The sequence below is a fragment of the Pseudomonas sp. efr-133-TYG-5 genome, from assembly GCF_030209175.1.
Taxonomy (GTDB): Bacteria; Pseudomonadota; Gammaproteobacteria; order Pseudomonadales; family Pseudomonadaceae; genus Aquipseudomonas.
In genome coordinates this window covers 342,695-399,271 of record NZ_JARVSM010000001.1, presented here as the reverse complement: position 1 = coordinate 399,271, position 56,577 = coordinate 342,695, and the positions used below count along the sequence as shown (strand labels likewise).

Genomic DNA, 56,577 nt, shown 5'->3' with positions numbered 1-56,577 from the left:
CTCGATCAGCTCGACGTCGATGCCCATGCCTTTGCCGACCCGGATGAAATTCTCCAGGGCCCTGGCATTGGAAGGTGGCAGCGCTTCCTGCGGATCGTGGAGGATGGCCAGGTCGTAACGCGCCACTTGTGGCGATCGTGGAACGCGCCAGACTTTACGGCTGAAACTGTCCAGGGCATTGGCGAACTGATCTTCCTGATCGTCGCGCAACTTGTGCAGGGCACCGGATTTTATGCCCTCGATATGCCAACCGTTAGTTCGGCGAAACTCAACTAGCAGAATCGGACAGGGAAACACTTCAAATAACTGTCGCGCCAGATCCTGCAACGGCTCGATATGCGTCCTGCCGAAATAAAGTGTCAGGGTAAAACCTTCGGTATCGCTGTACAGATGATGGCTGAGGGCTTTTTCCAGGGTCTTATCGAGGTCATCCAGCGCCAGGCCGTAAAGCGATTTCTTCGTCAGATCGCTGATGGTGCGCACCGACGGAATCACCTTGTGCCCACGGGCTTCAGCCAGCAAGGAGCAATAGTAACCGTGGCCCAGGTACTTGTAGCTGCGGCACAGATTGATGACCTGTACGCGCTTGCCCGACTCGCTCTCGCGCGTCTGTTCGAGGTATTCCTGGGCGGTGACGATGTCTTCACTGGGAAAGTAAGAGGCCCAGTCCTCCTTGCGTTCGACAATAATCAACACTTGACTTGACGCCCTGCTGACTGGATTCAAATAAGTTGCCGCCGGCAAACTTTGCTTGGATACTTCGCGCCAATGACCCTGTACCGCTGACATAGAAATTGATCCGTTGGAGAACAAGACCTTTTCTATTAAGCACGAACTTTTTCGAAAGTCTCGTTTCGTTACGCAACTTTTACGGCGGTCATATGAGTACTGTTTTTCGCTTGGCGCAAGTGGACGACTTACCGGCGTTACTGGCGCTGGAACTGCACTGTTTCACCACGGACCGGCTCACCCGGCGCAGTTTCCAGTGGATGATTACCCGGGCGCACGCGCGGTTGCTGGTCGCCGAGCGCGCGGGTCAATTGCTTGGCTATGCGCTGGTACTGTTTCATCGCGGCACCTCTCTGGCGCGGCTGTATTCCATCGCCATTGCGAGCGAGGCGCGTGGTGAAGGCCTGGGCAAACAACTGCTGCAACGGATCGAGGCCGCGGCCCTGGAGCACGACTGCGCGTACCTGCGCCTGGAAGTGCGAACCGACAACCCCGCCGCCATTGCCCTGTACGAGCGCAATGGCTACCGACGTTTTGCCCTGATTCAGGACTACTACGAAGACCATGCCGATGCGTTGCGTCTGGAGAAGCGCATCTTGCAGCACCGTGACTCGCGCAACAGCCACGTGCCTTACTACCGGCAAACCACCGACTTCACCTGCGGCCCGGCCTGTCTGCTGATGGCCATGGGCGCTCTGCAGCCGCAGCGGGCGCTGCAACGGCGCGAAGAGCTGCAACTGTGGCGCGAAGCAACGACGGTGTTCATGACCTCCGGCCACGGCGGCTGCAGTCCGCAAGGGCTGGCGCTGGCGGCGTGGCGCCGAGGCTTTCGCGTGCACCTGCAGCTGAGCATGGCCGGGCCGCTGTTTCTCGATGGTGTGCGCGATGCGCATAAAAAAGACGTCATGCGCCTGGTCCATGAAGAATTCACCGCACAGTTACACGACACCGATGTTGCCGAGGTCGTTGGACCGACGCTGGACTTGCCACGGGTGATCGCCGCCGGCGGACAGCCGCTGGTGCTGATCAGCAGCTATCGCCTGACCCGCTCCAAGTCACCGCATTGGGTGCTGGTCACCGATTGCGACGAGGACTTTGTCTATCTGCACGATCCGGACGTCGACCACAGTCAGCATCGACAGCCAATGGACTGCCAGCACGTACCGGTCAGTCATGGGGAATTCGATAAAATGTGCCGCTTCGGCCGCGGCAAGCTGCGGGCGGCGGTGGTGCTGTATGTGCGTAACGCCTGAATGCGCGGGCAGCGAGGAATTGGCGCCCTCGCTGCCGGTGCCCTGTTACTTCAGGCCTAGCTTGTACAAGGCGCCATTCGACTCATCGGTGAGCACATACAGATAGCCGTCCGGCCCCTGACGCACGTCGCGGATGCGTTGGTTGAGTTCGCCGAGCAAGCGCTCCTCGTGGACGACCTTGTCACCGTCGAACTGCAGGCGGATCAGCTCCTGGCTCACCAATGCGCCAATGAATGCGTTGTGCTGCCACGGTTTGAAGCGATCGGCATCGTAAAATGCCATGCCGCTGACACCGGGTGACTTCTCCCACACATGGTGCGGATCGACCGCGCCTTCGACACTTTTGCCCTTGGCTTCCGGAATCGGCTGCATGGAGTAGTTGATCCCGTGAGTCGCCAACGGCCAGCCGTAGTTCTTGCCGCGCTCGATGATGTTCACTTCGTCGCCACCACGCGGGCCGTGCTCGTTCTCCCAGACCGTACCCGTCCACGGGTTGAGCGCTGCGCCCTGCGGGTTGCGGTGGCCGTACGACCAGATCTCCGGACGCACGCCGGACTGGCCGACGAAGGGGTTGTCATCCGGCACCTTGCCGTCGGGGAAGATTCGCACGACCTTGCCTTGCAACTGGTCGAGATCCTGCGCGGTCGGCCGATCGTTGTTTTCGCCCAAGGTGATGAACAGGTAACCGTCGCGGTCGAACACCAGCCGCGAACCGAAGTGGTTGCCAACCGACAGTTTCGGCTCCTGACGGAAGATCACCGTGAAATCACTGATCGTCTTCAGATCATCCGACAGCCGCCCACGCCCCACCGCCGTACCGGCCTTGTCGCCGGCGCCACCGCCCTCGGCGTAGGACAGGTACACCAGTCGGTCCTGCCTGAAGTCCGGCGACAGCGCCACATCGAGCAAGCCGCCCTGCCCCTTGGCCCAGACTTTCGGCACACCGCTGATCGGCGCAGACAGGCTGCCATCGGCGCTGACCAGGCGCAGATGACCGGAGCGCTCGGTCACCAGCATGCCCTGGCGATCCGGCAGGAACGCCAGGGCCCATGGATGCTCCAGGCCTTGGGTCAGGGTGGTGACTTCCAGCGTGCCCTGTTCGCTCTGCAATTCCTTGGGCGCGGCTGCCAGGGCGGGAACGGTAAAGCTGATCAGGGCGCCGGCACACAGGCTGGCCAGCAGGGTTTTACGCAACATGCACGATTCCTTCTGTTCGTTCGAGGGGGCGACGGCGATGACTGCGGTCGCTCAACGGTTGCTGTCGGTACTGCGCGAAGGTGGGTTGGGAATGAAGGTCGGTGGCGTGCTGGGTGCCGCGCGCGGCGCCTGGCCGTTACCGATGCCGCGGTTTTCCACGGTGGGCTGTCGAGGCACCGGCACTGTGTTCGGCCCGCGGATGACCGGCGCCGCCGGCTGAGTGCCCTGCATGCTGTTGGGATTGGCCCGGCGGATCGGGCTGTTGTAGGGATTGTTGCTGTTGCCGGTCGGACTTTGCGCCAGAAACAGTGCCGGAGACGGTGCGACGCTTTCGGCGCACATCGCGCCGCCGCTGAGGATCAGGGCGGCGATGCCAAGCAGGAAACGGTTCATGGGCGGCCTCTGTCGATGCACGTGGAATAGAGCCTTCGAGTCCACGCTACGCCGAGGGTTCGGATTTGTTAACCGGTTGCGCGCCGGGAAGATGTAACACGACTTGACCACCCGCCGCCGCGCCGGCAAATGGCGGAAACTTTTGCACCGGGCCACCAGTCACCTGATCATCACTCGGAGAACGGCACATGGCTCGGGCAATCTGGAAAGGCGCAATCAGTTTCGGGCTGGTGCACATCCCTGTCGCGCTGGTTTCGGCAACCTCGTCGCAAGGCGTGGACTTCGACTGGCTCGACAGCCGCAGCATGGACCCGGTGGGCTACAAACGGGTCAACAAGGTCACCGGCAAGGAAGTCACCAAAGAGCACATTGTCAAAGGTGTAGCCTACGAAAAGGGTCGCTACGTGGTGCTCAGCGAGGAAGAAATCCGCTCTGCGCACCCGGTTTCCACCCAGACCATCGACATCTTTTCCTTTGTCGACAGCGAGCAGATCCCGCTGCAGAACATCGACACACCGTATTACCTTGCACCGGACAAACGCGGCGGCAAGGTCTACGCGCTGTTGCGCGAAACCCTGAGCAAGACCAACAAGGTCGCCCTCGCCCGGGTCGTGCTGCACACGCGCCAGTACCTGGCAGCGCTGATGCCGCTGGAGTCCGCGCTGGTGTTGGTGAAGCTGCGCTGGCCGCAGGAGGTGCGCGGCCTCGACGAATTGGAGCTGGGCAGCGAAGTGACCAAGCCGCAACTGGCCAAAGGTGAGCTGGACATGGCCAAGCGCCTGGTGGAAGACATGAGCGCCGACTGGAAGCCTGAGGATTACAAGGACGAATTCGAGGACAAGATCATGGCCCTGGTGGAGAAAAAGGCCCACGAAGGCAAGATCGAGGATGTCGAGACGGTGGGTGGCGAGGAAGAACGCAAGACCGCCGATGTTATCGATTTGACCGAACTGCTCAAGCGCAGCCTCGGCGGCAAGGCACCCGCCAAGTCGAAGGCCAAGACCACCAGCAAGGCCGCGCCAGCGAAAAAGACCAAGAAGGCCTCCGGGGAATGAGTGGCACCGAAGAGCCTGGCGAACAGCGCCTTCACGGGCAACTCCGTGAAGGCGTCAGGGAAATCAATCAGATCAGATCAGAATGAAGACGGCCAGCAGGCCACCGAAAATCGCCCACTTTTCCATGTAGTAACGCGCACGATTGCGCTTTTTCAGCTCTTTGCCGCGCAAACGCACCTTGTAGATACGGGTGAACAGGCGATTGATGCCACCGGTCTTGTCGCCCGCATCGTTGGGTGCGCCGGCGGCAGACATCACGGTACGGCTGAACCAGGCATTGAACGCTGCCGCCCAGCGATATTTCATAGGCCGTTCGATGTCACAGAACAAGATGATGCGGTTCTGATCGGTGGTGTTTTCCGCGTAGTGGATGTAGGTCTCGTCGAACATCACAGCTTCGCCATCGCGCCAGTGGTAGTTCTCGCCGTCGACATTGATGTAGCAACCCGCGGCGTTCGGCGTGTCCAGGCCCAGGTGGTAGCGATAGGAACCGGCATACGGATCGCGGTGACGCACCAGTTTCGAGCCGGGCGGCAACTCGGCAAACATCGCCGCCTTGATCGAGCCGATGCTCTGCACCAGTTCAGTGGTGCGCGGGCACAGCTTCATCGCCGAAGGGTGGCTGTCGCCGTACCACTTCAGGTAGAAACGCTTCCAGCCGGTTTTGAAAAACGAGTTGAAACCGACATCGTCGTACTGGTTCGAGCGCTTGATTTCGCCGGCGCGCAGCAGGTTCTGCCCTTCTGCGCGAATCTCTTCCCAATGCTGCTGCAACGGGCTCAGGTCGGGAAAATCCGCCGGATCGAGGTACGGCTTGTTCGGCATTTTCGAGAACAGATAAAGGAAGCAGTTGATCGGCGCCAGGAACGTCGAGTGGTCGCTCAATTGCCGACCCAACTTGTGCCGCACGCGCCCGCGCAGGTGAACGTATGCGATGGAAATGACATAAACAGCAGCAATGATGAGTTTCACGGAAATCGTCACACGTCAGAAGTGAACAAACTGCACGACGGGCTGGCTGAGCCAAGGTCTGTGGCAGTGGTCTGAATACAAAACAGCGTCTCGGTGGCGCATCCTTGAGCCCGCGCCGGGCAAGGGCGCTGGGTGAATGGAGGGCATTTTAGCCATAGTTTGTAACCAATAGTGAACCTAAACTGTGAAAAACTGTCCCGTGATTGCGCCAAACAGCAGGCGGGATGTCATCGCGGTATCGTGATTTGAGGCCGATCGGTAGACTTACCGCTGAACCGCGAATGTACGCTCGGCCAGGTATGAACGCCGGTTGGCATTGATACCCGCGGCTGTCAGTCAAAGACCTCTCCCCGCCCAGCCAAAGGCTCGATCGATGCCCAGAAAAACGTCGTCAGGCACCGCTGCCACCACCGCCGCCGACATCGAACGCTCCATCCAGGCCCTGAACAAAATGGCCGAGCGCCTTTGGGGCGATGGTCGCGAAGCCGAGGCAAAGGCCTTGCTCGATGCCCTCGATGCGCTGAACCGTGCGCTGGACCGCATCAGAATCGGCGAAAGCCGCCGGGTCGTGACGCTGCATTGAATGCTGCCTCACTTTCGCGATGGCATCACCGCCATTTCACATCCCTTTCACAGCCACGGGCCTACGGTGGACTCAACTCCTTCGTGCTCCTTTCGGCCTGCGCTCCCCACGCGGGCCTTTCTTTGTCCGGCGAATCTACGGTGTGCGCTCGAGGGTTCGTGAGCGACCGCCATACAACTGCCGCAATACTTATGCGACAATGCGCGCCATGTCTGGCATGAATCCCGCCTTTATTGCCCAACAGCCTGGACGCTGCGTCCAGAAGCTGCTCTGGCCCCATGCCTGCCGGCTCGACCGCAGCGGTGATCGGCAGAGATGAAAAAGCTCCAAAATGCCCCCCAAATGGCCCAAGCGCCAAAAATGTGCGGCTCGCAACCCATTGATAGGTAAAGCAATTGATCTCCACAGCTAACATCACGATGCAGTTCGGCGCCAAGCCGCTGTTCGAAAACGTTTCGGTCAAATTCAACGGTGGCAACCGTTACGGCCTGATCGGCGCCAACGGTTGCGGCAAGTCGACCTTCATGAAAATCCTCGGCGGCGATCTCGAGCCGTCCGGCGGCCAGGTGATGCTCGAGCCGAACGTGCGTCTGGGTAAGCTGCGCCAGGATCAGTTCGCCTATGAAGAATTCACCGTGATCGACACCGTGATCATGGGTCACGAAGAGCTGTGGAAGGTCAAGGCCGAACGCGATCGCATCTACTCGCTGCCGGAAATGAGCGAAGAAGACGGCATGGCCGTGGCCGAACTGGAAACCGAGTTCGCCGAAATGGACGGCTACACCGCCGAATCCCGTGCCGGCGAGCTGCTGCTGGGCCTGGGCATTCCACTGGAACAGCATTTCGGCCCGATGACCGAAGTGGCGCCAGGCTGGAAACTGCGGGTACTGCTGGCGCAGGCACTGTTCTCCGATCCGGAAGTGCTGCTGCTCGACGAACCGACCAACCACCTGGACATCAACACCATCCGCTGGCTGGAAACGATTCTCACGGCGCGTAACAGCACCATGATCATCATTTCCCACGACCGGCACTTCCTCAACAGCGTCTGCACCCACATGGCCGACCTGGACTACGGCGAGCTGCGCCTGTTCCCGGGCAACTATGACGAGTACATGACCGCGGCGACCCAGTCCCGCGAGCAACTGCTGTCGGACAACGCCAAGAAGAAAGCGCAGATTGCCGAACTGCAAACGTTCGTCAGCCGCTTCTCCGCCAACGCCTCGAAAGCCAAGCAGGCCACTTCCCGTGCCAAGCAGATCGACAAGATCCAGCTGGCCGAGGTCAAGCCATCGAGCCGCGTCAGCCCGTTCATCCGTTTCGAGCAGACGAAAAAGCTGCACCGCCAGGCCGTGACCATCGAGCAGATGTCCAAGGGCTTCGACGGCAAGACGCTGTTCAAGAACTTCAGCTTCACCGTCGAAGCCGGCGAGCGCGTGGCGATCATCGGCCCGAACGGTATCGGCAAGACCACCCTGCTGCGCACGCTGATGGGCGAGCTGACGCCGGACGCCGGTTCGGTGAAATGGACCGAAAGCGCCGAGCTGGGCTACTACGCCCAGGACCACGCGCATGACTTCGAGGACGATGTCAGCCTGTTCGACTGGATGGGTCAGTGGACTCAGGGCGAGCAAGTGATTCGTGGCACGCTGGGGCGGATGCTGTTCTCCAACGACGAGATCCTTAAGTCGGTGAAGGTGATCTCCGGTGGTGAGCAGGGTCGCATGCTGTTCGGCAAGCTGATCCTGCAAAAACCGAACGTTCTGGTGATGGACGAACCGACCAACCACCTGGACATGGAATCGATCGAGGCGCTTAACCTGGCACTGGAAAACTACCCGGGCACGTTGATCTTCGTCAGCCATGACCGGGAATTCGTATCGTCCCTGGCCACGCGCATCATCGAGCTGAGCCCGAATGGCGTGACCGACTTCAGCGGCACCTACGATGACTACCTGCGCAGCCAAGGCGTAGTGTTCTAAGTCGAATCGAGCGGTAAACAGAAAGCCCTGTCCTTGTGACAGGGCTTTTTTTTGCTGATCGTGCTGATCGTTCCCACGCTTTGCGTGGGAATGCCTCAAGGGACGCTCCGCGTTCCAGCTCTGGAAGGGAAGCGCAGCGTCCCGGGCTGCACTCCCACGCAGAGCGTGGGAACGATCCCGTGGGTGCGTGGAAACGATAGTTAGCCTGCTTTCTTTTATCGCGGACAGAAGCCATGATGCGGACTCTCCCACCGCCGCCCGCGAACGAGTTCCCATGTCTGCGCAGCAACTGCCACCGCCAAGCTCCATGGCGATCACCCTGCAGATCGTCTCCATCGTTTTCTATACCTTTATTGCCTTCCTCTGCATCGGCCTGCCGATCGCCGTGTTGCCCGGTTATGTCCACGAGCAACTGGGCTTCAGCGCGGTGATCGCCGGGCTGGTGATCGGCTCGCAATACCTGGCCACCCTGCTCAGCCGCCCGATGGCCGGGCGCATGTCGGACAACATCGGCACCAAACGGGCGATTGTCTACGGCTTGGCGGGGATCGTCTTGAGCGGCCTGCTGACGCTGCTGTCGACACTGTTGCAAGGCTGGCCGCTGCTCAGCCTGATGATTCTCATCGGCGGGCGTCTGCTGCTGGGCATCGCCCAAGGCCTGATCGGCGTCGGCACCATCAGTTGGTGCATGGGCCAGGTCGGCGCCGAGCATACTGCGCGCTCGATTTCCTGGAATGGCATTGCTTCCTACGGCGCCATCGCCATTGGCGCGCCGCTGGGGGTGGTGATGGTCGCCGACTATGGCTTCGAGAGCCTCGGCATCGCTCTGTCGCTGCTCGCTGCCGGGGCACTGCTGCTGATCCGCAACAAACCCTCGGTGCCCGTGGTGCGCGGTGAACGCCTGCCGTTCTGGGCGGTGTTCGGCCGGATCGCGCCCTTTGGTGCAAGCCTGAGCCTGGCCTCGATCGGCTACGGCACCCTGACCACCTTCATTACCCTGTATTACCTCAATCGCGGCTGGACCGGCGCCGCGTATTGCCTGACGGTCTTCGGCGTGTGCTTCATTCTGTCGCGACTGCTGTTCATCTCGGCCATCGGCCGTTTCGGCGGCTTCACCTCGGCCATTGCCTGCATGAGCATCGAAACCGTCGGCCTGGTGCTGTTGTGGCTGGCGCCGTCGACCGGTTATGCGTTGATCGGCGCGGGGCTGGCCGGTTTCGGCTTGTCATTGGTGTACCCGGCGCTGGGTGTGGAGGCGATCAAACAGGTGCCGAACTCCAGCCGTGGCGCCGGGTTGAGCGCCTACGCGGTGTTCTTCGATCTGGCGCTGGCGATTGCCGGGCCGCTGATGGGCGCGGTGGCGTTGAATCTCGGCTACTCGTGGATTTTCTTCTGCGCAGCGCTGCTGTCGGTGAGCGGGTTAGGCCTGACCTTGCTGCTCAAGCGTCGGGCCCTGGGCTGAAAACGCCTTGCGCTGACCTGGACGCTGCAGAAGTCGCAACGTCGCAGGCCTATTGATCCGCCGTCTGCATCCCGGCCCGATCGGGCTTGCCCAGCGCATGGGAGAAGAAGCGCCCGGCCTCGGAGATCAGGTTGCGGTGGATGTCTTCGCGATCCACGCCGTCAGCGTCTGTGCACAGCGCCGGCATGGCACGGATCTGCTCTTCATTGCACGGCGCCATGAATACGAAGTGCCCTGCCCCCGCCAGCAACTTGAAGTCCGGTGCGGTCGGCAGCTTGCGCGCCAGGGCGGCGGCGTTCTTGTCGAAGGCCACCAGTTTGTCGCCATCGCCGCTGTACAGCAGCACCGGCACATGCACGTCCGCCAGGGTATGGCGACCGAACTTGAGGCTCAGCGGCGCCATCAGCAGCAAGGCGTGCACCCGCGGGTCAGCCACCGGCTGCAGGTCATCGCGGTCGACGATCAACTCGCCCTGAGTGTTGCAGGCGTCGCGGTCGTCCGGGCGCTCCTGGCAGTATCGGCGCAGGCGATCCAGATCCGGCTGCGCGCCGGAGAGAATCAACGCGGTTTCGCCACCGGCCGAATAGCCGATCACCCCGACCTGATCGGCGTTCACGAACGGCGCCAGCATGCGATCGCCAAGGGTGGCGGTAATGGCTTCGGAAATCTGGATCGGCCGTCCGTACAGGTTACTCAGGGTGCCGAGGCGACTGTGATCCTTGGAGTTGTCGCCGGGATGGATTACCGCCACCACGACAAATCCCTTGCGTGCCAGCGACGTGGCCAGGTCATGCAGCGCCAGCGGCGTGCCGGTATTGCCGTGGGACAGCATCAGCATCGGAAACCGGCCGATGGCGACTTTGGCGTCGGCACCGGCTTCGACCGAATAGCCCTCGAGCAGGCTGACATGTTCGCGGTCGCTGGAAGGATAGAAGGCAATCGCGCGCATCGGTTGCAGGTCGAGCGGATCGAGGAACGTCATTTCGTGATAACCGACGCTCCAGCGCGGGTGCAAGCCGGGGGCCGCGTGCACTGAATTCAGGCTGCCGAGCAGGCAAATCAGTAACGTTGCACAAAGACGCATCATGGGCTGCCCCACCCTGTTGTTACTCAATCCAAAGATCCTTCGTGTGGCGCCGCCCGATATCCCGGGGATCCGCTCATCCGGCGTGGCGCTGCACTCAGACGTTGATCGCAAGACTGCATAACCCGGGCCAGATTATGTAACAGTCAGAAACAAAAAACTCCGTACCTGGCCCTTGCAGAACCAGAATACAGAGTTTTTTGCCGATTGCCTGAACCGCGGCTGATCTTTTACACAAGCCTTACGCCGCGGCGAACAGCTGCTCGCTGATGCGTGCCTGCGCAGCGCTCATGGCGTTGTTGCGCACTTCTTCGCCGTAGGCCAGACCTTCGGCGCGCACCACTTCGATGTCGGTGATGCCGAGGAAGCCCAGTACCAGCTTCAGATATTCTTCGTGGGCGATGCCGCTGGCCTGGCCGGCATGAATGCCGCCGGAGGTCGACACGATCACCACTTTCTTGCCACCGCACAGGCCTTCAGGGCCGGCCTCGGTGTAGCGGAACGTCTGGCCGGCCACGGCAACGCGGTCGATCCAGGCCTTGAGCTGGGTTGGCACGGTGAAGTTGTACATGGGCGCTGCGATCACCACGGCGTCGGCCGCGATGAATTCGGCCAGGGTGCTGGCGCTCAGTTCGGCTTCGTGCTGTTGCGCGGCGTCGCGCAGTTCAGCGGTGGTACCCGCAGCGACCAGGGTGGTCGAGGAGAAGTGGCTGATGGCATCGGCCGCCAGGTCACGGTAGGTCACCACGGCGCTCGGCTCGGCCGCCTGCCAGGCTTTGACGACCTGACTGCTCAACTGACGGGAAGCGGAGTTGTCGCCCAGAATGCTCGAATCGATGTGCAGCAGTTTCATGTGGAATCTCCTGGAAGGAATCGCCGGTGGCGACGGAATGGAGACAATCCTACCGACGAAACCAATAGCTGATTAGACGCCGACAATGCGATAGTTCGTCCCACTGATAGAACAGCTGGATTCCCCTATGCAAGACCTCAACGATCTCTACTATTTCGCCAAGGTGGTCGAGGCCGGTGGCTTCGCCGCTGCTGGCCGTTTGCTCGGCATTCCCAAGTCACGCCTGTCACGGCGCATCGCTGAGCTGGAAGAACGCCTCGGCGCGCGTTTGCTGCAACGCACCACGCGGCAGCTGAACCTCACCGCGGTCGGCGAGCGCTACCTGCGCCACTGCCAGGCGATGTTGCTGGAAGCGGAAATGGCCGACGAAGCGGTGGCCAGTATGTCCAGCGAACCGCGTGGCCGTTTGCGGGTGTCGTGCCCAACGGGTCTGGCCCGGGAGATGCTGCCGTGGGTCATCAGCGAATTCCTCGGCAAATTCCCGCAGGTGCAACTGGAAGTGGTACTGCTCAATCGCCGGGTGGACCTGGTTGCCGAAGGGTTCGACGTGGCTCTGCGCGTGCGGGAGTTGGGTGACGAGGATCCGCTGCTGGTCACGCGCCGCTTGCGTCAGGCGCAGATGGTCGTGGTGGCGAGCCCGGGCTTTGTCGAAGGCAAATCCATCGAAACCCCTCAGGACCTGAAGAACCTGCCGGTGTTGGGCGCGCTGGAGGCCGACCGCTTGGTGCACGTGCGTTTGCTCGACCAGCACGGCAAAAGCTGCGACTTGGCGCTGGAAGCCCGCCTGGGCATCGACGATTTCGTGGTGCGCAAGACCTGCGTGCTGGCTGGCCAGGGTTTCACCCTGTTGCCGATGATGTATTGCGAAGCCGAACTGCGCAGTGGCGCCCTGGTGCAATTGCTGCCGCAATGGTCGCTGCCCGGTGGCTGGCTGCAAGCGGTTTATCCGCACCGGCGCGGGGTAATGCCGGCGGTGCGCGCCTGGATCGATCATCTGGTCGAATCGTTCAATGCCTGTGGGGAGCGGTTGTTATGAAATCAACGAAGATGAGCGAGGCGGATGTCGCGGCGTTCTGCCTGGCCCTGCCCGGTGCCCGGGAAGACTACAAGTGGGGCGGCGTGCGGGTGTTTTCGATTGCCGGCAACAAGATGTTCGCCTTGCAGGGCCTGCGCGGTGACTCGCTGGCGTTCAAGGTCGACAAGGATCTGTTTCTCGGCCATTGCGACCGCCCGGGCATTCATCCGGCACCTTACCTGGCGCGTGCGCAGTGGATCATCATGCACCCGCCCTACCCGTTAGGCGCGGAGGAACTGCAAGGGCTGCTGCAGCGCTCGCATCAGTTGGTGGTAAGCAGGTTGCCGAAGAAAACCCAGGTCGGTCTGCTGCTCTAGCGCCCTCCCGCCGGCGCTGCCGAAGCGGCGCCGGCGGGGGTGGATGGCGGCGTCTAGAACAGGGCCAGCAGGTTCGAGCCGAGGAACAACTGATCGATCCAGAACACCTGGTGCAGCACGACGATCATCCAGAACAGAATCTGGAACGACACCTTGCGTGTCTTGTGCCGGAACACCTGCTGGGCGATCAGCGCACCCGGCCAGCCGCCGGCCAGCTCCACCGCGTGAAGGATGTTCTCCGGTGTCCGCCAGCTGTCGCTGCGGGCCTTGCGCTTGTCGCTCCAGTACAGAAAGAACGCCAGCACGCTGACGATGCCGTAAGCCGCCAGCGGTATCAGCGAGATGCCGTGCAGCCACATCGCCAGCGAGCCGGACAGCGGCAACGCACAGACGATGGCCAACACCAGCAGTTTGACTTTCAGATTCTGCACATTGCCGCCCGATGGACGACCTTCGGGACGACGGGCACGGGAATCACTCATGGCTTGGCGGCCGCCCAGTCCACCCAACCGAACTGCCAGGTCGCCAGAATCACCAGACCGAAGACGATCCGGTACCAGGCGAACGCCGCGTAGCTATGGCTGGCGATGAACTTGAGCAGGCCGCGCACGGCGATCATGGCAAAGATGAACGCCGTGACGAAGCCGATGGCGAACACCGGGAAATCCGCCGGGACGAACATGTGCCGGTACTTGTAGCCCGAATACACCGCTGCACCGACCATGGTTGGCATGGCCAGGAAGAACGAGAACTCCGTGGCGGTCTTGCGCGACAGGCCGAACAGCAGGCCGCCGATGATGGTCGAGCCAGAGCGCGAGGTGCCGGGGATCATCGCCAGGCATTGGGCGAAACCGACTTTCAGTGCGTCTTTCCAGGTGATCTCATCCACGGTTTCGGCGTGCACGGCGTGTTGCCGGCGCTCGGCCCACAACATGATGAAGCCGCCCACCACCAGTGCCGTGGCAACGGTGATCGGGTTGAACAGGTATTGGTGAATCAGATCGGCAAAGATCACGCCCAGCACGACGGCAGGCAGGAAAGCGATCAACAGATTGACGGTAAAGCGTCGGGCGCTGGGCTGCGTCGGCAGACCCACGACCACATCAAGAATCTTGCGGCGAAACTCCCAGACCACCGCGAGGATGGCGCCAAGCTGAATAATGATGTTGAACGCCATGGCCCGCTCGCCACCGAAGTCGAGCAAGTCCGCAACGATGATCTGGTGTCCGGTACTGGATATGGGCAAAAACTCCGTCAGCCCTTCTACAACGCCAAGAATCAGTGCCTGAAAGGCAGTCCAAAGATCCATCAATCCCCCAAGAAGCGATGCCACATGGCATGCCCCGATAGTATTTATCTAAAGCGTTCACTGCGATCAGCGTAGCTGTCCTCGCGCGCACAGGATCCACACGAAACAGTCAAAATTCCGTGAAAAAACAACTTGGACTCAGGTTTTCACGCGCGGGGCCGAAATCTTATCAGACGAGCCGTAATAGCGCTGCCGCGTTATACGACTTGGGTCGCGTAGGCCCGACACGCAAAACGTGGTTGGATGCTGGCGTCGTTTTATTACAAGAAAAAGAATCCGGAGTGACCGCGTTATGAACAGCTTGCGCAGTGTGTCGATCAGCCGACGCTTGTGGCTCATCTTGATTGTGGCGGTGGTCATGTTGCTGACCCTCGGCGTGTTGATGCTCAAGCAGATCCACGATGACCTCTATCACGCCAAGGCCCAGAAAACCCAGCACGTGGTGCAGACCGCCAGCGGCGTGCTCAGCTATTACCAGGGCCTGGAAGCCGCTGGCACCCTGAGCCGCGACGCCGCGCAGAAACAGGCCCTGACCGCTATTCGCGGCCTGCGCTACGACCAGAACGATTACTTCTGGATCAACGACCTCACCCCGGTGATGGTCATGCACCCGGCCAATCCCAAGCTCGAAGGCCAGAACCTGGCGGCGATCCGCGATCCCGACGGCTTTGCCGTGTTCAATGAGATGGTCGCCATTGCCAGGTCCAAGGGCGCAGGCATGGTCGATTACCGTTGGCCGAAGCCCGGCGCCAGCGAGCCCGTGGCCAAGACCTCCTACGTGAAACTGTTCGAGCCGTGGGGCTGGGTCATCGGTTCCGGCGTGTATGTCGATGACGTCCAGGCTGAATTCCAGGGTCAGGTGCTCAAGGCGTCGGTCGTCGGCCTGGCGATTGCGCTGATCATGGCCCTGCTGGTGATTCTGATTGCCCGCAGTATCGTCCGCCCGTTGCAGGAAACCGTGAACGCCATGGCCAATATCGCCAGCGGCGAAAGCGACCTGACGCGCAGCCTCGATACCCACGGCCAGGACGAAGTCACCGAGCTGGCCCACCACTTCAATGCCTTCACCGCCAAGCTGCGCCGCGTCATCGGTGAGCTGCAGGTGTCCGCCAGTGCCCTGGGTCAGTCATCCAGCGAGCTGGGCAACGATGCCACCCAGGCCCAGCAGCGCAGCCAGCAGCAATCGCAGCAGATGGAGCTGGTGGCCACGGCCATCAACGAAGTCACTTACGGCGTGCAGGATGTGGCGAAGAATGCCGAGCACGCGGCCAACGAAATGCGTGATGCCGAGGCGCAGGCGCAGCAGGGCCAGGTCAACATCGATGGCAGCCTGCAACAGATCGACAAGCTGTCCGGCACCATCGATCAGGCGGTCGAGGTCATACGCACCCTGGCCGCGGAAAGCACCCAGATCGGCAGCGTGCTGGAGGTGATCCGTTCGATCGCCGAACAGACCAACCTGCTCGCCCTCAACGCCGCGATTGAAGCGGCACGGGCCGGCGAGCAGGGTCGCGGTTTTGCCGTGGTGGCCGACGAAGTTCGCCTGTTGGCCCAGCGCACGCAGAAGTCCACGGCAGAAATCCAGTCGATGATCGAGCGCCTGCAGAATCATTCGGAAGCCGCGGTGAAAGTGATCGGCGACAGCAGCAAGGCTTCGCAACTGACCATCGAACAGGCCGGGCTCGCCGGGGCCAGTCTGAATGCCATCGGCCAGGCCCTGCGCAACCTCAACGGCCTCAACGCCTCGATTGCCAGCGCCACCCTGCAACAGGCGCATGTGGTCGAGGACATCAACCAGAACGTCACCCAGGCGGCGGGGTTGTCGCACAGCACCGCGCTGGCGGCCGAGCAATCGAGCGCAGCCAGTGTGCGACTCGGTCAATTGAGCGAACAACTCAACGGCCTGCTGCGCCAGTTCCGCGTGTAGCGACATCCCCCTGTGGGAGCGAGCCTGCTCGCGAAGGCGTCCTGTCAGTCGATATTGAATGGGCTGACAAAACGCTGTCGCGAGCAGGCTCCCGCCTGCAGGTTTTCTCGGTACAATCCGCCCCCTTCTCCCACTCCCATAGGAACCTCCATGTCCGGGCTCGAACTGTTTGCCGCCGCTCTCGGTGTGATCGCCGTGTGGCTGACGGTCAAACAGAATCCCTGGTGCTGGCCGATCGGGCTGGTCATGGTGCTGCTGTACAGCTGGATCTTTTTCGAAGTGAAGCTGTATTCGGACATGTTGCTGCAAGTGATCTATGCCGCGCTGCAGGTCTATGGCTGGTGGCAATGGACACGGCACGGCGCGCTGCAGGATGGCCGCCAGGTCAGCCGGCTCGATGCCCGGTCGGTTGTGCTCGGTTTGGGCGTTGGCGCTATCGGCAGCCTGCTGCTCGGCGCCGCCATGGCGCACTGGACGGACGCCGCGCAACCCTGGCTCGACGCCGCACTGACCGGTTTCAGCCTGGTCGCGCAACTGTGGATGGCGCAAAAGCGTCTGCAATGCTGGGCGCTGTGGTTCGTGCTGGATGTCATCTTCGTCGGCTTGTTCCTTTATAAGGGCCTGTACCTCACCGCTGCGCTGTACGCGCTGTTCACCCTGATCGCGCTGCAAGGCTGGCGCGAATGGCGCGCCGACCCGGCGTTGCAGCCGTGAAGGTCGTTGTCCTCACCGGCCCGGAGTCCACGGGCAAGAGCTGGCTGGCGGCCGGCCTGCAACAACAGTTCGGCGGCCTGTGCGTGGACGAGTATGTGCGCTGGTTCATCGAGCAGAACCCGCGCGACACCTGCCTGGCGGACATTCCCGAGATCGCCCGCGGCCAGTTGCAATGGGAAGACCGCGCACGCGCGCAGCGGCCAGCCTTGTTGATTCTCGACACCCACCTGCTGAGCAACATGCTCTGGAGCCAGACCCTGTTCGGCGCCTGCCCGGCATGGCTGGAGGATGAACTGCTGGCGCGGCACTACGACCTGCACCTGCTGCTCTCGCCGGAGCACGTCGACTGGACGGACGACGGCCAGCGCTGTCAGCCGGACCTGAGTGAGCGCCTGAGTTTCTTCAACGCCACCCGCGACTGGCTGGAGCGACATCGGCAACCGCTGCAGATCATTCAGGGTGACTGGGCGCAGCGGCGTCTGCAGGCGTTTCAGGCGGTCGCCGCGTTGCTGCAGACCTGAGTCGCCAGCGCGCCCGCAACCCGCGCCTTTTCCCCTGTTTTGGGGGTTGAGTGTCCACTTCTGAAACACTCGCCTGCCTGCAAAGTGCCCGTTTGAACGTGCTTAACCACTTTGTCACAGGCGTTGTTAAGCCAATGAAACACCTGCGCGCAAACCCTTGTTCCAGAGCTGTGCGCCGGGTTTGCCTCGCTGCACCGGACAAGGTCTGTTTCAGCGTTGAAACAGATTCTGTATCAGCGCTGCATACCTCAAGACTAACTCCTTGAAATTCCTAGGTATTTGAAAAGCGGCACAGCTTTCGCTCTCTCCTTCACAACGCTGACTAGGGCCAGCCCACTGAAGAAGGAATTGCCGCCGTGGGGAATATCAATAAAGGCTTGACCTGCCTTCTGCTGATCGGATCAGCAGCCAGCACCATCCTCAGTTTCAACGTTCAGGCCGAAGGCAATGGCGTGATCGTACTCAATCGGGACGTTCAGCCGATTCCGATTGGCCGCAGTGGCGGCAAAGACCCCTACCCGACGACTGTCAATGCCAACCCTTCCGGACGGATCGATCAGGCAATGACCAGCACCGAACTCAATGACGGTGAGTTTGCCAGTGTCGCCAGTGGTTCCTCCATCAGCGGCAACATTGTCACGCCCACCGCGAACATGCCCGGCATGAACGTCCTGACCAATCCCAACGGCCTGCCCGGCATGAGCGCCGGTCATGGCGGCGGCGGTGGCGGCACGATCTCCAACACCATCAACCGTTCTCTCAGCACGGGTCTGGCGCCGCTGACCCGCATGGCTGGAGGCCAATGACATGAATCGTTCCCTGTTCCTGCTCGCCCTCCTCGGCTGCACCAGCGTGATGGCCGATCCGAGTGCCGTGGACAACGCCAACATTCAGAACTCCGGCGTGCAATACAAAGGCAACTTCAACGTCAACCAGGCCGCCGGCGACCAGATGCAACAAACCAATACCAAGTCGATCGCCATTGGCACTGAGGCCAGCGCCACCACCAGCGTGATCCAGCGAATCGATACCCCGGCCGACCGCTCGGCCAATGCCAGCGCCACCATCGGCGGCAACGCTTTCAGCAATGGCAACGGTGTCCTGGGCGTGAACCAGGGGGCCGGGGCCAACAATCAAATGGCCAACGTGACCCGGATCAGCATCAGTGCTGGCCCGCAGTCCGTTGACGACAGCGCCCTCGCTCAGCAGAACGTGGCGCTGTTACCGAGCTCAGGAGCAACTGGTACCTCACCCGGCAGTCGCCAGGTCACGACAAGTGATCAGGCCTTCACCGGCAGCCGCGGGGTAATCCAGGTGAACCAGAGTGCCGGGGTGGGGAACCGTATGGCTAACACCCTGAGCATCCGGGTCGCAGACTGACCCAAACAAAAAAGCAGTGCAATTAGAAAGTACCAACACTTAACCAACTAATAAGCACGATGGAGAAACACCATGAAACCTACAATGGCTCTCAAACCACTGGTTTTCGCACTTGCAGCAGTGATGGCAATCGCAGCACAGGCAGGCGGCCGTGACGACGATCACGGTCATGGTAACGGGCACGGCAACGGTCATGGCAACCATGAACCAAAAGGCCCTACCCTGGAAGAACTGCTGCAAATCGGCGCAGGTGCCGGTGCCGCAGTGCTCGACGTACAAAGCAGCGGCGGCAATGCTGTGCTCAACCAGGGCACTCAAAACAATGCCAACATCAGCAGTTCGGCCAACGGCACCAACGGCAACGTCGGCATGAACAACACCGCTGGCGACGGCAACCAACAAGACAACGCTGCTGCTCTGGCCACGGCTGACGAAAGCTTCATCTTCGGCTCCGCGGTGTCGGCTTCCAGCGCCACTCAAGTCAACGGCAACAACACCGTTGCCAACTACTCCAGCACTGCCAACGCCAGCCTGAACAACGTCGGCAACGGCGGCTCGGGCAACATCGGCGTGAACAACAGTGCCGGCAACTTCAACCAACAGAAAAACAACCTGGCCATTGCTGTGTCCGGTGGTCGTGTAGCGCAGGCTGCTGCCGCTGCCAACCAGAGCTCCAGCGGTCTGACTGTCGCCAACAACGGCACGCAAACCTACAAGAAAGATACTCTTACTGGCACTGTCACCGCCGGCGGCGCATTCGTGGCTGCCGGTACCGCGACCACCAAAGATGACGATCATGGTCACGGCGGCTATGGCAACAACGACAGAGGCCATGGTGGCAATGGCGGCGGCAAAGATCAGAAATCTGACTTCGTTGCCGTGGGTGTCTTCGGTCTGGCTGGCGTGACCACTCAACAAGTGATGACTCCAGACGGCTGGAAAAACCCAGTCACCAACAACGCCAACATCTCCAACGTAGGCAACAACTTCTCCGGCAACGCGGGTTACAACAACGCAGCCGGCGTTGGCAACCAACAAAGCAACTCGCTGTCCATCGCTGCAGGTTGCAAAGCCTGCATGTAATCGCGATCGAAACGAAAGCCCCGGAAACGGGGCTTTTCCTCAGTCCGCAAAGGCGTATCGATCATGCGTAAGACTGCCCTTATCGCTCTGCTTTGCTTCTCTGGCCTGACCCAGGCCGCGCAGATGCCGGTGGCTGCCCTTCCCGGCGGCACACTCGTCTACAAGAACGTGCAAAGCATCCGTGAGCGCAAGTTTTCCGACATCGTCGAACAGAAAACCGATTTCAGCTGCGGCGCTGCCGCACTGGCCACGGTACTGCGCCAGGCTTATTGGCTCGACGTCGATGAAGAGCACATCATCAAAGGCATGCTGGTCAACGCTGACCAGAACCTGGTGCGTACCCAGGGTTTTTCCATGCTCGACATGAAGCGCTACATAGAAAGCATCGGCATGCGCGCCAGGGGCTACAAGATTCCATCGGAGAAGCTCGACGCAGTGACAATCCCGGTGGTGGTACTGATGGAAATTCGCGGCTACAAGCATTTCGTGGTGTTGCAGCGTGCGGACAAGGACTGGGTTTACATCGGAGACCCTGTTCTGGGACACAAACGTTACACCCATGATGACTTTGTCAAAGGTTGGAACGGCATCGTCTTCGCCATCGTCGGCCCCGGTTATGACAAAACCAATGCATTGCGCAGTCCACCGGCCCCGCTGACCGCCAAGAACAAGCTGGATGGCTTCAACCCTGTCAAAGATGCTGAATTGATGGACTTCGGGTTCATACAGAGCGACTTCTTTTAATCGCCGATTATAAAGAATGGGGCTGGATGTCCCGGGAGCAGCAGATGAAAACCTCATACTGGCTGGCCGCCGCCTGCCTGGCGGCGAGTGCGTCAGGCTATGCCAATGCAGGATTCAAACCCATCGAAATCCAGGATCAGGAGCTTGCCGAGCTTCGCGGTCGTTACGTCATGCCGGGGCGGATCATCAGCTTCGGCATTGTCATGAGCAGCACCTGGCGCAACGCCAGTGGCGATCTGATCGGTGCATCGGCCTCGATGCAACTGCAGCACGCCACGATCAAACCTGAATTCTATGTCTCGACCATCAAGGAAACCGGCAATGGCAGTACCCCCGACGCGGGTACCGGCAATGTCATCGGTGGCGCAGGCCTGAACACTTCGCAAGGCGTGACGCAGAGCGTGCGCGCGGCCGGCGACGGCAACACCGCCTACAACAACGTGGCGATCAACGTCAAAGAAGCCAACCAGGCGCCGGCGCTCGCGCCTGCCCAGGGGCAGGCGCTGGTCGCAGGCCAGACCATCACCGGTAGCAACGCCGCCGGCAATGTGGCCGTTTCCGCCACCGGTGGCGGCGTGCAAATGGCCATTCAGGCCAGCGGCAATCAAGGCACGGCACTGCAACAGGTCGCCCAGAGCGGGCTGCTGCAGAACACCCGTCTGCTGGGCAATGCCAACGTGGTCAACAACCTGACCCAACTCAACGTGGTCCTGAATAATAACGGCCAGACCGTCGGCGCACTGGATTGCAATCTGACTCAACTCAGGGCACTACGCAGCATTGGATATTGAACTACGCTGAGTCTCGATCATTGGGCTTAAAGGGACGGCTTATTCATGTATCGATCAGTTTCACTGCGTGCCGCTGTTTGTTTGAGTACTCTTCTACCCGCGGCGATGCTGCAAGCAGCACCCGACGCGGATGTAGAAGCCCTGAAACAGGAACTTCTGGAGCTTAAGCAACGATACGAAGTACAACAAAAAGCCCTGGCAGTGCTCGAACAACGGGTTCGCCAGGTCGAGGATCAACCCGCCGCCCCACCACCGAAGCGCCTGGCCAAGTCGCCATCGGACATGAAAGGCAATCCAAAAGTGGCCACCGGCACCGGGGCCGCAGCAGCATCGGGGGGCGCCGCCGGGGGCAGTGGCGCTTCCTACGGGCAGTCGCTGGCTGACGATTCGCAACCGGCGCAGAGCGTTTCCAACCTGTACGACGAGGCCAGCGGCTTCTTTGGCGGCGGCAAGTTCAGCCTTGAAACCGGCTTGACCTATTCGCGCTACGACACCCGCCAACTGATTCTCAACGGTTTCCTGGCACTGGACTCGATCTTTCTGGGTAACATCAACCTTGACCGGATCAAGGCCGACACCTGGACGCTCGACCTCACTGGCCGCTACAACTTCGACAACCGCTGGCAGTTCGACGTGAACGTCCCGGTGGTGTACCGCGATTCGACGTATCAGTCCGGCGGCGGCAACGGTGGCGCCTCCAACGTCACCACCGAGCAGGACGTGTCACGCGATCCGACCCTGGGCGACGTCAACTTCGGCATCGCCTACAAGTTCCTCGACGAATCGGTGAACACACCGGATGCGGTGGTGACCCTGCGGGTCAAGGCGCCAACCGGCAAGGACCCGTTTGGCATCAAGTTGCGCCAGACCGACGCCAACTCGAACCTGTTCGTGCCTGACACCCTGCCGACCGGCAACGGCGTCTGGTCGATCACGCCGGGGATCTCGCTGGTCAAGACGTACGACCCGGCGGTGCTGTTCGGCAGCCTGTCCTACACCCACAACCTGGAGGAGTCTTTCGACGACATCAGTTCCACGGTCAACCAGAAAACCCCGGGCAAGGTACGCATTGGCGACAGCTTCCAGATTGGCGCCGGTATCGCCTTCGCCTTGAACGAGAAGATGAGTATGTCGTTCTCGGTGTCCGACCTGGTGCAACGCAAGAGCAAGCTGAAACAGGATGGCGGGGACTGGGAATCGGTGGTGTCCAGCGACGCCAACGCCGGTTACTTCAACGTCGGCATGACCATTGCGGCCACCGACAACCTGACCATCGTGCCTAACCTGTCCATCGGCATGACCGACGATGCCCCGGACTTTTCCTTCAGCCTGAAATTCCCGTACTACTTCTGATGCAACAAGCCCCGCGTCGGCGGGGCTTTCCTACACCGGATCGCCGTTGTCAGCCGTGTCGACAGACACCTATGACAACGGCGATTTTTTCTAGCGAATCTGGTGTTTGTGCAGCAGGCGGTAGAACGTCGGCCGTGAAACTCCCAGTACCTTGGCCGCCACGCTGAGGTTGTCACTGTGGCGGTTCAACACGTCGCACAGCGCCTGGCGTTCGGCGCGGGTCTTATAGTCTTCCAGGGTGCCCATGGGCGTGGCAATCGACTGCTGACTCATCAGCCCCAGGTCGCGAGCCTCGATCTGCCGCCCTTCGGCCAGTACCAGGCCGCGCCGCACGCGGTTGGCCAGCTCCCGGACATTGCCGGGCCAGTCGTGCTTGCCCATGGCAATCAGCGCATCCTCGCTGAAACTGCGTGGACGGCGACCGGTTTCATGGCTGTAGAAGTGAGAAAAATGGTTGGCCAGCATCGAGAGGTCGCCGTGACGCTCACGCAACGGCGCGGTGACCACTTGCAGGACGTTGAGCCGGTAGTACAAGTCCTCGCGAAAGCGCTTCTTCTCGATCGCCGCTTCCAGATCGACGTGGGTCGCCGCCAGTACCCGCACGTCCACCGGAATCGGCTGACTGCCACCGACCCGCTCAATGTGCTTTTCCTGGAGGAATCGCAGCAGATTGGCCTGCAATTCCAACGGCAGATCGCCGATTTCGTCGAGGAACAGCGTGCCGCCATTGGCCGCCTCGATTCTTCCGACCTTGCGCTGGTGGGCGCCGGTGAATGCACCCTTTTCATGGCCGAACAGCTCGGACTGGATCAGATGCTCGGGAATCGCCCCGCAATTGATCGCGACGAAGGGTTTGGCGTGGCGCTGCGACTGACGGTGCAAGGTGCGTGCGACCAGTTCTTTGCCGGTGCCACTTTCGCCGCGAATCAATACCGGCGATTCGGTGGGAGCCAGTTTGCTCAACAGTTTGCGCAGTTCGCGAATCGGCTTGCTGTCGCCCAGCAACTCGTGTTCCGGCTGATCCACGTGAATCGTGCCCTGCCCGCGCAGGCGTGCCATGCCGAATGCCCGGCCGAGGGTCACCTGCACGCGCGAAACGTCGAACGGCAAGGTGTGGAAATCGAAGAACCATTCGCAGACAAAATCGCCGACGTTCTGCAAACGCAGGACTTCCTGGTTCAACACGGCGATCCATTCGGTACCGCTGCGGCTGATCAGCTCCTTTACCGCTTCGGGCCGTTCCAGGTGAAAAGGTTGCAAGCGCAGCAGCCCGACATCACAACTGCGGTCGCCGGCATGCTCCAGCGTACAGCTGTCGACATCCCAGCCTACAGCGCGCAAACCCGGCAATAATCGGTGACAGTCATCACAAGGATCAACCACCAGTAGCCGTCTTAGAGCAGGCGCTTCAATCATGACTGTTCCTTGGCGCCAAATTATAGGAATTGGTTTTAAAAACAGTCATTTGGCAGACCCGACTGTAACGTTAGCAAGAATTTGACGGCGCCTTGTATCGATTGCTTATAGGCATGCAGGACAACTAGTTATAAGAACTGGCTTGGTTAGTTAGCTATCGACTTGATTCTTTCAGCAGGCTTTCAAAAGCTGTCGGAAAACTGCCTGTCTGAAAGAAAGTTGAAATTTCTTTGCTGTGGTTGTGACCCACCACCGGGTTGCGTGCATCAGTACAAGTAACTCGCCGAACGGTAAGCCCAACCGACGGCACATCACTTGATTGGGCACTACAGAGAGAAGATCCCATGACCGCCCCGCTCCGTATCAACGAAGCTCTTTTGATTGCCAACCGCGCATTTAAACCTTTTCAATGCGTGGCCTGGGCCCCACAGGACGGCAACGGCGAACTCAGCCTGACCGTCATCGACCGTACCAACTCGCACATTGGCCGGACGCAGATTCCAAGCAGCGCTTATTCCGATCCAGCGCAGCTCGAGTACCTGCTGCAACAGGCTCGCGCCGAATTGAGCGAAGAAGGTTACGCGCTGCAATCCTGGTCGATGCCGCACTGAGCAGAGGGCAATGCGGATGACTTTGAAGTCATCCGCCCTCTTTTGCGCTTAACTGCTTAATCCTATTTATCCGCAGAAGTTTTGTATAACTTTTCCCAGCGGTTTATTGCCTGAATACTTGGCAGGCTTGCGACTGGTTCAAAAAGACACTGTTCTGGCACAGTGCGACCCTCCACCTGTTAGTTCTGTCAGTTGAACTTGCACACGTTCAGGGATTGAATGTTCCGCTCATGCAGTCGGCCACCCGGCATCCGGAACATGCCCGACTCGCCAGGAGAAGCGTGCATGTCCTCCCAGAACGCTATTGCGCTGCCGACTCGAGCGAAAACCGCCGGACAACTCGACACCGACTTCGCCAACAATGGCGTCGCTCAGGTGTATTTCGCCGACAGCATTTCCAGCCTTACCCAGGGCCTCGCACTCGATGCGCAGGGGCGTCTGCTGGTCGCCGCCAAAGTCGGCACGGCACAAGGCAGCCGCTTTGGCCTGGCGCGATTACTGGAAGATGGCTCGGCCGACTTCAGCTTCGGTCATCAGGGCAGCGTCATCGGCGAATTCGCCGGCGGGTTCGAAGCCATGGCCGGCAAAGTGCAAGCGCTGCCCGATGGACGCATTCTGCTCGCGGGCCTGCACTACGAAAACGCTCATCGCACCCTGCCCGCCCTGGCCCTGTTCGACGCCAATGGCCATCCGGATGGCTCGTTCGGCGATAACGGCCGGCAAGTCGTGCGCCTGCCCGGCGACCTCTCCATGGGCGCTCGCGATGCCTGGCTGCCACCCGGCGTGCCTGGGGCCGAGGCCTGCGATTTCGCCGTCCAGGACGACGGTCACATCCTGCTGATCGCCAACCATCACTTCGAACTCGCCGACCACGCCGGCATGCTCATCCGCCTCAAGCCCGATGGCGCTCTCGACGACACGTTCAACGGACGGGGTTTCGTGATGATCCGCCACCTGCTGCTCAACACCTGGCTCAGCAGCCTGCTGTTACAGGCCGATGGGTGGATCGTGGTCGCCGGATCGATCGACTTTCCCCAGGAAGGCCTGCTCGCCCGCTATCTGCCGGACGGCCAGCTCGACGAGCGTTTCGCCAGCGACGGCTTTCTCGCGTTCAAGGCGCACGGGCAGAGTGCACAGATCAGCCAGGTGATCGAATCGGCCGACCATCTGCATTGCTTCGGCAGCAGCCGCGATCCGATTCGGTGCATGGCGTTGACCCTTCACCATAACGGCCGCCCGGACCTGCACTGCCACGGTGGCCAGGCGCATCTGCTCGACATCGGTCACAGCGGCTGCCAGTGGAGCGCAGCGCAGCGCATGGTGGATGGCCGCACGGTGGCCGTGGGCGCCACCATCGGCGGCTTCGAAGCGGACTTTATCGTGGCCCGCTACCTCGACGACGGCAGCCTCGACCCGAGTTTCGGCGGCGGTCGCGGCTGGTTGCGCACGCGCCTGGGCCGCAGCCTGGATACCGCGACGGCGCTGGCGGTGCAGCCCAGCGGTGAACTGCTGGTCGGCGGCTATTCGCTGGACGGCAACTACCGCGCGGTGGTGGCGCGTTATCTGAATCAATAACAGAAACTTCCCACACTTGATCTTCCTTGATGCTTACGGCACCTTGCGCGCTTCTTAAGACAAGGAGCAACCGATGTCCGGTTCGATGGCCCAGGCGTTCGCGCACAACTTTCTCGGGCACTCGCCCCGCTGGTACAAGGCGTGCATCGTCGGGTTTCTGATCCTCAATGCCCTGGTATGTTTCACGGTTGGCCCGGTCGCCGCCGGCTGGTTGTTGGTGATCGAGTTCATTTTTACCCTGGCCATGGCGCTCAAGTGCTATCCGCTGATGCCCGGCGGCCTGCTGCTGATCGAAGCGCTGCTGCTGAAAATGACCACAGCGCAAGCCTTGTACGAGGAGTTGCAGCACAACTTCCCAGTGATTCTGCTGCTGATGTTCATGGTCGCCGGCATCTATTTCATGAAGGATCTGCTGCTGTTCCTGTTTTCGCGCCTGCTGCTGGGCGTGCGCTCGAAAGCCCTGCTGGCCTTGATGTTCTGTTTTCTTTCGGCGTTTCTCTCGGCGTTTCTCGATGCCCTGACCGTCACGGCGGTGATCATCAGTGCCGCGGTGGGTTTCTACTCGGTGTATCACCGGGTCGCATCCGGCAACGATCCGCGCCAGGACAGCGCGTTCAGCGACGACCAGCATTTGCCGTCGCTGCATCACGAAGATCTTGAGCAGTTCCGCGCCTTCCTGCGCAGCCTGTTGATGCACGGTGCGGTGGGCACGGCGCTGGGCGGTGTCTGCACGTTGGTGGGCGAGCCACAGAACCTGCTGATCGGCCATGAGATGGGCTGGCATTTCGCCGAGTTCTTCCAGAAGGTCGCGCCGGTGTCGCTGCCGGTACTGGTGGCCGGCCTGGTCACCTGTGTCCTGCTGGAGCGACTGCGCTGGTTCGGCTACGGCACGTTGCTGCCGGACAATGTCCGCGCGGTGCTGGCCAACTACGCCGCCGAGGACAATGCCGAGCGCACGGCGCGCCAGCGTGCCGCACTGCTGGTGCAAGGCTGCGCCGCGCTGATCCTGATTGCCGGGCTGGCATTTCACATTGCCGAAGTCGGGCTGATCGGCTTGCTGGTGATTGTGCTGATCACCGCGTTTACCGGGATCACCGACGAGCATCGCCTGGGCAGCGCTTTCAAGGACGCCATGCCGTTCACCGCATTGCTGGTGGTGTTCTTCGCGGTGGTTGCGGTGATCCATGACCAGCAGCTGTTCGCACCGCTGATCCAGTGGGTGCTGGCGCTGCCGGCGGAGCAGCAGCCAGGCATGCTGTTTATCGCCAACGGCCTGTTGTCGGCGATCAGCGACAACGTCTTCGTCGCGACCATCTACATTACCGAAGTGAAGCAAGCGTTCCTCGCCGGCCACATGAGCCGCGAGCACTTCGAAACACTGGCCATCGCGATCAACACCGGGACCAACCTGCCCAGCGTAGCAACGCCCAATGGTCAGGCGGCGTTCCTGTTTCTGCTGACGTCGGCGATTGCACCGCTGGTGCGCCTGTCGTACGGGCGCATGGTGTGGATGGCACTGCCGTACACCGTGGTGATGGGGTTGCTGGGCTGGTATGCGGTGAGTTACTGGCTGTAACGAATACGCAATGGGCGCAGGAGCCGCCGAACGCAGCGATCTTTTGCTTCTGGATATTCAGAACCAGGTCAAAGGATTCGCAACCTTCGGCAGCGCCTGCGTGGGGCTCAGCGCGGCAGGATGTAGCGCTCGATCGCCTGCGCCACGCCGTCCTCGGTGTTCGCTGCGGTCACCACGTCGGCCTGACGCTTGACCGCGTCTTCCGCCTGCCCCATGGCAATCGACAGACCCGCGCAATGGAACATCGCCGGGTCGTTGCCGCCATCGCCAATTGCTGCCGTCTGCTCCAGCGGAATGCCGAGATGGGCGGCAATGGTGGTCAGCGCGGTGCCCTTGTTGGCTTCCAGGGCCGTCACGTCCAGATACACCGGCTGCGAACGCGAGACCTGCGCCATGCCGTTGACCTTCGGCAACAGGCGCGCCTCCAGTTCGACCAGCAGCTCGGTGTTGTGGCTGGTGGCAACGATCTTGTCGATGCGCTGCAGATACGGTTCAAAACTGTCGACCACCACCGGCGGGTAGCCGAGGCCGTGCTGTTCGCGTGGCACCATCGGCCCGTGCGGGTCCTTGAGCAGCCAGTCCCCGCCACTGAATACCCAGATTTCCACGTCGGGCTGATCGGCGAACAGCGCCAGTGCCGTGAGCGCTGCCGTCACTGGCAGGTAATGCGCCACCAGCAGGCTGCCGTCCGGATTGACGATGGTGCCGCCATTGAACGCCGCCGTCGGTAGATCGACACCCAGGGCTTCGATCTGCTGCAGCATGGCCTTCGGCGGACGCCCCGTGGCGAGGCTGAACAACACGCCGGCTTCACGCAGGGAGCGCACGGCGTCGATGGTGCGCTGACTCAGGCTGTGATCGGGCAGCAACAAGGTGCCGTCCATGTCGCTGAGCAGAAAACGGATGGGCTGTTGCGGCATGTCACTCATCCCAGACCGTGCCAGACGCGACCATCGCGCGTCAGCAGTTCATTGGCCGCCTGCGGCCCGTCCTCACCGGCGGCATAGCTCTGCACGCTCGCGTCCTGCTGCCAGGCGTCGAGGAACGGTTGCACCGCACGCCAGCCGTTCTCGATGTTGTCGGCACGCTGGAACAACGTCTGATCGCCGGTCAGGCAGTCGTAGATCAGCGTTTCGTAGCCGGTCGACGGCTGCATCTCGAAGAAATCCTTGTAGGCGAACCCCAGCTCGATGTTGGCCATGTTCAGGGCCGGGCCCGGGCGCTTGGCCAGCAGGTCGAACCACATGCCTTCGTTGGGCTGGATCTGGATGCGCAGGTAGGTCGGTTGCAACTCGTCGACCTCGGTGTCGCGGAACTGCGCATACGGCGCCGGTTTGAAGCAGATGACGATCTCGGTGTCGCGCACGCTCATGCGCTTGCCGGTGCGCAGGTAGAACGGCACGCCGACCCAGCGCCAGTTGTCGATCATCACCTTCAGCGCCACGTAGGTTTCCGTGCTGCTGTCGGGCGCGACGTTGGCTTCCTGGCGATAGCCGTTCAACGCTTTGCCGTCGACTTCGCCGGCACAGTATTGGCCTCGAACCGAATTGGCCCGTGCCTCTTCGGTCGTCCACGGCCGAATCGCACCCACGACCTTGGCTTTCTCGCCACGCACCGCGTCGGCGCCGAACGCGGCCGGCGGCTCCATGGCGACCATCGCCAGCAACTGGAACAGGTGATTGGGCACCATGTCGCGCAATGCGCCGGTGTGTTCGTAGAAACTGCCACGGGTCTCGACGCCGACGGTTTCGGCGGCGGTGATCTGCACGTGGTCGATGTAGTGATTGTTCCAGAACGCTTCGAACAGGCTGTTGGAGAACCGGCTGACCAGAATGTTCTGCACGGTTTCCTTGCCCAGGTAGTGATCGATCCGGTAGATCTGCTTTTCCGACATCACCTTGAGCAGGCAGGCGTTCAACGCCTCGGCGGTTTGCAGGTCGGAGCCGAACGGTTTTTCGATCACCACCCTTCTGAAGGCTTCCGGGGATTCTTCAAGCAGACCGGCGGCGCCCAGGCGGCGCACCACTTCGCTGAAGAACCGCGGCGCGGTGGCCAGATAGAAGACCGCGTTGCCGGTGCCGCTGGCGGCGATTTTCGCCGCCAGCGCTGAATAGGTGCTGTCGTCCAGGAAATCGCCCTGGACGTAGCTGATGCCTTTGGCGAGCTTGGCCCACAAGGCCGGATCAAGCATCTGATCGCCCTTGCCGACTTTCGCCGCCACTTCGGTACGGATGAAATCTTCGAGCTTCTGCGCGAAAGCCTCATCGGTAATGGCGTTGTGGTCAACGCCGACGATCCGCAGGCCATCGTCCAGCAGGCCGTCGCGACTCAGGTTGTACAGCGCCGGCATGAGCAGACGCTTGACCAGGTCGCCGTGAGCACCGAACAGGAACAGCGTGGTCGGTGGTGCGGGTTCTGCCTTGGATTTCCTGCGGATCGTGTGGGTCATTTTTTCGGAGTCTCCACGTGGCCGCCGAAGCCGAAGCGCTGGGCCGATAGAATCTTGTCGCCGAAAGTGCCCTGGCCGCGTGAGCGGTAGCGCGAGAACAGCGAGTTGGACAATACCGGTACCGGCACCGCCTGCTCCATGGCCGCTTCGATGGTCCACTGGCCTTCGCCGCTGTCGGCCACGGAGCCGGAGAACGCGTCGAGTTTCGGATCGCTGGCCAGGGCGTCGGCGGTCAGGTCGAGCAACCACGACGAGACCACGCTGCCACGCCGCCAGACTTCGGCGATATCGGCCACGTTGAGGTCGAACCGCTCGTCTTCCGGCAGACGCTCGCTGGATTTGGTCTTGAGGATATCGAAGCCTTCAGCGAAGGCCGCCATCATGCCGTACTCGATGCCGTTGTGGATCATCTTCACGAAGTGCCCGGCACCGGCTGGACCGGCGTGGATGTAGCCGTGCTCGGCACGGTGGTCATCGGACTTGCGGTCCTTGGTACGCGGGATATCACCCATGCCCGGGGCCAGCGCTGCGAACAGCGGGTCGAGACGCTGAACGGTCTCGGCGTCGCCGCCGATCATCATGCAGTAGCCACGCTCCAGGCCCCAGACGCCGCCGGACGTGCCGACGTCGATGTAGTGCAGGCCCTTTTGCGCCAGCGTCTTGGCGCGACGAATGTCGTCCTTATAGTTGGTGTTGCCGCCGTCGATGATGGTATCGCCGGCCTCGAGCAATTCGCTCAGGGCGTTGATGGTGTCTTCGGTCGGTGCGCCGGCCGGCAACATGACCCACACCGCACGCGGCTTGGCCAGGCCGGCGACCAGGGCTGGCAGGTCGGCGACGCCGGTGGAGCCCTCGGCGGCCAGGGTGTCGACAAAGGCGCTATTGCGGTCGTAAACAACGGTGGTGTGCCCGTTGAGCATCAGGCGCCGCGCAATATTGCCGCCCATGCGGCCCAGTCCAATAATCCCGAGTTGCATGTGCTGATGCTCCTTACTACAAATAAAAGTGTGTCAATGGTTATAGCCCAACGCGACTAATGGAGGTTAGTCCAGAGCGCCGGGATGAAGTTTCCGGGCATTGTGCCCGATCCAGACTGATAACGTCGGGAAACGTGCCGAAGACACAACGACCATGAAAAATAAAAAAGTTCCATTCATGGGCAAAAGAAATCAAAATTGGCGCCGATAGTAAGTCAGTACCCGATTCCGGGGCTGATCTACAGTTGAGACCCGCCATTTGCGAGGTGAGCAATGGGCACAGTACACACAGCAATGCCGCCACAAACCCTGTACGTCACGATCCGTCGCGATGAACTGCGTCAGTTGAAGGACGAACGCGACCAACTGAAGCAGGAACTGGCGCAATTGCGCGCGTTGACCCAGGGCGCTCAGCCCAAGCCGCGGCCGGTTGTCCTGCGCAACCCGCAAGCCTGATCCGCCCCCGCCTGTCTCGGGAACGGTAAACACCGTTCCCGACATGATGCCCCTCTCGTTTCAGCTGACAACTCACAAAGTTTTCACATCCGCTTGGTGATACTCCGGCGCATTCTGGCCGTGCGTACGCGTGCGGCTCCCGTTCGTCGGTTTCATGGATGTGCTCCGGCGGTGGTTGTGACGACTGAGCTGGAGTGCTGAATGGCATTGTTCAAACGCAGCAAAACGACTGCGACAGGTTTCGACTGGGCCGGGTTCATCTGGCTGTTCGTGTTCTTCTGGTATTTCTCGGGCATCACCCAACTGCTCATCCAGCTGACCGGCACCTCGGGTTTCACCGGGTTCCGCCAGGCGTTCGTGATGAGTGCCGTGTGGCTGGCGCCGATGCTGCTGTTCCCCAAGCGCACCAAACTGCTCGCCGCCGTGATCGGCGTGGTGCTGTGGGCCTGCTCGATGGCCAGCCTGGGCTACTTCTTCATCTACCAGCAGGAGTTTTCCCAGAGCGTCATCTTCATCATGTTCGAGTCGAACATCTCCGAAGCCGGCGAGTACATGACTCAGTACTTTGCCTGGTGGATGATTCCGGCGTTTCTCGCGCACACCGCTTTCGCCTACTTCCTGTGGACACGCCTGCGCCCGGTGTACATGCCCCGTGGCCGCGCGTTCGTGGCTGCGATGGCGATCCTGCTGGCCGTGGTCGGCTATCCGCTGATCAAGCAGACCCAGCGCACCGGCAGCTTCGCCGGCGGTTTCGAGAAGTTCGAAACCCGCATCGAGCCAGCCGTGCCATGGCAGATGGCCGTGGCCTATCACCGCTACCTCGAAACCCTGGGCGACATGCAGGACATGCTGCACAGCGCCAGCAAGATCCCGCCCCTGCATAACCTCAAGGACGCCGGCGCCAATCAGCCAGCGACCCTGGTGCTGGTCATCGGCGAGTCGACCAACCGCCAGCGCATGAGCCTCTACGGCTACCCGCGCAAGACCACGCCGGAGCTGGACAAGCTCAAGGATCAGCTGGCGATTTTCGACAACGTCATCACCCCGCGCCCGTACACCATCGAAGCGCTGCAGCAGGTGCTGACCTTCGCCGACGAAGAAAACCCGGACCTGTACCTGTCCACGCCGTCGCTGGTCAGCATGATGAAACAGGCGGGCTACAAGACCTTCTGGATCACCAACCAGCAGACCATGACCAAGCGCAACACCATGCTCACCACGTTCTCCGAACAGGCTGACGAGCAGGTGTACCTGAACAACAACCGCAACCAGAACGCCGCCCAGTACGATGGCGACGTGATCGAGCCGTTCAACAAGGCCCTGGCCGATGCGGCGCCGCGCAAGCTGATTGTCGTGCACCTGCTGGGCACCCACATGAGCTACCAGTACCGCTATCCGCCGACCTTCGACAAGTTCCAGGATCGCAACGGCGTGCCGGCCGGCGTGCGTGACGACCAGGTGCCAACCTACAACAGCTACGACAATGCCGTGCTGTACAACGACTTCGTCGTCTCGAGCCTGATCAAGGACTACGCCAAAGCCGATCCGAACGGCTTCCTGCTGTACCTGTCCGACCACGGTGAAGACGTGTTCGACTCGGCAGGGCACACCACCCTGGGTCGCAACGAAAACAAACCGACGGCGCCGATGTACACCATTCCGTTCATGGCCTGGGCCTCGCCGAAGTGGCGCGAGACCCACGACTGGAACTTCGCGGCGGATCTGAGCCGCCCCTACAGCAGCTCGCACCTGATCCACACCTGGGCCGACATGGCCGGGCTGAGTTTCGACGAACTGGATCGTAGCAAGAGCCTGGTCAGCGACAGCTTCAAGCCGCGTCCGCTGATGATCGGCAACCCCTACGAACGCGAACAGCGGGCCTTGATCGACTTCAGCTTGATGAAGCCGAAGAAGCCGACAGAAGCCGCGCCGAAGGTGGTTCAGCAGTAACGGAAAGGGGCCAGGACAGGCCCCTTTTTCATGCCTGCCACATTCCGCAAACAATAATATTTCTCGTTTGCGACTAAATCGCTTCCCGCCTCCTCGTCTTTGAAGCAACGGATTTTTCCCTCGAAGACAAGGAGTCGGCTGCGATGTTCGCGCCCATCACCCGTTCCATGACCCTCACCCTCGGCCTGTGCAGCGTTGCCTTGAGCCCGGAACTGCTGGCTGAAACCGACACAGAAAACCCGTCGCCCGCCGCTGCGCCGGCACTCGAGCTGGCCGCGACCAGCGTCAACGCCCAAGGCCTGGGCAACACCACCGAAAATACCCAGGCCTACACCACCGGCGCCATGAGCACGGCTACGCGTTTGAACCTGTCGATCAAGGAAACCCCGCAGTCGGTTTCCGTCGTCACCCGTCAACAGATGGATGATTTCAAACTCGGTACATTGTCCGAAGCCATGAGCCAGACCACCGGCATCGTCGTGCAGCACAACGACTCGGATCGGGTCAGCTATTCGTCCCGCGGCTACTCGATCAACAATTTCCAGATCGACGGGATGCTCAACACCTTCCAGTACATGAAGTCCGATTCGGACACCATCATCTACGACCGCATCGAAGTGGTCCGCGGCGCCACCGGCCTGACCACCGGCGCCGGCGACCCGTCGGCGACCATCAACATGGTGCGCAAACGCCCGACCGCACAATGGCAGGCTCAGGCCGGTGCCAGCGGCGGCAGCTATGACGATTACTACAGTTACGTCGATGTCGGTGGCCCGCTGGCCTTCGACGGCCGTCTGCGCGGGCGCAGCGTGCTGGCCTACCGCGACCAGGGATCGTTCCGCGACAAGTACGCGCTGCAACGGGAAGTCGGCTACGGCATCCTCGAAGCGGACCTGACCGACTCCACCGTGCTGGCGGTCGGTTACGACTATCAGGACAAACAGGTGCAAGGCTCCTCGTGGGGCACCTTGCCGTACTGGAATGCCGATGGCAGCAAGGCCAGCCTCGGGCGCTCGACCAACATGGCAACGTCCTGGAGCTCCTGGCCACTGCGCGACAAGACCGCGTTCGCCACCCTCGATCAAAGCCTGGCCGGCGACTGGCACCTGAAAGCCGCCTATACCCATCGCAAAAGCGACACCGACGGCAAGGTCTACTACGCCGGCGCCGGTTTTCCCGAACCCGATCGCAGCGGCATGACCGCCTACACCTCGCACATGATCGGCCCGCAGCGCATGAAGGCGTACGACTTCAACCTGTCCGGTCCCTATTCGCTGCTGGGTCGCGAACACCAGATGATGATCGGTTATGGCGAAGCCGAACGCAGCTCCAGTTCGCCCTTCACCGTCGACGGCGCGGTTACCGGCGACTACAGCATCATTCGCGACTGGAAGTACATGGGCGACATCGCCAAATTCCCGGATACGGTAACCGGCCTTAACAGCTCGAAAGAAAGCACCGAACAAAAGGCCGGCTACCTCGCAACCCGCCTGACCCTGACGGACGACCTGCACGCCGTGCTCGGTGCGCGCTACGGCAGCTGGAAGGCATCGAAGACCGACAACACATTCAATGACAACCTACAACTGCAAAGCGTCGATGCCAGCCGCCAGCAGCACAACGACATGTGGACGCCCTACGCCGGCCTGCTCTATGACCTGACGCCCGAGTACACCGTTTACGTCAGCTACACCGACATCTTCAAACCGCAGACCTACCGCGACGCCAACCGCAAGTTCATCGAACCGATCGTCGGCAGCAACTATGAACTCGGGCTCAAGGGCAGCCTGCTGGACGAGCGTCTGAACCTGGCCACCGCCGTTTTCTGGAGCAAGCAGGACAACGTGGCCGAAGTGGATGACTCCGTTGCGCCGGATCCGGTGACCCAGGAAGAGTTCTACAAGTCCGGCGGCAAGGGCAACAAGGTCAACGGTTTCGAAGCCGAGGTGTCCGGCGAGATCCTCGACGGCTGGAACATGACCGCCGGCTACACCTACACCCACTCGGTCAATGGCGAGAAACAGCGCAGCAACACCAATCAGCCGCTGAACCTGTTCCGCCTCTCCACGGCCTATCGCCTGCCCGGCAACTGGAATGCCCTGACCGTGGGCGGCGCGGTGAACTGGCAGAGCGATGTCTACGGCAACTCCAACCGTCCGGTCGGACGCGGCGCCAATGGCCGAATCATCACCGAGCGTGCGCGGATCAGTCAGGACGCCTACACGGTGGTCAAGCTGATGTCGCGTTACGAGTTCGACAAACACCTGTCGGCGTCCCTCAACGTCGACAACCTGTTCGACAAGAAATATTACGACAACGTCGGTTTCTACAACGGCGTGTTCTGGGGCGATCCTCGTACCGTCACGCTGAGCCTGGACTGGAAACTCTGACGCCCTTCCCTCACGACCTGCGCGCGTGATTCACGCGTGCAGCGTTCGTCCGATGCGCCGTGGAAACACCCGGTAAAACCTAAACTGAACGAGCGTTAACTTCTTGTTAATGCCCTCGACGGACACTGCGCCCCGAGGACCAGCTTCATGGACGAACGGCTCCGACATTTTTCGTAGGAGGCACCATGAAAACCACCACTGCAATCCTTGCCGGTCTACTCACGCTTGCATCCGCCAGCGCATTCGCCGAAGGCGGTGCCGAGCGCATGCAACATTACTGGAAAACCTTTCCGGTTCACGATAGCCAAAGCCAGCAACAGGCGGACGCAAAGTCCCGGGAGCTGCAGATTCCCGAAGACCAGACGGCACAAGTGACAGAGTCCTACCGTCCCTGACACCGATGGACCTGCGACGACCCGCTCCGGCGTCGCAGATGACAGTTGGGCGCCCTCCTCGGGCGCCTTTTTTTATGCCTGCAGATCCTTGATCCAGAACAGCATGCGCCCGTGATTGGGGTCGAACATGCCCGGCGCGAAGCCGAATTTGGCGTAGGCGTTCTGCGCCACGGCGTTGCCTTCGAGCACTTCCAGAGTGACCTTGCAGCAACCGCGCTGGCGGGCAATTTCCTCGACCTTGCACAGCATTTGCTGACTCAACCCCAGACCGCGAAACTTCGTCACCACCGACACGTCGTGCACGTTGACCAGCGGCTTGCAGGCAAACGTGGAAAATCCTTCAAAGCAGTTCACCAGCCCCGCCGGCTCACCACCGACAAACGCCAGGACACTGAACGCGTGGGGCCGCTTGGCCAGTTCGGCGGGCAGTTGCTGCAAGAGTTCCGGTGCAATGGGATGGCCGCCACCCATCGGGTCTTCGGCGTAATGATTGAGCACGACAGCGATGGCCTCGGCATGCACCGGGTTGGTGTAACTGGCTTGAAGCACAAGAATTTCTGCGGAATCCATTTCCTTCCTCGATCGCACTGAGCCCCGGCGCGCCTGATACGCGCTGATAGGCTCGGCGACCTTAGCGCGCGGCAGGCCTTGGCCACAACCGGGACATCTCAATGGCCCCAGATCAGCTCCTCGGTCCAGCCCAGCTCGGCGAAGTCCGCCGCGCGCAATCCGGCCTCGCCGACGCAGAAAAATTCGTCCAGTTGCGGTGGCTGCACCGACGTGTCGCTGAGCATGGCGTGCACCTGGCCGCGATGATGGATCTGGTGTTCGAACAGGTGCGAAATCATCCGCAGGCGGCTGTCGTGCTGCGGCGTGTCGCGGGCAATGGTGACGATGCGCCCCAGATCGGCATCGCGCAGTTGCTCGCAGTAGGCGATCAAACGGCGGTCGACCTGCGCCTGTTCATTGCGCAGAGCCTGCGCCTCGGTGAAGGGTTCGTCGGCATTGAAGAACACGTAGCAATCGGGATGCGGTTCCGCTCCACGTAATTCGCGCTCCAGCGCATCGACGTAGAACCAGTCGCAGGTGAGGATGTGATTGAGCGTCAGGCGGATACTGGGAAAGAAACTCACCCGCGGCGCGGCCAGATCAGCAGCGTCGAGCTGAGTCCAGGCCTTGGCCAGACGATGGTTGGCCCAGGCATTCTGATAGGCCATGGTCAGCAGATGATGGGACAGCGGCTGGGTCATGTGGCGCCCTCCTAGCTTCAGGTCTCGGCAAAGCGTTGCAACTGCATCTCCTGCAAACGGCTGAGCGTGCGGCGGAACGGAAATTCCAGGTAGCCCTCGGTGTACAGCGCCGCCATCGGCACTTGCGCCTCGATGTACAGCGGCACCTTGCGGTCGTAGCACTCGTCGACCAGCGCGATGAAGCGGCGCACGCCGTCATCGTGCACCGACAATTGCGGCAGCTCGCGGTCGCCGGCCACCACGCGCTCGGCGCCATCCTCGGTGCCGCGGGCGATCCGCCCTTCGCGCTTGCGGGCGCTGAGGTTCGGCACCTCGCTCAACAGGATAGCCCGGTAGGTGTCGCACAGCGCGATGAAATCCATGGCGGCGAAGGGCTGCTCGCAGAGATCGGCGTAGCGGCACCAAAGCACCGAATCGCTGGCCTGCACCACGTTCAAGGCGCGGTAACCGACCGGCACCGGTTCGGTACTGACGGTTTGCCCGGCGGCCAACGCATCGAAAACCTGGCCGAGCGCGCTAACCTGCCCCGCAACTGCGACCCAGTAACGCTGCTCGATGGCGCCAGGATGCAGGCGATGATCCTCGGCCCCGTTCACTGCAACCACTTGCATGTGCTGGTTGATCGCGGCAATCGCCGGCAGGAAGCGGTCACGGTTGAAGCCGTCGGCATACAGCTGATCCGGCGGCAGATTGGAGGTGCAGACCACCACCACGCCCTCGTCGAACATCACCTGGAACAACCGGCCGAGAATGATCGCGTCGCCGATGTCATTGACGAACAACTCGTCGAAGCACAGCACCCGCACCTCGGCAGCCAGCTCCCGGGCCAGTGCCCGCAGCGGATCGGCGATGCCGGTCAACTGGAACGAACGCTGGTGCACCCAGCCCATGAAGTGATGAAAGTGCTGACGCCGGGCCGGCACCCGCAGGCTCTGGTAGAACTGATCCATCAGCCAGGTCTTGCCGCGCCCGACCGGGCCCCACAAATACACGCCGGTGACCGAACGGGCACCGGCGTGCAAGGCTTCGTGGCATTTCTGCAAGGCCCACACCGCGTGCTCCTGGGCTTCATCCTGGATGAAGCCCTTGTGCTCGACGGCATGTTGCCAGGCGCTCAAAGGGGAGTCGAAAGTCATGCGCGGCAGTATGCCACGATGGCTACAGGGAAATATCCAGGCGCGCGATTTTGCCCTGTTCGTTGAGGCGGAACGTATAGCGAAGCTGCAGCGGGCTGCCGGGAAACGTCCCGGAAATCAGCCCCTGCACCAGCACTTTGCCGGTGCGCTGCTGGACGCCCAGCACTTCGACCCGCGGCTGATAGCGCTGGGCGGTGTCTTGCATCCAGTCGGCAATGGCTTGCGGGCCGACCTGATGATGGCCTTCATCGAACACATGGGCATCCTCGGCAAAAAAACTGCCGACCCGGGACGTATCGCGAGCATTGGCGGCGTTGATGTACTCAACGATGGCCGGGGCGAGTATCGAGGTGGGATGAAACATGAGTACAGCTCCTTTTTTCGGGTTCTGTCGCCATCCTAGAACAGCCCTGTGTCAGTTCTTGTCAGGAGTGAAACGCCCGTTTTCGTCCAGTTGCATCTGCCGCTGCCAGGTGCGCAACAGGTCGCTGCGACGCCCCGGATAGCGCTGGCCCTGTGCACTGGCGGCGGCAATCCGGTCGGTGCGAAAGGTGCGATAGGCGCCGCGCAATTCACACCACGCGACGATGATCCGCACCTCGTTGAGAAAACCCAGCGCCAGGGGCCAGATCAAGCGCTGGCTCCGGACCTGTTGCGCGTCGGCGTAATCGATGTGCAGCTTGGCCTGATCGCGGATCGCATGACGGAAAACGCTCAATGGCACCGCATTTTGCGGAAAACCGTAACCCGGCGGCCCGGGCATCACCGTTGGATTGCGCAGTGCTTCCTGGGCCTGCGGATCGAGCACCGCGGCAATTTTCGCCAGCGCATCGGCAGCAGCCTTGCTCAGCACCTCGTCGCCGCGCTGATCGACATAACGCAAACCCAGCACGATGGCTTCGGTTTCGTCGGCGTTGAGCATCAGTGGCGGCAAAAACAGACCACTGCGCAACACGTAACCGATGCCCGCCTCGCCATGGATCGGCGCCCCGAGGGCGGTCAGTTCGGCGATGTCGCGATAGAGGGTACGTTCGGAGATGTCCAGCTCAGAGGCCAGCGTCGCGGCGGTCACCGGGCGCTTCTTGCCACGCAGCACTTGCAGCAGGGTCAACAGACGAGTGGTTCGCGACACGGTGTGTGGCTCTGGGCAGAAAATTGGCCGGAGCTTAGCAGAGCCTGGTGTCAGAAACTGTCAGGAGCGTTCACCAGGCTCAGAGGGGGATCATGCGTCGACTTTGTGCCTCGCCGCGTACAGGCAGAGCATCTCCATGGCCAGGGTCGCCGCCGCCAGGGACGTCACGTCCGCATGGTCATAGGCCGGTGCGACTTCCACCACGTCCATGCCGACCAGGTTGATCCCGCGCAGGCCGCCGAGGATTTCCAGCGCCTGCAGCGTGCTCAGGCCACCGCACACCGGCGTGCCCGTACCCGGCGCAAAAGCGGGATCGAGGCAGTCGATATCAAAGGTCAGGTACACCGGGTGATCGCCGACCCGGGCGCGGATCGCCTCGACAATCGCCTCACAGCCGCGCCGATGCACTTGCCGCGCGTCGAGCACCTGGAAACCCTGGTGATCGTCGTTGGTGGTGCGCAGGCCGATCTGCACCGAGCGCGCTGGATCGACCAGCCCTTCCCGCGCCGCGTGCCAGAACATGGTGCCGTGATCGACCCGCTTGCCGCCCTCGTCCGGCCAGGTGTCGCTGTGGGCGTCGAAGTGGATCAGCGCCAGCGTGCCGTGCTGGCGGGCATGCGCTTTGAGCAGCGGGTAGCTGATGAAGTGATCGCCGCCGAAGGTGAGCATGGCGCTGCCGGAACCGAGGATGTGCTCGGCGTGGGCCTCGATGCTTTCCGGGATGGTGTGCGGCGAGCCGTAGTCGAAGTCGCAATCGCCGTAGTCGATCACCGCCAGATGATCGAAGGGATCGAACGTCCACGGCCAGTGGCGTTCCCAGGCAATCCCGGTGGACGCCGCGCGGATCCCCCGTGGCCCGAAACGGGCACCCGGACGGTTGCTGGTGGCGGTGTCGAACGGTACACCGCTGACCGCCACGTCGACACCGCGCAAGTCGCGGCTATAGCGTCGGCGCATGAAACTGGTGATCCCGGCGTAGGTGCTTTCGGCAGCAGTGCCGTAGAGGCTGTCGCGGGTCAGGGCCTGGTCGTTTTGCATTGGCACGTCCATCGATGGGTTTCCTTGTCGTTATTGATGGCTACGGAACGTGGTCCACAGGCGAGTGCGCTGGCGCATGTCCTTGAGGCTCATGCTGTGGTCGGCGTACAGCCGTTCGCGCACTTCGGGTTTCGGGTAGATGTCCGGATCGTTGCGCAACGCTTCATCCACCAGCGGCGTGGCGGCCTGGTTGGCGCTGGCGAAGAACAGCGTGTTGGTCAGCGTCGCCACGGACTCGGGGCGCAGCATGAACTCGATGAACGCCCGCGCGGCTTGCGGATGGGGAGCGTCCTTGGGAATCGCCAGGTTGTCCTGCCACACCAGCGTGCCTTCCCGCGGAATGCGATAGGCCACTTCGAACGGCTTGTTGGCCTTGCGTGCCTGATCGGCGGCCATGCTCGCGTCACCGTTGTAGGTCAGTGCCAGGCACACGCTGCCGTTGGCCAGGTCACTGATCTGCCGGCCGGTGGCGACGTACAGCACTGACGGCTGCAACTTCTGCAACAAGGCTTCGGCGGTGGCCAGATCGGTCTTGTCAGTGCTGTAGGGATCTTTACCGAGATAGTGCAGCGCGAGGCCTATCACTTCCTGCGGCGAATCGAGAATGGCGATCCCGCAATCCTTGAGCTTGCTGGCGTATTCAGGCTTGAACAGCAGATCGAGGCTGTTCAGCGGCACATCCGGCAGCCGCTGTTTGACCGCTTCGACGTTCATGCCTAGCCCCAGCGTGCCCCAGGTATACGGCACGCCATAGCGGTTGCCGGGGTCGACTGCGGCGAGTTTTTCCAGCAGATCCGGGTCGAGATTGACGTAGCCCTTGAGCCCGGCATGGGGGATTTCTTGCAGCGCTCCAGCGGCCAGGCCTCGGGCCAGCACGCTCGAGGACGGCACCACCACGTCATAACCGCTGCCGCCGGTGAGCAACTTGGTTTCCAGCACCTCGGACGTATCGAATGTGTCGTAGCGCACGTGGATGCCGCTTTCTTTCTCGAAGCGTTGCAAGGTGTCCGGGGCAATGTAATCGGCCCAGCTGTAGAGGTTGAGGGTCTTGTCCTCGGCCTGGGCGACAATGGACACGGACAGCAACAGCGCGGGCAAACACAGCTTGAACGAGGGAGCCATGACGAACACCTGACCGAAGGAAGTGGTGGCAGGATGCGCCGTCGGATACATTGCAAAAATATCAAGTCAATTAACCTGACTTTACTCTGGAGTAATGTGATGCTCGGCCAGCTCCACGACATCGATCTGCAGCTGCTGCGCCTGTTTGTCCGGGTGGTCGAGTGCGGCGGCTTCAGTGCCGCCCAAGGCGAATTGGGCTTGAGCCAGTCGAGCATCAGCCAGCAGATGGCCCGATTGGAAACCCGCCTCGGCTACCGCCTGTGCAGCCGCGGCAAGGGTGGTTTCAGTGTCACGCCCAAGGGCGAGCAACTGCTGATCGCGATTCGCAGCCTGTTCGAATCCATCGAAACCTTTCGCCATCAGTCCAACGGTGTCGCCGGGCGCTTGATCGGCGAGGTGCGCCTGGGCGTGTCGGAAGCCGTCGACCGCTCGGTGCTGCAACGGGTGGCCGCGGCCATCCGGCGCTTTCGCGAGCGCGACGAGTCGGTGCGCATCGAGCTGATCAGCGCCATGCCCGGCGAGATGGAACGCCTGCTGTTGCAACAACGGCTGGACCTGGCCATCGGTTACTTCTCACTGGCGCAGCGTGCATTCGATTACCGCCAGTTGTTCAGCGAAACCCAGCATCTGTATTGCGCCCCCGGCCATCCTCTGTTTCTTGTGCAGGAACCCGATGACGCCGCACTGCAGGCCTGCGACCGGGTCGATCACCCGTACCGTTTCCTGCGCAGCGACGAACCGTTCCAGGGCAAGCTCTGCTCGGCGCGTGCGGAACAGGTCGAGGGTACGCTGACGTTCATTCTGTCCGGCAGGCACGTTGGATATCTGCCGGATCACTACGCGCGCAGCTGGCAGGACCAGGGCCTCCTGCGGCCGTTGCGCGCGGGCGAGCTGAGTTTCGAGGTGGCGTTTCACCTGGCCCGGCACCGGGCGCAGGTGCCGGGCGATGCGCAAAAGGCGTTCGAGGAGGATCTTCTCGCGGCGTTCGCCTGAGCCCGGAAACGCTCGCAGCGGCGCCAGAGCCGGCTTCATCGGCACGGAAGATGGCAGCCAGTCGCGAGCCGCGATCTGTGCCGCGCCCAATAAAAGCTGACCTTTCAGGCAGTTTTATTGCGTTGCCCTCGCCGCCCTCTTCCGGCATCCTGCGCCTCCATTTTCTGACCGGCCGCGCATTGCGGCGCGCACACCACCATGACCGTCTCTGAAAAAGCCCCGCGCAACAACGACCTGATCTACGGCCTCAACGACCGCCCGCACTTCACCGCCACGGTGTTTGCGGCGCTGCAACACGTGCTGGCCAGCTTCGTCGGGATCATCACCCCGACCCTGATCATGGGCGGCGCCCTCGGCCTGCACAGCGAAATTCCCTACCTGATCAGCATGGCGCTGTTCGTCTCCGGCCTTGGCACCTTCGTCCAGGCGCGACGCTTCGGCCCGATCGGCTCCGGGCTGCTGTGCCTGCAAGGCACCAGTTTTTCCTTTATCAGCGTGATTCTCAGCGCCGGCTTCATGGTCAAGGCGCGTGGCGGCGGCACCGATGAAATCCTCTCGACGATCTTCGGCGTGTGCTTCTTCGCGGCGTTCATCGAGGTGGTGCTCAGTCAGTTCATCGGCAAACTGCGCATGCTGATTACCCCGGTGGTGACCGGCACCATCATCACCCTCATGGGCCTGTCGTTGATCAAAGTGGCGATGACCGACATCGCCGGCGGCTTCGGCGCGCCGGACCTGGGCGCGGCCAGCCATGTGTTCCTCGCGGCGCTGGTGCTGGGCACCATCGTCGTGCTGAACCGGGTCGACGTGCCGTTCCTGCGCCTCGGCGCCATCGTCATCGGCCTGACCATCGGCTACCTGGTGGCGTGGCTGATGGGCCAGGTGGATTTCGCCAACCTGCCGACCGTGCCGGTGTTCAGCGTGCCGGTGCCGTTCAAGTACGGTTTCAACTTCGACTGGGTGGCCTTCGTACCGGTGGCGGTGATCTTCCTGGTGTCGCCGCTGGAAGCCGCCGGTGACCTGACCGCCAACTCGATGATTTCCCGCCAGCCGGTCAAAGGCCCGCTGTATATCCGCCGGATCAAGTCCGGGCTGCTGGCCGACGGCCTCAATTCGGCCATGGCCGCCGTCTTCAACAGCATGCCCATGGTGACCTTCGCGCAGAACAACGGGGTGATTCAGTTGACCGGCGTGGCCAGTCGCTACGTGGCGTTCTTCATCGCCGGCCTGCTGGTCCTGCTCGGCTTGTTCCCGATGATTGGTGCGGTGTTGCAATTGATGCCCAAACCGGTGCTCGGCGGCGCCGAACTGGTGATGTTCGGCACCGTGGCCGTGGCCGGAATCAAGATCCTCGCCGAGGCCGGCCTGCACCGGCGCAACATGCTCATCGTGGCGATTTCCCTAGGCATGGGCCTGGGTATCGCCGCCGTGCCGGAAGTGCTGCGGGAACTGCCGCAGGCGCTGCGCAACATTTTCGAATCGCCGATCACCGTCGGCGCATTGTGTGCGATCGTGCTGAACATCTTTCTCCCGGAAGAATTCATCGAACTGGAAGAAGACGACTTCGACCCGGAAGCTTCTATTCTGCAAGTCATGGAAAACCCGGAAATCCCGGCCAAGGCTGAACCCGCGACGCCTGCTGCGGTCGCACAGTTGAACCGCTGAACCTGTCCGCGTCCTGCCACAAAGGGCTGAACCGGTAGCGGTTCAGCCCTTTTTTGTCGAGACCATCATGCGCCGAATCCAAGCCGTCATCCTCTCCTTGCTGTTGCTCTCCCTCAGCGCCTGCGCGTTGTTTCCCAACCGTGATCCGGTGAACATCAATGTCGTCGGTCTCGAACCGCTGCCGAGCCAGGACCTGGAAGTGCGTTTCGCCATCAAGTTGCGGGTGCAGAACCCCAACGAAACAGCGATCGAGTACAACGGCATTGCCCTCGACCTTGACGTCAATGGCCATTCCCTGGCGTCGGGCGTCAGCGATCAGCGCGGCTCGATCCCGCGATTCTCGGAAACCATTGTCAGCGTGCCCGTGAGCATTTCCGCATTCTCGGTGCTGCGCCAGACTCTGGGCCTGAGTCAGACGCAAACCCTCGACAACCTGCCCTACGTCCTGCGCGGCAAACTCGCCGGCGGTGTGTTCGGCACCATGCGCTTTCAGGACAGCGGCAAACTGAGCCTGCCAAAATCCACTGCCGCGACCTGGTAGAGATGGGGTAGCCTGCGTCGTTCAATGCTTGATCGAAGGAGCGATGCCGCCATGGAAGACACCCCGACCCTGTACACCGAACGGCTGATCCTGCGCCCCCTGCAACTGGCTGACGCCGAGGCGATCCAGCAGCAGTTCGCACACTGGCAAGTGGTGCGCTACCTCAACGCTGCCGTGCCCTGGCCGTATCCGGAGGATGGGGCGCTCAGCTACCTGCGCGACATCGCCCTGCCCGCCATTGCCCGCGGAGAGGAATGGCACTGGACGATCCGTCTGCAGTCGGCGCCAGAGCAGTTGCTCGGCAATATCAGCCTGATGGATCAGGCCGACAATCACCGTGGTTTCTGGCTGGCACCCGCCGCGCAGGGCCAGGGCCTGATGACCGAGGCCTGCGCAGCAGTAACGCGCTACTGGTTCGAAACCCTTGGCCGACCGCTGATGCGCGTACCGAAAGCGGCGCCGAACATCGGTTCGCGCAGAATCTCCGAACGCACCGGCATGCGCTTGATCGGCACCGACGAAGACGATTTCGTCGGCGGGCGCTTCCCCCGCGAGCTGTGGGAAATCACCCGTGAGGAATGGCTGCAGCAGCAGTCATGACCCGTCGGCACAAGTGCCAGCGCCGCTGCCGGCTGCGATTCTTGCAATCGCCGCCGGCGGCGGCACCAGCGGTTTAAACAGTGAAGCGCACGCCGGGTTTGGCCCGTTCGTCCACGCTCAGTTCGAACACGTCCGGGCGCGCGTAGTGGCCGACCACATCGTAGTCGTAACGCGCGCGCACCAGTTCAGCGGTGTCGATCTGCGCAGTCAGCAGCCCGGCGCCACCGCGCAGCGGCCCGGCCAGCACATCGCCCATCGGGCCGACGATGACACTGCCGCCGGCAATCAGCGGGCGATCCGCCGGCCAGTTGGCCACCTCGATGCCCAACTCATTCGGCGAGGCCTGGACCTGGCAGGCACTGACCACAAAGCAACGGCCTTCATGCGCGATATGGCGCATGCTCACCTGCCACATCTCGCGTTCATCCACGGTCGGTGCACACCACACTTCAATACCCTTGGCGTACATCGCCGTGCGCAGCAACGGCATCATGTTTTCCCAGCACACCACGGCGCCGAGCTTGCCCACCTGCGTATCCAGCACCGGCAACGTCGAGCCGTCGCCCTTGCCCCAGATCAGCCGTTCGGTGCCGGTTGGCATCAGTTTGCGATGCTTGGCGATCAACCCGGCCTGCGGATCGAAATACAACGCAGTGCAATACAAGGTGCTGCCGGCGCGCTCGATCACCCCGATGACCAGATTGGCCCCGGTGCGGGCCGACAATCCGGCCAGCGCTTCGGTTTCGGCGCCCGGCACATCGATCGCATTGGCGAAGTAACGCGCGTAGGCCTCGCGCCCCTCGGGCAGTCGGTAGCCCAACTGCGTGCCGAAGCCCTCGCCCTTGGGATAACCGCCAAGCACCGCTTCAGGCATCACGACCAGTGCGGCGCCGGACTCGATGATCGCCGCTTCCCAGCTCAGGATCTGTTCCAGGGTTTCACCCTTGCCACCGGGCAAGGCGCCGATCTGCAGGGCGGCAACAACGGATTTGGGCATGACATTCACTCCAGCTGATTCAGGTGTTGCCCATTCTCCGGCGCCACGGGATCATGAATAAAGCCCGATTCACTGCTGAATGATATGAGCCAAATGAATATCGTAAACGTCGATCTCAACCTGCTGAAAGTTTTCGAAGCCCTGCATGAAGAGTCCAGTGCCAGCCGCGCGGCGTTGCGCCTGGGGGTTACACAGTCGGCGGTCAGTGCGGCCTTGCGCCGGCTGCGCGAGGTGTATGGCGATCAATTGTTCGTGCGCACCGGGCGCGGTCTGGCAGCGACGCTCAAGGCCAATCAACTGAAACCGGTGGTCAGCGACGCGCTGAACAAGTGCCGACAGAGCCTGGCCATGGTCGATCCGGCCGCCAACCAGTACGAAGGCCGTTCGGTCACTGTCGGCTTGTCGGATGATTTCGAGATCGCCTACGGCCGCCGGCTGATCGAGCAGATCGCCTGCAGCGCGCCGAAACTGCGGCTGATCTTCCGCCAGACTCACAGCCAGATCGTCGCCAGCGCCCTGATGGAGCGCAGCATCGACCTGGCGATTACCGCCGGCGGCTTTGCCGAGCGGCTGCTCAGCCGTCAGGTGCTGGGTGAAGGGGGTTACGCGTGCCTGGTGGACCCGGCAAGTCTGGCGCCCGGGCAGCAGCGGATCAGTCTGGAAGAATTTGTCGCCCGCGAACACATTCTGGTGTCGTCGGGTGGTTTCATCGGCATCACCGACGAAGGCCTGGCGGCCGTCGGACGCAGTCGCCGGGTGTGTGCCTCGACCACGCATTTCGCCGCCCTGCCGCATCTGCTCAAGGGCAGTGCGGCGGTAGCGACCATTCCGACCCACGCCGCCGAAGCCATCGCCGGGCTCAGCGGCCTGGTGCTGCTGCCCTGCCCGCTGGATCTGCCCCGCTACCCGGTGGAACTGGGCTGGCGCACCAGCAGCCAGATCGATCCGCTGCTGTTGAAGGTGCGCGAGGCGATCGCCGCCAGTTTCGCCGGGGCTTGAAGGCGCCTTACTTGTTGGCCGCCATCAGCCGGTTGACCTCACTGCGGACCATGTTGGCGAATTCCGGCGGCGACATGCCGTCCAGTTCCGCGCGGACCCACTCGGCCCATTTGCCCTTGCGCTTGGCGCGCTCGCCAAACAACCGTGCGGCTTCGCCCTTGGCTTTGCCCAGGTTGTTTTGCCAGAGTTCGAACAGACGGGATTTCTCGTCTTCCAGCGCGGCGCGCTCTGCGAGGGATTTGTCGGCCAGATTGAAACTCATGGGGAATTACCTGTTGCGTGAAAATAGGCGACATCTTACACGCTGTAAGGAAATCTCCCGCGGTGGATTTCTCTCGGGAAGAAAAATCGCTGCAACTTTTTCCACGGCGCCACACTCCATTGTTCACTGTCCATTCACCTGCAAGGAGTCACCCAATGGCCCGGAAAACCGCCATGCAAGCCGCCCAAGACCAAATCAAGGATCAGGCCTTCAGCGAACTTCAGGCTCTGATCGAAGAGTCGGACAAACTGCTCAAGAGCAGTGCCTCGCTGGTCGGCGAGGAAGCGGAGTCCCTGCGCGGGCAAATCGCCCTGAAACTGCAGCAGGCCCTGGACTCGGTTTCCAATGTGCGCGAGCGCACCAAACCGGCCGTTGAAGCCACCGAAAGCTACATCGGTGGCCACCCATGGCAGACCGTGGCGATTTCCGCCGGTTTCGGTCTGGTCGTCGGGTTGCTGCTGGGTCGTCGCTGAACCTGCGGCAATAAAAAAAGGCGAGCCCCGCGGCTCGCCTTTTTTAATGCCTGTATTTTTTAGTGACCGGCCAGTTCGCGCAGCTGTGCCAGGGTTTGCGCGTCCAGCGCAATGCCTTCGGCCAGCGAACGGGCACGCTGCAAGTGGCGGCGATCACCCGGCAGGCGCTTGAGGCCGACGCCGTGCATCTGCCGCACCAACTCCTGGCTGCGCTCGGCGAAGGGCTGCCCCGCGGCTTTGCTCGGGTCGATGACAATCAGCAATTGCCCGGTCCACGGGGTTTTCGCGCCCGGATGATTCTTCCAGTCGAATTCGAAGGAGAAATGCCCGCCGGTCAGCGCCGCCGCCAGCAACTCGACCATCATCGACAACGCCGAGCCCTTGTGCCCGCCAAACGGCAGCAGTGCGCCGCCCTCGAGAATCGCCTTGGGATCGCAGGTCGGTTGCCCGAGGCTGTCGACGCCCATTCCTGACGGGAGTTTTTCGCCTTGGCGTGCAGCGATCTGCACGTCGCCGTGGGCGATGGCACTGGTGGCCAGGTCGAACACGATCGGTGCACCACCGGCCCGTGGCGCGGCAAACGCAATCGGGTTGGTGCCGAACAGCGGCCGGTCGGCGCCGTGGGGCACCACGCAAGTCATGCTGTTGACCACGCTGAGCGCCACCAGCCCGTCCTCGGCAAACGGTTCGACATCCGGCCACAGCGCCGCGAAGTGATGGGAATTGCGAATCGCCAACACCGCGATCCCGGCGCTGCGCGCCTTTTCCACCAGCAACGGCCGCGCCGCCGCCAGCGCCGGCTGGGCGAAACCGCCACCGGCATCGACTCGGACAAAGCCCGAGGCGACGTCCTCGACCTGCGGCAGCGCCTTGCCGTTGACCCAGCCGCTGTTCAGCGTCGAGACATAGCCGGGCATGCGGAACACGCCGTGGCTGTGCGCACCGTCGCGTTCGGCGTTGGCGCAGTTGGCGGCGAGCACGCCGGCAGCCTCGGCAGACACACCGTGGCGCAGAAAAATCGTTTCGAGCAATTGCGTCAGCGCTTCGACTGACAGCGTGGACGTGTGGGCATGATCGTGAGGCGCAGACATCTGAAGCTCCAGAATAATTATTGGAGGGAACAACAGCGTACGAACAACTTGCGCCCCGATTAACCACGCCCGACCTGTCGCGTGTCAACCCTGCGGTAGCTATGTACCACCGCTGCGGGGCGGACGCGGCCTAACCTCAGGCCTCGATCAACCAGGCCTGCGAGGCTCGACATGTCTGCACCCACCCCACCGCTGTTGTTCGCCGAGGCCTTCGATGCCCCAGGTCGCTGGAAAGCGCTGGGCACGCTTCATGGCCTGAGCGAAAAGGACTTTCGTTGGCTGGCCCACGCAAAACTCGCCAGCGCTACCCTGCGCAGCCAGCAAACCCCAGCAATGCGCGCCGAGCGCATCCTGCTGACCGTCGGCAAGCAGATCCCGGTGCAACTGCCGGGCAGTTTCGTGCTCGGCGCCACGCCGGATGACCAGGGCGAAATCCTCTACACCCCATTGGCCGGCATCGAGAAGTTCGACGACCGCGCCGCCCTCCAGGAAAAACTCGAAGAGCGTCTGAACAAGGCCGATGAGCAGGACGACCTGCTGGCCTTTTTCTCCGTGGCCCAACGCAGGCGCCTGCTCGATGCTGACGGCATCACCTTGAGCTTCGCGGTCATCGCCGGCGATGTCTTCGCCGAATGTGAAACGTCCTTGCGTACGGCCCTGCTGCTCAACGCCCAGACCCTGTGTGATGAGCTCAAACAGTTGCCGACCCTCACTGCGCTGCTCGACAGCGTGCTGGCCGAACGCCTCGAACCGATGTTTGCCAAAGTGCAACAACGCCATACCCGGGTGACCTTTCATCCGCGCACCAGTCAACACAACAGTCGCGGCCGGCAGACCCTCGAGCACCTGAGCCTGAGCGAAGCGGTGTTGCTGCATTACCGCCATCAACGCTGGCCGGACGAGCGTCGACGTGAGTTTTCCAACCCCGGCCGCGCGCCGAAACCCGAGGATCAACAGCATTGGGAACAGACGCTGGTCAGTGTTTCCGGCCAACTGCCGACGTTGCTGTTCGACCAACTCGAGCGCTACTGGCAGGCCGCCGCCGGCCTTGGCATGCCGCGCCGCAGCCTGTTTCGCCAAGTACTCGAGGATCAGTTGCGCACCGAGCTGTTGCTCAAGCGCGACGCCGCTGTGCTCGATGCCGAGCAGTTTGCCGAACTGTTCCAACTGCTACGCCCCACCAACGACGCTGCGTCGGGGCAGGTCGTCGAATCCGTGCGGCTCTGGGAGTACGCGCCGAACTACGTCGAACTCGCCGGTTCGCTGATGCTCGGCGCCCCGTACGCCTGTCTCTACACGCCGGTCCATGGCCTGCAGATGCTCGCCGACTACGCCGATCTCAAGGCGACCTTGCAGGCAAAATTCGCCGCACCCGGTCACGAGGATGAGCTGTATGCGCTGCTCAACCTCGAGGAACGCCGGCGCTTTCTCGGCTTCGATCAACCGCAGGTCTCAGGCGCGCGAATCACCGGCGAGGTATTCCAGACACTGTTCGACGCCATCCTCACCAAGCAGCGGCAGAACATCGAGTACGCCCTGCAAGTGTTTCGTCACAGCGATGGCGCGGTGGAACTGCATGCGCTGTTCGACAAGGCGCTGGACATCCGCGCCATGCTGCACCAGCGGCTGCTGGCGCTGGAAGTGGCCGGGCGCTGGAGTACCAGCCCGGCGTTCACCGGCAGCCAGCAGCCGTCACTGGTGCTGAGCGACAAGGCCAGCGCGGCGATCAAGACGTTCAGCGGTGTCGAGGCGCCGATCAGTGCCGAGTTCAACGCCCAGCCGCTGAGCTCGGCCAAAGCCCAGCGCAGTTACCTGGAAAACATGAAAAACCACCTGGCCCATGCGCTGTTTGTCGGCGTCCGCGGCGAAGCGCGGTTGCGCGCGCTCACTGGCAGCCTGCCCGAAACAGCGGCGGCGATTGTCGAGGCGGTCTTCGACGCCGATCGTCCGCTGCGCGAGGAGCGTCTTGCCGTCAAGGGCTTCCGCCCCGATGCTTACTCGCTGACGCTGACTGCGCCGAACGCACGCACGCTGCTGCCGCTGGCTTATTGCGTGCTGATGACCGAGCGCGGCGGCCTCGATGCCGAGAACTCCGGGTGCGCGATCCTGTGGACGCCGGCCCTGGGCCTGGAGCTGTTCGACACCGTGCTGACGGCGCGGCGCGTGCTCGATCAACGCCTGCAGGACCCGGTGCAACGCCTGGGTCTGCTGGAAAATCTCTCGGCGGATCAACAGCCGTTCCACCAGCGCTACACCCTGGGCCACTGGAACCTGATCCGCGACCACCTGTTACTGCACCGCGCGCAATCGGCCATCGAGCACTTCATGGCGCGCTGCGCACAGATACGCGCGCGAATCAATGAACCGTCACGGCAAAAAAAAGCCCTGCTTGCGCAACTCGACACGCCCATCGTCACCAATCTGCACCTGGCCGCTGACCATGCCCGGGCCATCAGCCGCCAGCAATCGCTGCCGGCCTGGCTGAGCATGGCCTCGGCGGCGGAACAGCAGCGGCATGTCGAGCTGCTGGAACAATGGCGGCACAGCGTGGCGGACGACAAGGATTACCTCGACGGCATCCCGACGCTGTCGAGCCACGTCGCGCAGACGCTGAAAAGCCTGCTCGACAAGCGTTTCCCCGACAGCGCACTGGACCCGTGGCAGATCGAAATCACGCCGAACCTGAGTCTGGCCGGCCCCGCCTGCAACCTGGTCGAATTTGCTCTGAACCACGTCAATGTCGCCCAGGGCAGTGGTTTCACGGTTGGTTCGAAGACCCACCAGGCCTTGCCGAAAAACCTCGACCCGGCAGCCGTCCGGCAACTGTTGGCGGCACTGGCGATCAGCGACACCTACGCCGGCAAAGTGACGCAGGCCCTGACGGCGGTCGACACCGAAGGCCTGGCACGCAAACAGCGTTTTGTCCGGCAACTGCCGTGGCAACTGCTGCAACACGCCCACGCCATGCAGTTGCAACAGCAGTTGTCCGAGCGAGCCTTCGACAGCCTCTGCCAGGTGTTCGACATGCCTGACGCCACGGCCCGCGCCACGCTGGCCGGCGCAGACGCAACTGTGTCGCCGCTGACGCTGGTCAAAACCGCCGGTGCCGCGGCAATCGGCGTTCAGGGCATGTATCTGATCAAGCGCACAGCCGCGAAGGCGCCGCGAATACTCTTCACGCCGTACGCGCAGCCGATGTTTCGCGAATTTGCCGATGACGCCGCGCTGATCGCCGCGTTGAACACCCCCGGGGATCTGCAAGACCTGCTGATTCGGCGCCTGCCTCAGGCCCAGCAGGCGGTATTTCGCGGCCTGTTCCAGGCCAGTCTTGGCCAGATCAGCGAAATTCGCCTGGTCGACAACTCGATCACCGGCAACTGCCTGGAGCACCTGTTCACGGACAACACCGAGCTGCTCAGGCAAATGCTTGGCAGCCAGGCCAGAAGCGAGGCCCAGGCCGACTGGGAAGCGGCGAAAACCCTCTGCGCCGCCGACATTCGCCAGGTGCCCGCACCTTTGCCCGGCAAACTCGCCTACGTGCCGCTGCTCTGGCCGGCCTACGAAAGTTTCAAGGCGTCTGCCGAAGCGCTGCAGAACCAGCATTGGCGACGTGCGTTGAAGGGGTTTATCGACGGCGCCATGCAGCTGCTTGAAGTGGTGCTGCTGCCACAGGCGCCAGTGCCCCCCGCGGTCGTGCCAGCGCTGGACAGCGCCACCCTGCCGGTCGAGGTGAGCAACTGGGCGCAGACCCGCCTGACTTCGCCATGGCGCACGCAATTGCAGGTCTTCGAAACAACGGCGGTGGCCCTCAAGGACCTGACCCGCAACGCGAAGGACGGCACCTATGTGCGTTACTCGGACAACCGCACATTTGCCGCTGTCGCCGGCAAGGTCTATCGCGTGGTCAAGGACCACAACAGCCAATGGCAGCTGGCTGACAACGCATTGCGCGGCCCCAGACTGGTCAGCCGCGGTGACCGGCTGGTGATCGACCCCGATTGCTACACGGTGCATTACGGCAAGGCCGTGTCCAAACTGCACAACCGCTACAGCAATGAGCGCGAACGCCGCGAGGTGTTGGACATCGAAGCCCAGGGCATGCAGGAGATCCGCCGCAAGCACCCGCGCAAGGCGCAAATGCTCATGCAAGCCGTGGATCTGGCGCGGTTCTATGCGTTCAACAGTCTGCACAACCTTGCGCAGTTCGATCCTGAACTGCCCGGAACCCGCGTACACACCCTGCTCAAAACCGTGTTCGACCTGACGCACATCGATATCGAACTGTTGCGCAGCATCAAAAAAGCCATTGTGCCGATCTGTCAGGCGCTGGTGGATCCGGCCGAGGACCTGTTGAACACCGACCGTTTCGTCATCGGCTCGAACCGCTATTTCTCCGACATCATCGCGTTCGTGCTCGACGGTGACGATCAGAAAAAAGTGCACTTCACCGAGAAATTCTTCAGCCCGCAGCTGGACTGGTACAAATCCGCACTGACGCAGCCCTTTGACGTCGACAGCCACGCCCAGGCGGCCACCCTGATCCATGAATTCGCCCATCAGTTCAGCCAGGCCGTGGACATCGCGTCCATGGAGGCGCGGCGGCCGTTTTCCGACCTGATCTCGACGATCACCGCCTACGGCGCGACGATGAAGCAGAATCAGGAGCGCTTCCAGCGTGCGTCGTTGTCGCTGACCACGCCCCGCGAAGAGTTGTTCAGCTACTGGAGCGAATCACTGCGCGAGTGGCTGAGCTTCGACAGCATTCCGGCGCTGGCGCACGCTTGCGAGGGCGTACTGGCGGCCACGGGGAAGACCACGCTGGATACAGCGCGGGACGCGTTTCTCGATCCGCAGTCAGCGGCGGCACGGATCAACGTCATTCTGCGTAACGCCGACTCACTGGCGTATCTGATCTGCGCCCTTGGCAGGCAACTGGATCCGACGCGCTCGCCCTGAGCGCCAGGCAAAAAAAAGCGCAGGTCGAACACCTGCGCTTTATTGCCACGAGACTGGCCGACGCGGTCAGTCTTTCTGATCGCGCAATACGTTGCCCGAGGTGCCGTCGATGCGGAACTCATAGACCACGCCGTCAGCCTTGCGCCCTTCGCCTTTCCAGTAACCGTTGTTGTCGGCCTCGATTTCATAGACCTCGACATAACCGGCCTTGGTCTTGACGATCTCGATCGCCTTCTCGATGGTGACCCAGCCGGCGCCCGGGCGGTCGGCGAAGGCAGCACCGGCGCTCAGCAGGCCGGCAGTGGTAATCAGGGCGATAGCGGTTCTTTTGATCATTTTTTCACTCCATTTGGTGGATAGTGTGCGTAGGACGTCCTGCTGTTTTGGGCGCCTGCGTGAAAAATAAGTTCCACTTTGATGGGTAATTGCCATGACTGATGTTCTCGGCACCTCGCCTGCAAGGTTAGAATGCGCGAAACCAGGATGAGTCGATGACCCAAGACACCCTCTCGGAAGCCGAATACGATGCGATCACCGATGCCGCCGCGCATTGGTGCATGCGTCTGCATGCCGTCGACTGCACCGCCGAGGAGCGGCGCGCGTTCGAGCAGTGGCGAGATGCCCACCCGCTGCACGCCTTCGAATACGAAGCCATGCTGGAAATCTGGGAAGTCGCAGAACATTTGCCACGCCCGGAACCGGTCGCCAGCCCTGCCACGCCCGCCCCGACGCGTACGTGGCGCCAGTACGCCATGGCCGCCGGTGTCTGCGCGCTGGCATTGCCCATCGCCGCACTGACGGGCTGGAACCTCGGCTGGCTGCCCAACAGCTACCAGCACTTCGCGGCCACGGACAACGTGCGCCAGGTCCGCCTCGCCGACGGCAGTCAGGTCGAGCTCAACCTCAACACCGAGCTGACCTACAGCAACTACAAGCACGAACGCCGGGTCACTCTGAAAAAGGGCGAGGCGTTCTTCGAAGTCAGTCACGACGCGCAGCATCCGTTCGTCGTGCGTGCCGCTGAAGGCAGAATTCGTGTGACCGGCACCCGTTTCAACGTCTGGATGTATGAGGACCAGGTGCGGGTCAACCTGATCGAAGGCTCGGTCCTGGTGACCAGCAATGCCGCCCTGCCCGGCGACGGTCTGCGCCTGGGCCCGGCGATGCAGGCGCGCTTCCGGCACGGCGACTACATGCCGCAGCTCAGCCAGACCTACGCCAACGATACCGCCCTGGCCTGGCGTGACGGCAAACTGGTACTCAACGACCTGCCCTTGAGCGAAGCCTTGCCGCTGATCAACCGCTACCTCGACAAACCGGTGATGCTCGCCGATGCCAGCACCGGCGCCATCCGCATTGGCGGCATCTACAACATCAAGCAACTCAACAACCTGGTCGGTACGCTGCCCAAGGTCCTGCCGGTGTACCTGACCCGCAACAACGAAGGCGACCCGGTGATCAATCCATTGCCGCAGCAGCCGCCAAAAAGCTGAAGGCCGCCACCCTTGCGGATGCGGCCTTCGTGTCTCACGCAAGCTTCGACAGCGTTACTGCACTGCCACGCTCCCGCGCTTGTCCGCTGATTCGCGCACTGTCTGCAACTGATACTGCGGATCGGCCTTGATCTGCTGTTCGGTGAATGGCAGCACACTCCACTGCTTGTTGGAGAACGCTTGCGTCTGGTCCCGCGAGTATTTCGACGCCGGGTCGCTGGACAACGAGAACGCCAGCAGCCCTTCGGCATGTGGCC

The 56,577-nt window shown here is 61.9% G+C and carries 55 protein-coding genes (2 of these 55 only partly in view); 31 read left to right on the top strand and 24 right to left on the bottom strand.

Features of this window, described 5'->3' with window-relative positions; all coding sequences use genetic code 11:
* Positions 1-789: the 5' portion of a RimK family ATP-grasp domain-containing protein gene (locus QRN70_RS01800; RefSeq protein WP_285415506.1), read on the bottom strand. It extends 786 nt beyond the left edge of the window; only the first 789 of its 1,575 coding nucleotides appear in the window; its start codon is at positions 787-789; its stop codon lies off the left edge, out of view.
* A gap of 92 nt (positions 790-881) precedes the next feature.
* Between QRN70_RS01800 and rimI the strand changes: the two genes are divergently transcribed.
* Entirely contained in the window at positions 882-1,982 is a 1,101-nt protein-coding gene (gene rimI / locus QRN70_RS01795; RefSeq protein ID WP_285415505.1) for a ribosomal protein S18-alanine N-acetyltransferase, read from the top strand.
* 45 nt (positions 1,983-2,027) lie between these two features.
* On the opposite strand, the gene QRN70_RS01790 is transcribed toward rimI, so the two are convergent.
* Entirely contained in the window at positions 2,028-3,179 is a 1,152-nt protein-coding gene (locus QRN70_RS01790) for a PQQ-dependent sugar dehydrogenase (RefSeq protein WP_285415504.1), read from the bottom strand.
* 51 nt (positions 3,180-3,230) lie between these two features.
* Complete coding sequence (locus QRN70_RS01785; RefSeq protein ID WP_285415503.1) at positions 3,231-3,572, bottom strand: hypothetical protein; 342 nt, start codon at positions 3,570-3,572, stop codon at positions 3,231-3,233.
* A 188-nt stretch (positions 3,573-3,760) separates the two neighbouring features.
* Here QRN70_RS01785 and ku point away from each other — a divergent pair, with 188 nt between their 5' ends.
* The gene (gene ku, locus QRN70_RS01780; RefSeq protein ID WP_285415502.1) at positions 3,761-4,627 is read left to right on the top strand and encodes a non-homologous end joining protein Ku; all 867 of its coding nucleotides are present in this window, start codon (positions 3,761-3,763) and stop codon (positions 4,625-4,627) included.
* 72 nt (positions 4,628-4,699) lie between these two features.
* On the opposite strand, the gene lpxO is transcribed toward ku, so the two are convergent.
* Positions 4,700-5,599, bottom strand: coding sequence for a lipid A hydroxylase LpxO (lpxO, locus tag QRN70_RS01775; RefSeq protein WP_285415501.1), 900 nt, complete (start codon positions 5,597-5,599; stop codon positions 4,700-4,702).
* A gap of 373 nt (positions 5,600-5,972) precedes the next feature.
* On the opposite strand from lpxO, the gene QRN70_RS01770 reads away from it, so the two are divergent.
* The 3 genes from QRN70_RS01770 (at position 5,973) to QRN70_RS01755 (ending at position 9,626) form a co-directional block, all read left to right on the top strand.
* Positions 5,973-6,182 (top strand): hypothetical protein, encoded by a 210-nt coding sequence (locus QRN70_RS01770; protein WP_285415500.1) that lies wholly within the window; start codon positions 5,973-5,975, stop codon positions 6,180-6,182.
* Between the two features lie 395 nt (positions 6,183-6,577).
* A complete protein-coding gene (locus QRN70_RS01760) occupies positions 6,578-8,164 on the top strand; it encodes an ABC-F family ATPase (RefSeq protein WP_039768209.1) in 1,587 nt (528 codons plus the stop codon).
* Positions 8,165-8,438: 274 nt separating this feature from the next.
* The gene (locus QRN70_RS01755; protein WP_285415499.1) at positions 8,439-9,626 is read left to right on the top strand and encodes an MFS transporter; all 1,188 of its coding nucleotides are present in this window, start codon (positions 8,439-8,441) and stop codon (positions 9,624-9,626) included.
* Between the two features lie 49 nt (positions 9,627-9,675).
* On the opposite strand, the gene QRN70_RS01750 is transcribed toward QRN70_RS01755, so the two are convergent.
* Complete coding sequence (locus QRN70_RS01750) at positions 9,676-10,713, bottom strand: alpha/beta hydrolase family protein (RefSeq protein ID WP_285415498.1); 1,038 nt, start codon at positions 10,711-10,713, stop codon at positions 9,676-9,678.
* Positions 10,714-10,951: 238 nt separating this feature from the next.
* A complete protein-coding gene (locus QRN70_RS01745) occupies positions 10,952-11,563 on the bottom strand; it encodes an FMN-dependent NADH-azoreductase (RefSeq protein WP_285415497.1) in 612 nt (203 codons plus the stop codon).
* Positions 11,564-11,690: 127 nt separating this feature from the next.
* Here QRN70_RS01745 and QRN70_RS01740 point away from each other — a divergent pair, with 127 nt between their 5' ends.
* Together QRN70_RS01740 and QRN70_RS01735 are read left to right on the top strand one after the other, a co-directional pair.
* Entirely contained in the window at positions 11,691-12,599 is a 909-nt protein-coding gene (locus QRN70_RS01740; RefSeq protein WP_285415496.1) for a LysR substrate-binding domain-containing protein, read from the top strand.
* Positions 12,596-12,955, top strand: coding sequence for an MmcQ/YjbR family DNA-binding protein (locus tag QRN70_RS01735; RefSeq protein ID WP_285415495.1), 360 nt, complete (start codon positions 12,596-12,598; stop codon positions 12,953-12,955). The genes QRN70_RS01740 and QRN70_RS01735 overlap by 4 nt, the downstream gene beginning before the upstream one ends.
* A 53-nt stretch (positions 12,956-13,008) precedes the next feature.
* Here QRN70_RS01735 and QRN70_RS01730 read toward each other — a convergent pair whose 3' ends face one another.
* Positions 13,009-13,437: a DUF1294 domain-containing protein gene (locus QRN70_RS01730; protein WP_285415494.1), complete on the bottom strand. Its 429-nt coding sequence runs from the start codon at positions 13,435-13,437 to the stop codon at positions 13,009-13,011.
* Positions 13,434-14,264 (bottom strand): undecaprenyl-diphosphate phosphatase, encoded by an 831-nt coding sequence (locus QRN70_RS01725; protein ID WP_285415493.1) that lies wholly within the window; start codon positions 14,262-14,264, stop codon positions 13,434-13,436. Before QRN70_RS01725 ends, QRN70_RS01730 begins: the two co-directional genes overlap by 4 nt.
* 292 nt (positions 14,265-14,556) lie before the next feature.
* Here QRN70_RS01725 and QRN70_RS01720 point away from each other — a divergent pair, with 292 nt between their 5' ends.
* From QRN70_RS01720 to fapF, 9 genes are all read left to right on the top strand, one after another.
* Positions 14,557-16,191: a methyl-accepting chemotaxis protein gene (locus QRN70_RS01720; protein WP_285415492.1), complete on the top strand. Its 1,635-nt coding sequence runs from the start codon at positions 14,557-14,559 to the stop codon at positions 16,189-16,191.
* A gap of 150 nt (positions 16,192-16,341) precedes the next feature.
* Positions 16,342-16,905: a nicotinamide riboside transporter PnuC gene (pnuC, locus tag QRN70_RS01715; RefSeq protein WP_285415491.1), complete on the top strand. Its 564-nt coding sequence runs from the start codon at positions 16,342-16,344 to the stop codon at positions 16,903-16,905.
* Positions 16,902-17,426 (top strand): AAA family ATPase, encoded by a 525-nt coding sequence (locus QRN70_RS01710; protein WP_285415490.1) that lies wholly within the window; start codon positions 16,902-16,904, stop codon positions 17,424-17,426. Before pnuC ends, QRN70_RS01710 begins: the two co-directional genes overlap by 4 nt.
* Positions 17,427-17,782: 356 nt before the next feature.
* Positions 17,783-18,232: a functional amyloid chaperone FapA gene (gene fapA / locus QRN70_RS01705; RefSeq protein ID WP_285415489.1), complete on the top strand. Its 450-nt coding sequence runs from the start codon at positions 17,783-17,785 to the stop codon at positions 18,230-18,232.
* Position 18,233: 1 nt separating this feature from the next.
* Positions 18,234-18,806, top strand: coding sequence for a fibril amyloid subunit FapB (gene fapB, locus QRN70_RS01700; RefSeq protein ID WP_285415488.1), 573 nt, complete (start codon positions 18,234-18,236; stop codon positions 18,804-18,806).
* A gap of 72 nt (positions 18,807-18,878) precedes the next feature.
* Positions 18,879-19,889, top strand: coding sequence for an amyloid-like fimbrin subunit FapC (gene fapC / locus QRN70_RS01695; protein WP_285415487.1), 1,011 nt, complete (start codon positions 18,879-18,881; stop codon positions 19,887-19,889).
* Positions 19,890-19,952: 63 nt separating this feature from the next.
* Entirely contained in the window at positions 19,953-20,633 is a 681-nt protein-coding gene (fapD, locus tag QRN70_RS01690; protein ID WP_285415486.1) for a fibril amyloid maturation endopeptidase FapD, read from the top strand.
* A gap of 44 nt (positions 20,634-20,677) precedes the next feature.
* The gene (gene fapE / locus QRN70_RS01685; protein ID WP_285415485.1) at positions 20,678-21,424 is read left to right on the top strand and encodes a fibril amyloid subunit FapE; all 747 of its coding nucleotides are present in this window, start codon (positions 20,678-20,680) and stop codon (positions 21,422-21,424) included.
* A gap of 45 nt (positions 21,425-21,469) precedes the next feature.
* Positions 21,470-22,777: a fibril amyloid transporter FapF gene (fapF, locus tag QRN70_RS01680; RefSeq protein WP_285415484.1), complete on the top strand. Its 1,308-nt coding sequence runs from the start codon at positions 21,470-21,472 to the stop codon at positions 22,775-22,777.
* Between the two features lie 90 nt (positions 22,778-22,867).
* On the opposite strand, the gene QRN70_RS01675 is transcribed toward fapF, so the two are convergent.
* Positions 22,868-24,193 (bottom strand): sigma-54 dependent transcriptional regulator, encoded by a 1,326-nt coding sequence (locus QRN70_RS01675; RefSeq protein ID WP_285415483.1) that lies wholly within the window; start codon positions 24,191-24,193, stop codon positions 22,868-22,870.
* Positions 24,194-24,537: 344 nt separating this feature from the next.
* Between QRN70_RS01675 and QRN70_RS01670 the strand changes: the two genes are divergently transcribed.
* The 3 genes from QRN70_RS01670 to nhaB all read left to right on the top strand — a co-directional run bounded on the left by QRN70_RS01670 (position 24,538) and on the right by nhaB (position 27,955).
* On the top strand, positions 24,538-24,804 hold the full coding sequence (locus QRN70_RS01670; protein ID WP_085745783.1) for a hypothetical protein: 267 nt from the start codon (positions 24,538-24,540) through the stop codon (positions 24,802-24,804).
* A 285-nt stretch (positions 24,805-25,089) separates the two neighbouring features.
* A complete protein-coding gene (locus QRN70_RS01665) occupies positions 25,090-26,379 on the top strand; it encodes a hypothetical protein (RefSeq protein ID WP_285415482.1) in 1,290 nt (429 codons plus the stop codon).
* Positions 26,380-26,452: 73 nt separating this feature from the next.
* Positions 26,453-27,955 (top strand): sodium/proton antiporter NhaB, encoded by a 1,503-nt coding sequence (gene nhaB, locus QRN70_RS01660; RefSeq protein ID WP_285415481.1) that lies wholly within the window; start codon positions 26,453-26,455, stop codon positions 27,953-27,955.
* Positions 27,956-28,062: 107 nt separating this feature from the next.
* On the opposite strand, the gene QRN70_RS01655 is transcribed toward nhaB, so the two are convergent.
* Genes QRN70_RS01655 through gnd form a run of 3 tightly spaced genes read right to left on the bottom strand, consistent with a single transcriptional unit; the run spans position 28,063 to position 31,405 of the window.
* The gene (locus tag QRN70_RS01655) at positions 28,063-28,884 is read right to left on the bottom strand and encodes an HAD family hydrolase (protein ID WP_285415480.1); all 822 of its coding nucleotides are present in this window, start codon (positions 28,882-28,884) and stop codon (positions 28,063-28,065) included.
* Positions 28,881-30,404, bottom strand: a complete 1,524-nt coding sequence (gene zwf / locus QRN70_RS01650; protein WP_285415479.1) for a glucose-6-phosphate dehydrogenase — start codon at positions 30,402-30,404, stop codon at positions 28,881-28,883. The genes QRN70_RS01655 and zwf overlap by 4 nt, the downstream gene beginning before the upstream one ends.
* Positions 30,401-31,405: a phosphogluconate dehydrogenase (NAD(+)-dependent, decarboxylating) gene (gene gnd, locus QRN70_RS01645; protein ID WP_350224498.1), complete on the bottom strand. Its 1,005-nt coding sequence runs from the start codon at positions 31,403-31,405 to the stop codon at positions 30,401-30,403. The genes zwf and gnd overlap by 4 nt, the downstream gene beginning before the upstream one ends.
* Before the next feature lie 249 nt (positions 31,406-31,654).
* Between gnd and QRN70_RS01640 the strand changes: the two genes are divergently transcribed.
* The 4 genes from QRN70_RS01640 (at position 31,655) to QRN70_RS01625 (ending at position 36,572) form a co-directional block, all read left to right on the top strand.
* Positions 31,655-31,837, top strand: coding sequence for a DUF6026 family protein (locus QRN70_RS01640; RefSeq protein ID WP_285415477.1), 183 nt, complete (start codon positions 31,655-31,657; stop codon positions 31,835-31,837).
* 201 nt (positions 31,838-32,038) lie between these two features.
* Positions 32,039-33,787, top strand: coding sequence for a phosphoethanolamine transferase CptA (locus tag QRN70_RS01635; RefSeq protein ID WP_285415476.1), 1,749 nt, complete (start codon positions 32,039-32,041; stop codon positions 33,785-33,787).
* A 143-nt stretch (positions 33,788-33,930) separates the two neighbouring features.
* Positions 33,931-36,177, top strand: coding sequence for a TonB-dependent siderophore receptor (locus QRN70_RS01630; protein ID WP_285415475.1), 2,247 nt, complete (start codon positions 33,931-33,933; stop codon positions 36,175-36,177).
* Between the two features lie 185 nt (positions 36,178-36,362).
* A complete protein-coding gene (locus tag QRN70_RS01625; RefSeq protein WP_285415474.1) occupies positions 36,363-36,572 on the top strand; it encodes a DUF2790 domain-containing protein in 210 nt (69 codons plus the stop codon).
* A 72-nt stretch (positions 36,573-36,644) separates the two neighbouring features.
* Here QRN70_RS01625 and QRN70_RS01620 read toward each other — a convergent pair whose 3' ends face one another.
* The 7 genes from QRN70_RS01620 to QRN70_RS01590 all read right to left on the bottom strand — a co-directional run bounded on the left by QRN70_RS01620 (position 36,645) and on the right by QRN70_RS01590 (position 42,250).
* On the bottom strand, positions 36,645-37,142 hold the full coding sequence (locus QRN70_RS01620; RefSeq protein WP_285415473.1) for a GNAT family N-acetyltransferase: 498 nt from the start codon (positions 37,140-37,142) through the stop codon (positions 36,645-36,647).
* A gap of 98 nt (positions 37,143-37,240) precedes the next feature.
* Positions 37,241-37,822: a DinB family protein gene (locus QRN70_RS01615; RefSeq protein ID WP_285415472.1), complete on the bottom strand. Its 582-nt coding sequence runs from the start codon at positions 37,820-37,822 to the stop codon at positions 37,241-37,243.
* Between the two features lie 17 nt (positions 37,823-37,839).
* Positions 37,840-38,958 carry a cell division protein ZapE gene (gene zapE / locus QRN70_RS01610; protein ID WP_285415471.1) on the bottom strand — a complete coding sequence of 373 codons (1,119 nt, stop codon included), beginning with the start codon at positions 38,956-38,958 and terminating at the stop codon, positions 37,840-37,842.
* 22 nt (positions 38,959-38,980) lie between these two features.
* Entirely contained in the window at positions 38,981-39,322 is a 342-nt protein-coding gene (locus QRN70_RS01605; RefSeq protein WP_285415470.1) for a nuclear transport factor 2 family protein, read from the bottom strand.
* Between the two features lie 51 nt (positions 39,323-39,373).
* Positions 39,374-40,090 carry a helix-turn-helix transcriptional regulator gene (locus QRN70_RS01600; RefSeq protein WP_285415469.1) on the bottom strand — a complete coding sequence of 239 codons (717 nt, stop codon included), beginning with the start codon at positions 40,088-40,090 and terminating at the stop codon, positions 39,374-39,376.
* A 90-nt stretch (positions 40,091-40,180) separates the two neighbouring features.
* The gene (speB, locus tag QRN70_RS01595; RefSeq protein ID WP_285415468.1) at positions 40,181-41,140 is read right to left on the bottom strand and encodes an agmatinase; all 960 of its coding nucleotides are present in this window, start codon (positions 41,138-41,140) and stop codon (positions 40,181-40,183) included.
* 18 nt (positions 41,141-41,158) lie between these two features.
* A complete protein-coding gene (locus QRN70_RS01590; protein WP_285415467.1) occupies positions 41,159-42,250 on the bottom strand; it encodes a polyamine ABC transporter substrate-binding protein in 1,092 nt (363 codons plus the stop codon).
* A 99-nt stretch (positions 42,251-42,349) separates the two neighbouring features.
* On the opposite strand from QRN70_RS01590, the gene QRN70_RS01585 reads away from it, so the two are divergent.
* The 4 genes from QRN70_RS01585 to QRN70_RS01570 all read left to right on the top strand — a co-directional run bounded on the left by QRN70_RS01585 (position 42,350) and on the right by QRN70_RS01570 (position 46,049).
* Complete coding sequence (locus tag QRN70_RS01585) at positions 42,350-43,243, top strand: LysR family transcriptional regulator (protein ID WP_285415466.1); 894 nt, start codon at positions 42,350-42,352, stop codon at positions 43,241-43,243.
* A gap of 198 nt (positions 43,244-43,441) precedes the next feature.
* Complete coding sequence (locus tag QRN70_RS01580; protein ID WP_285415465.1) at positions 43,442-44,908, top strand: nucleobase:cation symporter-2 family protein; 1,467 nt, start codon at positions 43,442-43,444, stop codon at positions 44,906-44,908.
* 67 nt (positions 44,909-44,975) lie between these two features.
* Positions 44,976-45,449, top strand: coding sequence for an LEA/WHy family protein (locus QRN70_RS01575; protein ID WP_285415464.1), 474 nt, complete (start codon positions 44,976-44,978; stop codon positions 45,447-45,449).
* 51 nt (positions 45,450-45,500) lie between these two features.
* Entirely contained in the window at positions 45,501-46,049 is a 549-nt protein-coding gene (locus tag QRN70_RS01570) for a GNAT family N-acetyltransferase (RefSeq protein ID WP_285415463.1), read from the top strand.
* 73 nt (positions 46,050-46,122) lie between these two features.
* Here the strand turns inward: QRN70_RS01570 and QRN70_RS01565 are convergent, their stop codons facing one another.
* Entirely contained in the window at positions 46,123-47,046 is a 924-nt protein-coding gene (locus tag QRN70_RS01565; RefSeq protein WP_285415462.1) for a carbon-nitrogen hydrolase family protein, read from the bottom strand.
* Positions 47,047-47,130: 84 nt separating this feature from the next.
* On the opposite strand from QRN70_RS01565, the gene QRN70_RS01560 reads away from it, so the two are divergent.
* Positions 47,131-48,045 carry a LysR family transcriptional regulator gene (locus tag QRN70_RS01560; protein WP_285415461.1) on the top strand — a complete coding sequence of 305 codons (915 nt, stop codon included), beginning with the start codon at positions 47,131-47,133 and terminating at the stop codon, positions 48,043-48,045.
* Between the two features lie 7 nt (positions 48,046-48,052).
* Here QRN70_RS01560 and QRN70_RS01555 read toward each other — a convergent pair whose 3' ends face one another.
* The gene (locus QRN70_RS01555; protein ID WP_038363082.1) at positions 48,053-48,307 is read right to left on the bottom strand and encodes a hypothetical protein; all 255 of its coding nucleotides are present in this window, start codon (positions 48,305-48,307) and stop codon (positions 48,053-48,055) included.
* Between the two features lie 155 nt (positions 48,308-48,462).
* Between QRN70_RS01555 and QRN70_RS01550 the strand changes: the two genes are divergently transcribed.
* Complete coding sequence (locus QRN70_RS01550; protein ID WP_285415460.1) at positions 48,463-48,780, top strand: ElaB/YgaM/YqjD family protein; 318 nt, start codon at positions 48,463-48,465, stop codon at positions 48,778-48,780.
* Between the two features lie 59 nt (positions 48,781-48,839).
* On the opposite strand, the gene QRN70_RS01545 is transcribed toward QRN70_RS01550, so the two are convergent.
* Entirely contained in the window at positions 48,840-49,871 is a 1,032-nt protein-coding gene (locus QRN70_RS01545) for an Ldh family oxidoreductase (protein WP_285415459.1), read from the bottom strand.
* 171 nt (positions 49,872-50,042) lie between these two features.
* Between QRN70_RS01545 and QRN70_RS01540 the strand changes: the two genes are divergently transcribed.
* Positions 50,043-54,827 carry a dermonecrotic toxin domain-containing protein gene (locus QRN70_RS01540; protein ID WP_285415458.1) on the top strand — a complete coding sequence of 1,595 codons (4,785 nt, stop codon included), beginning with the start codon at positions 50,043-50,045 and terminating at the stop codon, positions 54,825-54,827.
* A gap of 66 nt (positions 54,828-54,893) precedes the next feature.
* On the opposite strand, the gene QRN70_RS01535 is transcribed toward QRN70_RS01540, so the two are convergent.
* Positions 54,894-55,163, bottom strand: coding sequence for a PepSY domain-containing protein (locus QRN70_RS01535; RefSeq protein ID WP_285415457.1), 270 nt, complete (start codon positions 55,161-55,163; stop codon positions 54,894-54,896).
* A 155-nt stretch (positions 55,164-55,318) separates the two neighbouring features.
* Here QRN70_RS01535 and QRN70_RS01530 point away from each other — a divergent pair, with 155 nt between their 5' ends.
* Positions 55,319-56,320 carry a FecR family protein gene (locus QRN70_RS01530; protein WP_285415456.1) on the top strand — a complete coding sequence of 334 codons (1,002 nt, stop codon included), beginning with the start codon at positions 55,319-55,321 and terminating at the stop codon, positions 56,318-56,320.
* Positions 56,321-56,374: 54 nt separating this feature from the next.
* On the opposite strand, the gene pvdQ is transcribed toward QRN70_RS01530, so the two are convergent.
* Positions 56,375-56,577, bottom strand: partial view of a bifunctional acylase PvdQ gene (pvdQ, locus tag QRN70_RS01525; RefSeq protein WP_285415455.1) — the 3' portion only. 2,146 nt of this gene lie beyond the right edge of the window; the window shows 203 of its 2,349 coding nt (coding positions 2,147-2,349); the start codon falls outside the window, past its right edge; the stop codon is at positions 56,375-56,377.

Bases quoted from the DNA above. Each gene is read 5' to 3' on its own strand.
- QRN70_RS01620 (WP_285415473.1), bottom strand. From the start codon at position 37,142: ATGGATTCCGCAGAAATTCTTGTGCTTCAAGCCAGTTACACCAACCCG.
- QRN70_RS01655 (WP_285415480.1), bottom strand. From the start codon at position 28,884: ATGAGTGACATGCCGCAACAGCCCATCCGTTTTCTGCTCAGCGACATG.
- QRN70_RS01740 (WP_285415496.1), top strand. From the start codon at position 11,691: ATGCAAGACCTCAACGATCTCTACTATTTCGCCAAGGTGGTCGAGGCC.
- QRN70_RS01530 (WP_285415456.1), top strand. From the start codon at position 55,319: ATGACCCAAGACACCCTCTCGGAAGCCGAATACGATGCGATCACCGAT.
- QRN70_RS01575 (WP_285415464.1), top strand. From the start codon at position 44,976: ATGCGCCGAATCCAAGCCGTCATCCTCTCCTTGCTGTTGCTCTCCCTC.
- zapE (WP_285415471.1), bottom strand. From the start codon at position 38,958: ATGACTTTCGACTCCCCTTTGAGCGCCTGGCAACATGCCGTCGAGCAC.
- QRN70_RS01675 (WP_285415483.1), bottom strand. From the start codon at position 24,193: ATGATTGAAGCGCCTGCTCTAAGACGGCTACTGGTGGTTGATCCTTGT.
- QRN70_RS01785 (WP_285415503.1), bottom strand. From the start codon at position 3,572: ATGAACCGTTTCCTGCTTGGCATCGCCGCCCTGATCCTCAGCGGCGGC.
- fapB (WP_285415488.1), top strand. From the start codon at position 18,234: ATGAATCGTTCCCTGTTCCTGCTCGCCCTCCTCGGCTGCACCAGCGTG.
- QRN70_RS01625 (WP_285415474.1), top strand. From the start codon at position 36,363: ATGAAAACCACCACTGCAATCCTTGCCGGTCTACTCACGCTTGCATCC.
- QRN70_RS01560 (WP_285415461.1), top strand. From the start codon at position 47,131: ATGAGCCAAATGAATATCGTAAACGTCGATCTCAACCTGCTGAAAGTT.
- fapE (WP_285415485.1), top strand. From the start codon at position 20,678: ATGAAAACCTCATACTGGCTGGCCGCCGCCTGCCTGGCGGCGAGTGCG.
- QRN70_RS01735 (WP_285415495.1), top strand. From the start codon at position 12,596: ATGAAATCAACGAAGATGAGCGAGGCGGATGTCGCGGCGTTCTGCCTG.
- QRN70_RS01730 (WP_285415494.1), bottom strand. From the start codon at position 13,437: ATGAGTGATTCCCGTGCCCGTCGTCCCGAAGGTCGTCCATCGGGCGGC.
- QRN70_RS01590 (WP_285415467.1), bottom strand. From the start codon at position 42,250: ATGGCTCCCTCGTTCAAGCTGTGTTTGCCCGCGCTGTTGCTGTCCGTG.
- QRN70_RS01570 (WP_285415463.1), top strand. From the start codon at position 45,501: ATGGAAGACACCCCGACCCTGTACACCGAACGGCTGATCCTGCGCCCC.
- QRN70_RS01720 (WP_285415492.1), top strand. From the start codon at position 14,557: ATGAACAGCTTGCGCAGTGTGTCGATCAGCCGACGCTTGTGGCTCATC.
- QRN70_RS01750 (WP_285415498.1), bottom strand. From the start codon at position 10,713: ATGATGCGTCTTTGTGCAACGTTACTGATTTGCCTGCTCGGCAGCCTG.
- QRN70_RS01635 (WP_285415476.1), top strand. From the start codon at position 32,039: ATGGCATTGTTCAAACGCAGCAAAACGACTGCGACAGGTTTCGACTGG.
- QRN70_RS01555 (WP_038363082.1), bottom strand. From the start codon at position 48,307: ATGAGTTTCAATCTGGCCGACAAATCCCTCGCAGAGCGCGCCGCGCTG.
- QRN70_RS01550 (WP_285415460.1), top strand. From the start codon at position 48,463: ATGGCCCGGAAAACCGCCATGCAAGCCGCCCAAGACCAAATCAAGGAT.
- ku (WP_285415502.1), top strand. From the start codon at position 3,761: ATGGCTCGGGCAATCTGGAAAGGCGCAATCAGTTTCGGGCTGGTGCAC.
- QRN70_RS01535 (WP_285415457.1), bottom strand. From the start codon at position 55,163: ATGATCAAAAGAACCGCTATCGCCCTGATTACCACTGCCGGCCTGCTG.
- pnuC (WP_285415491.1), top strand. From the start codon at position 16,342: ATGTCCGGGCTCGAACTGTTTGCCGCCGCTCTCGGTGTGATCGCCGTG.
- QRN70_RS01545 (WP_285415459.1), bottom strand. From the start codon at position 49,871: ATGTCTGCGCCTCACGATCATGCCCACACGTCCACGCTGTCAGTCGAA.
- fapC (WP_285415487.1), top strand. From the start codon at position 18,879: ATGAAACCTACAATGGCTCTCAAACCACTGGTTTTCGCACTTGCAGCA.
- QRN70_RS01580 (WP_285415465.1), top strand. From the start codon at position 43,442: ATGACCGTCTCTGAAAAAGCCCCGCGCAACAACGACCTGATCTACGGC.
- QRN70_RS01585 (WP_285415466.1), top strand. From the start codon at position 42,350: ATGCTCGGCCAGCTCCACGACATCGATCTGCAGCTGCTGCGCCTGTTT.
- QRN70_RS01605 (WP_285415470.1), bottom strand. From the start codon at position 39,322: ATGTTTCATCCCACCTCGATACTCGCCCCGGCCATCGTTGAGTACATC.
- QRN70_RS01725 (WP_285415493.1), bottom strand. From the start codon at position 14,264: ATGGATCTTTGGACTGCCTTTCAGGCACTGATTCTTGGCGTTGTAGAA.
- QRN70_RS01540 (WP_285415458.1), top strand. From the start codon at position 50,043: ATGTCTGCACCCACCCCACCGCTGTTGTTCGCCGAGGCCTTCGATGCC.
- fapD (WP_285415486.1), top strand. From the start codon at position 19,953: ATGCGTAAGACTGCCCTTATCGCTCTGCTTTGCTTCTCTGGCCTGACC.
- fapF (WP_285415484.1), top strand. From the start codon at position 21,470: ATGTATCGATCAGTTTCACTGCGTGCCGCTGTTTGTTTGAGTACTCTT.
- QRN70_RS01565 (WP_285415462.1), bottom strand. From the start codon at position 47,046: ATGCCCAAATCCGTTGTTGCCGCCCTGCAGATCGGCGCCTTGCCCGGT.
- QRN70_RS01745 (WP_285415497.1), bottom strand. From the start codon at position 11,563: ATGAAACTGCTGCACATCGATTCGAGCATTCTGGGCGACAACTCCGCT.
- QRN70_RS01770 (WP_285415500.1), top strand. From the start codon at position 5,973: ATGCCCAGAAAAACGTCGTCAGGCACCGCTGCCACCACCGCCGCCGAC.
- QRN70_RS01790 (WP_285415504.1), bottom strand. From the start codon at position 3,179: ATGTTGCGTAAAACCCTGCTGGCCAGCCTGTGTGCCGGCGCCCTGATC.
- zwf (WP_285415479.1), bottom strand. From the start codon at position 30,404: ATGACCCACACGATCCGCAGGAAATCCAAGGCAGAACCCGCACCACCG.
- QRN70_RS01670 (WP_085745783.1), top strand. From the start codon at position 24,538: ATGACCGCCCCGCTCCGTATCAACGAAGCTCTTTTGATTGCCAACCGC.
- QRN70_RS01665 (WP_285415482.1), top strand. From the start codon at position 25,090: ATGTCCTCCCAGAACGCTATTGCGCTGCCGACTCGAGCGAAAACCGCC.
- QRN70_RS01630 (WP_285415475.1), top strand. From the start codon at position 33,931: ATGTTCGCGCCCATCACCCGTTCCATGACCCTCACCCTCGGCCTGTGC.
- speB (WP_285415468.1), bottom strand. From the start codon at position 41,140: ATGGACGTGCCAATGCAAAACGACCAGGCCCTGACCCGCGACAGCCTC.
- rimI (WP_285415505.1), top strand. From the start codon at position 882: ATGAGTACTGTTTTTCGCTTGGCGCAAGTGGACGACTTACCGGCGTTA.
- QRN70_RS01755 (WP_285415499.1), top strand. From the start codon at position 8,439: ATGTCTGCGCAGCAACTGCCACCGCCAAGCTCCATGGCGATCACCCTG.
- QRN70_RS01640 (WP_285415477.1), top strand. From the start codon at position 31,655: ATGGGCACAGTACACACAGCAATGCCGCCACAAACCCTGTACGTCACG.
- QRN70_RS01615 (WP_285415472.1), bottom strand. From the start codon at position 37,822: ATGACCCAGCCGCTGTCCCATCATCTGCTGACCATGGCCTATCAGAAT.
- nhaB (WP_285415481.1), top strand. From the start codon at position 26,453: ATGTCCGGTTCGATGGCCCAGGCGTTCGCGCACAACTTTCTCGGGCAC.